Here is a 56,569-nt window from a genome sequence, read left to right as displayed (position 1 = left end):
TCTGGCGCAGGTCCGCCATGACCGGGTCGAGGTGGGCGAACGCCTTCGCCGGGTCGAGGTCGTCGCGGACGAAGGTGATCAGGGCGTCGATCTTGCCCTGAATTTCGGCGAGGCTCTCCTCCAACTCCCGGGTGAGGGCAAGGCCCTCCTCGCTCAGCCCCAGGGTGGCCTTGAACCCGTCGATCTCGCCCTGAACGTCGGTCTGCTTGATCGGCCGGATGGCGTCGACGACATCCTGTTCCATGTCGTCGGGCAGCAGGAAGAACGGCACGGCGTCCACCACGTCGGCGGCCGTGCCGATGGCGTCCCCGGCGGTGTTGAAGGCCGGTGCCATGTCGGCCTTGGCGATCTCCGCCACCAGGGCATCAATGTTGCCTTGCACCTGCGCCACCAGCGCATCGATGTCCACCGACTCGACCACCTCCACGGCGCGGGCAAAGGCCGCATCCAGATCGGTCTTGGTCGTGTCCACCCCCGTTTCGACGGCCTCCAGCGCGGCGACGGCGGCGGTGGCGCCGGAGTCGATGGCGTCTCCGACCGCGTCCACCAGTCGGGTCAGCGCGTCCAGCACCTCGGCGACATGACCGGCCAGCCGGCGCAGCGCGTCCACGACGGTTTCGACCGGCAGCGCCTCCACCGCCGCGCGCACCGGCTCCAGGGCGGCCCCCACGCTGTCCGCGGCCTCGGTCATGACCTCGGACAGGCCGGCCGGCAGCGCGGTGATCGTCGCCATGGCCTGGTCAAGCGGTTCGGTCAGTCCGGACAGGTCGAGCGCGGCAATGCCGTCGGCGAATTCCGAAAGCCGGCCTTCGATCTCGCGGACCAGACCCTCAAGCCCCTGGTCGGGCGGTTCGGGCAGGTCAAAGCGCAACAGCCCGGTCAGGCGCGCCGCGTTCGCCGATACCGCGCGTTCGATGGCGGAGACGTCGGCGCCGCGCACCTGTTCCAGCGCGCGGTCGAGATCGCCGGCCAGCCGATCCGGGTTCAGGTGCACCAGGGTCGCGTCGCCGAAGGCCATGGCCTCGCTGATGGCCTGGACCATGTTGGCTTCCGCCCGCGACAGGGTTCGCAGACGGGCCAGAACCGCGTCCACCGCCACCGAATCGGCGGGATCGAGCGCGGCGACGGCGGCGGCGAGGTCTTGGCCGCCCTGGGTGATCACTGCGGCGGCGATGCCTTCCAGGCGGGCGATGCGGTCGGGCGCCAGTTGCGCGGCCATGATGCCGGTCAGCCGCGCGGCCTCTTCCATGCGGGTTTCCAGCGCGGCCAGCCCCTGGAGAAGCTGAATCAAACCCCGGATGGCCGGCATCAGGTCGTCGAGAACGAAGCCGTGCGGCATCGAGGCATCGGCGCCCAGGGCCGCCTTGACGGTGTCGAACATGGCAGCCGCGCGCTGGCCTTCGGGCGCGGAGAGCAGGGCCTCCAAGACGCGCAGCACAGCTTCCAGACGGCCCGCGTCGTCCCCCTTCAGGTCGGCGGACAGCCGGTCCACCAGTCCGGAGAGTTGGTCCGCCAAGGGGCCGTCCGGCCCGGCGACGAGTCCCTCCAGTCCCTCCAGAACGGCGGTCACGCCCGCAATGGAGTCGTGTGCGTTCGGCACCGACGCGGCCACGGCGCCGATCTCGCTCACCAACTGGGCGACCGGGCCTTCCAGGGCCGACAGGTCGAGCGCCGCGACCGCCGCCCGGGCGTCGGCGTTCTCGTTCGCGGCCTGTGGCAGGGCGATGGCGGTCAGGTCGGCCGATCCGGCGGAGAGCGTCGCTTCCAGACTCGCCGCGAGGGCGCCGCCGTCAACCTCCGCTTCCAGCCGCGCCCTGACCATCGTGCCGCCCCCCCCCGGGCTCAGTCCAGAACCGCGTCGAGCGGGTCGAGCAGGCCGGCGGCGCCGTCCAGCGCCGATTTCAGCCCCTCGGCCGCCGCGCCGACGGGAGCGAGCATGTCGCCGAAGGCGGGCACGTCGCCCAGCAGGCCGGGCAGATCGAACAGGTCCAGCCCCAGGTCGATATCGAGCCCAAGGTCGAGGTCCAACCCAAGGTCCAGGTCCATGCCGGGAAAGCCGCCGGGCGGTTCCGGCGGTTCGGTGTATTCGATCAGGGTGATTTCATAACGGAAGCTGTCCGCCGTGCCCGCCACCTCGCTGAGGCGGAAATCGCGGATCAGCACCTGTTCCAGGTCGCTGTCGGTCAGGATGTCGGCGACGAAGTCGACCGGTTCGCCGGCCGCGAACCGCTCGCGCAGCTTCTCCAGGAATCCGTCGCGGGCTTCGTCCCCCGCCAGGGTGCCCCTGAGGGTCACGGCCAGCGCCGCCCGGCCAAGGTCCTGGTGCAGATCGCCCATCAGCCCGGGGACCGGCATCCGAATCAGATGGCGGGCTTCGGACGTGGAGACCGCCTCGATCCCACGCGGCTCCCATTCGCCGATCATGGGCCGGACAAGCATGGCGAGGTCCCCCAAGACGTTCGAACGGCGAGGATTAGGATCCGGAGTCCACGGCGTTGGCCATCAGCCCGATCTGACGGCGCGCCAGATGCACGACAAGATCGAAAACGAACCACGTCGCCAGGAACGCCAGGCACTCCAGCATGAAGCTGCCGAACTTGTAGAACAGTTCCGCCACCGCGAACGCGGCAACAAGGACGGGGATCTGCGCTGTCAGGGCCTCACGCACGGGAATCAGACGGAACAACGTAAACATGCAGTAGACCCCAGAGACTTGCCAAACTTTGAAAACCTAGAGTATCATACAGTTTCGGTTCAATAAACCACAAATTTGGTTTAATTTCTTGGTGCAATAGGGGGCGCGGAATCGCGGAGTCCGGGAGCTGTAACCGCGCGGGTTCGGGATGTGCGCCGTGTCGCGAAGGGACGGGTGGGGAGGGAAAACGCCATGAGCACCGAAACCGATGCGCACTTTGACGAGCTTATCAGGCTCCCGGTTCCCGTCAAGCGGGCGGCTTACAGTGACCGCACGGCCTGGACCATGTCGCTTCTGTCAGAACTGGCCTACATGCCGTTCGACGAGGAGTCCGATGATCGGCTCCTGGCCATCGCGGAGGACCTGATCAAGCTGGCGACAACGGACGAGGAGGCCGCGAAGACCATCGCCGCCAGACTGCGCGGCCTTTCGGCGGAACTGAAGCAGCTGTCGGCCGACGGACAGGACTCGCACAACGCCAAGCTCAGGGCGGCACTGGCGGCCGGACGGTTTGACCTGGCGGGGGGCGGCCCGATCTACGAGCCGTCCACTGACACGCAGGCCTTCGTCGTGACGCGCGACGCGGACGACGGCACCGGCATGGCGGTGATCTGCTTCCGGGGCACCCAGCAGATCCGCGATTGGATCACCAACGTGGACATCCGCGCCGTTCCGGTCCTGGACCCCAAGGGCACCGGCGCAATCGTCGGTCACTTCCACAAGGGCTTTCACGACTCTTATCGGTCGGTTCATGATCAGATCGCCGAGCGGCTCAAGGGCAGGGAGCATCTGCCGCTGTACATCACCGGCCATTCGCTGGGCGGCGCCTTGGCCGTGGTGGCAACGTGGTACCAAAGCGCGCAGAAGCTGGGCGCCTGTTACACCTTCGGGGCGCCGCGCGTGGGAGACGCGCATCTGATCGGGCGCTTCAAGACGCCGATCTACCGGATCGTCAATGCCGCCGATCCGGTGCCGTTCGTGCCGCCGGCGGGCGCCGTCATCGATACCCTGAAAAACGTGCTCCGGGTCTTCTCATCCGTCTTCTCGGTGGCGGGGTACCTCGACAAACTGTTGGAACTCCTCATCAAGCAGCAGGACTTCAGGCACTACGGCGACATGAAATACCTGCCCCTTAAGGACGCCGGGGACCCGACCCTGCGGTTGCACCCGTCGCTGTCCGAGGCCAGCCGGCTCTATCGGTACGTTCGTGCGTGGAATACGCCGACGGCGGTCAAGGACGATACCCGCAAGCGCAGACGGGACCGGATTGACAAATACCATGAAATCGGACGCTATCGGGAAAAGCTCGCCGCCATCGCCCGCGCCAGAAACCTGTAGCGTCTTGACACAACCGGACTCCTGCGCGAATCGGCATCGGGTTGCCGTGCATCGGTGGGCGTCCGGCCGAACGGAATAGGCGGATCATGCCGTCGGTCGGGATTACACCGCCGACCACACCGTGCTATACGGATGAGCAGGCAGGATCATGGGCCGATCCCGTCGCCGCGTGTGGTCCTGGGCGACCGGCCGGCGGGCGTTGGCCGTTGAACGTCTGAACGAGAGACGATGCGAGAACCGCCATCAGCGGAGCCCCCTCTGACGCGTAATGACTCGGCCGATCCGGCACCGGGCGCCGGGCGGCGTTCGTTCGGGTGGTGGCGTCAGTCCCTGCGCCTCATCCGCTATCGGCTGATCATTCCGCTGATGCGCAGTCGCCACCCGCCCGAACACACCGCGCGCGGGGTGATGGTCGGACTGATGTGGGCCATGACCCCCTTGGTTGGCATTCAGATGATGCTGGTGGCCTGCACATGGTTCATCGCCAGCCGTCTTTTTTCCTGGCATTTCAGCCTGGTTCTCGGGTTGGCGTGGACGTGGATCACCAACGCGTTCACCATCCTTCCTTTCTACTACGGCTATTACATTACGGGGCAGATTCTGCTTGGCCACTGGGATGACCTCAGCGGGTTCGATGCCTTCGTTACCCTGTGGAACGACACGTTCGCGGCCGATGGCATGGGATTCTGGGAAGCGACTTGGGCCTATATGGTCGATATCGTGGCCGGGTGGGGGCTGCCGTTGGTGGTGGGATCGATCCCCTGGGTCGTGATCAGCGGGGTCGGCGGCTACTGGCTGAGTCTCCGGGTCTCCCGACGGCACGCGGCCGCGCGCGAAGAACGGCGCGCCCAGGCCGATGAACGCCGGGCGCTTCGGATGGGGACTCACACGTCACCCGGGTCTTCAGACGGTACTCCGCATTGACGGATGGGCATGGCGACGCCAAGATCGGGCCCGGTCACGAAATCCTCTTGGGTCATCCGGGTCTCGATGGAAGCGTTTCATGCCCCTTGGTCGTCCGCGCCGTCGTCGGCGCTCGGGACATGCTGTCCTTGTTCTATTCCTGCTGTTGATCGGCGCCGGCGCGGTGGGCGCCGGGCTGTACTATGGATACAGCGTTCTGAGCCGTGATTTGCGGGACCGCGCCGACCAGCTTGAAAGCCGGGTGACGGAACAGGCGGAGGCGCTTCAGGAATCCGAACGGGCGCGTGGCCGTCTGTCCGTGGACCTGGAGGAAGCGCGCGCCCGGTTGCGGTACGTGCAGACCCGGTATGATCGGGACGTGCCGGCGGGCGAGGCCCGTCGCCTCAACGAGATGATCAACCGGCTGTTGGAGGCCGGCGTTTCGGCGGATCGTCTTGCCTTTCTCATCCAGGCTGCGGAAACGCCGGCCGACTGCGATCCGTCGCCGACGACACGACAGTTCTTCGTGCGGGTGCCGGACCAGGGCGTGTCGGGCTCGGCCGTTGCGTTTGCCGACCGGCGGGTCACGATCACCGCCACGGGCGCGGGCGCCACGGACGAGGAAGGGCGCCCGGAGGCTTGGTTCGATCCGGCGAAGCCGGTGGAGGTTCTGTTCAGCCGCCTGGGCGGTGAAACGGAGGCGGTCGAGGGCGTCCTGCCCGTCCATCATGCGATGGTCGTGGACGGCGCCGAGTACCGCTTCACGGTCAGGGCGAGCCGTCCCGGCTTCGCGGAAGCCACCGCGACACGCTGCGCCTTCCCCTGATAACGGTCCCGGCCACCCGGTTTGTCGGGTGACCGGGCAGGGATGCGACTGGGGTCCGGGAGCCGGTCAGTTCAATCGCATCGCGGCCTTGACCAGATCCACGAACCGGGCGCGGTGGCCGTTGGGGTCGTCGCCGATGGACCCGTCCGCCAGTTCGAGCACATCACCCAGGCCGTAGTCGCCGACCGCCGCATTCTCCTGCAGGATTTGGGCAAACCCGGCCACGGCAACGGCAAAGCGGGCATCATCGGATTGCTGGGCCAGGGGCGCCACGTCGGCCTGGGTGACCGGTCGTTCCATGAGCCGCGAAGCGGCCTCGCCCGGAGCCTTCCAGCGGATGCGCAGGTGAGCGATCTCGGCCTCGCGGCCGCCGGCCGGCGCCACGGACGCCTCGTTGCCGTAACGCCGCTCCGGCAGGCGCAGTCCGGCCGAGCCTGGCGCGGCAATCTCGTACAGGGCGGTGACGGCGTGGCCGTCGCCGATCTCCCCGGCGTCCACGGCGTCGTTGGCGAAGTCCTCCTCGCGCAGCATGCGGGTTTCGTAGCCCACCAGACGATACTCGGCCACGCGCGCCGGGTTGAACTCGATCTGGAACTTGACGTCATCGGCGATGGGCTGGAGTTGGGCGGTCAGCTTCTCCACCAGGACGCGCCGGCCTTCCTCCAGCGAGTCCAGATAGGCCGCCATGCCGTTGCCGGCCTGGGCCAGCATCTGCATGGTCTTGTCATTATAGTTGCCTCGGCCGACGCCCAGGATGCTGAGATAGATGCCGGTTTCGCGCTTTCGGGCGACGTAATCCTCCAGACGGCCGTCATCGACCACGCCCAGGTTGAAATCACCGTCGGTGGCCAGGATGATCCGGTTGACCGCGCCTTTCCGGAAGTTCTCTTCCGCCAGTTCGTAGGCGGTGGCGATGCCCTTGGACCCGGCCGTGCCGCCGCCGGAGGTCAGTTGGCCGAGGGCCGTGCAGACGGTCTCCTTGTCGTCGGCCGGCGTCGGCTCCAGCACCACCCGGTCGGAGCCGGCATAGGTGACCAGAGAGATGTAATCGTCGCCGTCAAGCTGATCGACCAGCAGCGCCATGGAGCGCTTGACGAGTCCCAGGCGGTCGGGACCGTGCATCGATCCCGACACGTCGGCGAGCAACACCACGTTGGCGGGGGGTGGTTCGCTGCGCTCCGGCGACCAGCCCCTGATCCCCACCACCATCACCTGCCGGCCCTCGCCCCACGGCGAGGGCATCAGGGTGACCGACGGCGCGAAGGGCTCGCCGGCGCTGTTCGGACGCGGATAGTCGTAGTCAAAGTAGTTCACCAATTCCTCGACCCGCACCGCGTCGGCCGGCGGATGGTCGCCGTCCCGGATGAAACGGCGCACCACCCCCATTGAGGCGGTGTCCACGTCGGCTGAGAAAGTCGAGACGGGCTGTTCGGCGACGCGGACCACGCCGTTGAGATTCACGTCGGAGAAGCGGTCGCGCTCCACGACTGGGGGCTCCAAGGACGGGCTCGGCGCGGGTGGAGCCATCTTGACGGCGCTGTCCGCCATTTCCTCCACGGCCACTTGAGGCGCGGTTCGAGTCGCCGTCGCCGGCGGAGGGGGGGCCTGCAGGGCTTGGCCGCCGCCGATGCCGTTCAGGAAGCGGGGCAGCATCCCCGGCGCGGCCCCGTCTTCCAGAAGGGCGTTTTCCGTGCGTTCAACAATCGCCAGACAGCTTTCCGCCGCATGGGCCGTCGGGATCACGGCGGGTGTCGCAAGCACCGCGACGGCCAAGGTGAGACCGCCGCGCTTATGGTGGGTTTGTCGCATGATCGTTTCCCCTCGCTGATCGGGGCCGCCGCTCTGGTGCCGCGTCCGCGTCTGCGTCAAACTGAGCCCACGAAGGCGACCACAAGATGGCGGAAGCGGCACGAAAGCGGGGCGGGTCGTTCAGCCTCCGCGAGGCCTGCAATAATCGGCGCGCGCAGCGTTGAGGCCGGTTCGGGAAACGTGAGGGACAGAATGTACAGCAGCACGACCCGGGATATCCACGTCACGGTCCGGCCGCTCTTTCTGGAGGATCAGTCCGAACCGGACGAGGGCCATTTCGTCTGGGCCTATCAGGTCGTGATCGGCAATGAAGGGGCCAACGCGGTCCAGTTGATGCGCCGGCACTGGGTCATCACGGACGCCAACGGATCCATGCGGGACGTGGAGGGCGCCGGGGTTGTCGGGGCCCAGCCAGTGCTGCATCCCGGCGAGGTGTTCGAGTACACCAGCGGATGCCCGTTGACGACGCCGTCCGGGTTCATGCGAGGGTCCTACACCATGCGTTGGGTGGAGACCGGGGAGGTCTTTCAGGTCGAGATTCCCGCATTTTCCCTGGACAGTCCGCACGGCGACCAGAGCGTTCACTGATCGCGACAGGTCTGGTGGGGGAGGGGGAGACGGGCCTCTGTTCATGAACTGCTGGAAAAACGCGCCATAGCTCCTTACGACTATTGACATTCTTTCTGTCCCGGCTCTACAGTAGGGCAGTCAGGGACATTGGCGAAAGGAGCCCGGACGTGCGTCGAACTCATATAGCGCTGATGGTCGCGACGGTTGCCGCCGGGCTGGCCGCGTGTACCGAGGTCCCGTATCGCACCGGGCATCCGCTCGAGCCGCAGCGGGAGTTGTCGTCGAACACGCACTGGCGGGCCATGGCCAAGGACACCGGCGTGAAGCTGGCGCTGTTTCTTGAGGAGCGGGTCCCTGCTGGGGCTCTGTTCTATGTGCAGGGACACGCCAGCAGTGCCGACTTCGGCCGCATATTCCGCCTCGAACTGATCGAAGAATTGCGGGCGCGAGGGATTACGGTGGTGCCCACCAAGGCGCAGGCCACTCATCAGCTTGCCTTTGGCACGCGGGTCAGTGACCACGACATTGGGGATGCTCACCCGCGCGGCGAACTGACGCTGCTGAGTGCCGGGTTGTGGGGCATCGGCGAATTGGCGCAGGTGGCCCCGTACGGCGCCACGTCCACGGCGGGCACGGCGCTGTTCGAGTTGTTCTATGGCAACAACGAGTATCACCTCTCGGAAGTCACGATCGCGATTGGCATCCTTGGGCCAGAGGGCGGCGAGACGACCGTCAACACGACCTACTATGTTTCCCGCGACAATGCTCACCACTATCCGGAACTGGCCATGCCGCCGATGTACGCCCCGCAGGGACGCGCCCTGCCGGAGCCGCCGGTCGCGCAGTTCGTCATCGAATAGCAGAGGCTGGTCATGCGCTCGTTCCTCATCCCAATGCTCGCTGCCGCGACCCTCGCCCTCGGGGGGTGTGCCGACGTACTGGAGGACGTCGCGGACACGACGGACCCCGTTGGCCCGGAAACCGTTCATCCTGCGGTGGACATCGAACTCGCCAGCTACTCGGCTGTCGATCAGCTGCTGGAGTTCTCCCGCGCGCCCCTGAGCCCGGATAAGCCCATCGTGGTGACGACCCTGGTCGATAGCAGCGACCTGACGATGGCCGTGCCGCTGGGCCGGTTGATTTCCGAACAGATGGGCACGCGACTCGCCAACGCCGGGTTCACGGTGCGTGAACTGCGGTTCGGCAACGCCCTCCGGATTCGTGAAGAGAGCGGGGAGTTGGTGTTATCCCGCAATCTGCGCGAAATCAGTCGCAGCGTGGGCGCGCAGGCGGTGATTGCCGGCACCTATACGCCCGCGGCGACACGAGTGTTCGTCAATGCTCGGCTGATTCAGGCCTCGACCGGGGACCTTCTTTCCGCCGTGGATTTCGATCTGCCGCGTGGTGCCGACATGAACAGCCTCGTGCCGCCGGTCACGGACAAGACCGAGGAGATGGAAGGCGATTGGGAATACTCGCACCACCGCTCCTGTTGGGCTGATCCGGGGTGCTAGCGGGCGATCATTCCACGAAAACTGAAGCCGGCCCGGGGGGAAACGTCCGGGTCGCTCGCTTTCGGGGCGATGTCCTTACTGTGTGAAATATTTATTTCAAGACCGAACACGGGTACACTCCCGATCCGGCTCAACATAATTTGGGATCGGTAGATCGTGGCGGTTCCGTACGGCGGGGGTGCGCCGCGATGCTTGGCAGGGGACAGGCGTCTGTCCTCGGAATGGGCGCCGGTGCGGGCCGTCGGAACGAGGGAGCTTGGTGTGCGGACCTCACGCGATCAGAACCGTAAGGAGAGTGTTCCCGTTAAACAGGCTGGTGATATGAATCAAATGACGGCGTCGGACCCGCTCCCCCGATATTATAAAACCATATTCGTGTCGGACGTTCACTTGGGAACACGCGGCTGTAAGGCCGAGATGTTGCTGGACTTTCTGAAGTATAATGAATCGGATACACTCTACCTTGTCGGGGATATTGTTGACGGCTGGCGTCTAAAGAAACACTGGCATTGGCCGCAACCGCATAACGACGTGGTGCAGAAGCTTCTGCGCAAGGCGCGGAAGGGTACGCGGGTGATCTTCGTGCCGGGCAATCACGATGAATTTGCCCGAGATTACTGTGATGCCGATTTCGGTGAGGTCGAATTGCGCCGCGAGGTGATTCACGAGGGCGCCGACGGCCGGCGGTATCTGGTGATCCACGGCGATGAGTTCGATGGGGTGGTGCTGTACGCGCGTTGGCTGGCTGTGCTCGGCGACTGGGCCTACGTGACGGTGTTGGAGTTGAACCACTGGTTCAATCTGGCGCGGCGGCGGCTTGGTCTGCCATACTGGTCCGTCTCGCAGTACCTCAAGCACAAGGTTAAGAACGCGGTGCAGTACATCACCAAGTTCGAGGAGAGCATGGCCGATCTGGCCCGTAAGCGCGGGGTGGACGGGGTGATCTGCGGCCATATCCACCACGCGGAAATCCGGCAGCTTGGCGATATCGTGTACTGCAATGACGGCGACTGGGTTGAAAGTTGTACGGCCATGGTTGAGCACGAAGATGGCCGCATGGAGATCATCGACTGGACCAAGGTCCGCGACGTCTCCATGCTGGAGGCGTATCGTGGCGGCTCCGGGCCGATCGGCGACGAAGCGGACCCAGAGGAGCCTGCGTCCAAGGAAATGACAAACGTCATGGCCGGAACCCTTGGGTCTGTGTCGGAGTCGTCGGCGGCGACAACGAGCGGGAAGAATGAACGGACGCCGGAGTCGTCACTGTCGGCGTGAGGCCGCATCCGGCGTGCAAGGTTGACGGCGTCGCGTGTTCTGGTTTGGTTTGTCCGATCTATCGAGTCTGTCCGTCATGATATCCCCGCCTCTTCCCGACCCAGACCCCCCCGCCATTGCGTCCGGCACCGACGGTTCGGAACGGATTCTGATCGTCACGGATGCGTGGTTCCCGCAGGTCAATGGGGTGGTGCGTACCCTGGATACGCTGCGGGCCCATCTGGAACGGCGCGGCCACGACGTTCACATGCTGACCCCGGATCAGTTCGACACCGTGCCGTGTCCCACCTATCCGCAAATCCGGCTGGCGCTGGCGCCGAGGCATCGCCTGGCCAAGGCCATCATGGAATGGCGCCCGACGGTGATCCACATCGCCACAGAGGGGCCGCTGGGCTGGGCCGCGCGCGGTGTGTGCCTGGACCGGGATCTGCCGTTCACGACGGCCTTTCACACTCGCTTTCCCGAGTACGTCCACGCCCGGTTCTGGGTGCCTGTGGACTGGAGCTATGCCCTGCTGCGGCATTTCCACGCGCGGTCGCGCTCCATCATGGTGGCCACGCCGTCGATTGAGGACGAGTTGACGCGCTGGGGTTTCACCAACATCCGCCGCTGGGGGCGCGGCGTTGATACCGACCTGTTCCGGCCGCGCGACAAGTCGGCGTTGGACGGTGAGATCTCCGGACCGCGTCCGTGGTTCGTCTACGTGGGCCGCGTCGCCATCGAGAAGAACATCGAGGCTTTCCTGACCCTGGACCTGCCGGGGACCCGGATCGTGGTGGGAGAGGGGCCGCAGTTGGAGGACCTCCGCGCAGCATACCCCGACGTGGTTTTCGTGGGCGAGAAGCGGGGCGACGACCTGGCGCTGCATTACGCGGTGGCCGATGCCTTCGTCTTCCCCAGCCTGACCGACACCTTCGGGCTGGTCCTGCTGGAGGCGTTGGCGTGCGGCGTGCCGGTGGCCGCGTTCCCGGTCGCCGGGCCGAAGGACGTGATCGGCGATGCGCCTGTCGGCTGCCTCAGCCACGACCTTCAGGCGGCGGCGATGGCCGCGCTCGAAGGAGACCCGGACGCTTGTCGCGCCTTCGCCCTGCGCCATTCCTGGGACTCCAGCGTGGATCAGTTCCTGTCCAACGTGCACCCGTTCGATGCGTCCGCGCTGCCGACGGTTGAGGTTGGCGGCGCTTGACCGAACCCGCCCGCCGCCGTAAGCCTGACCCCTTTCTCCCCTCCGATGATGCCTCAGGCGGACGGATGCTTCTGCTGACCCTGTATCGGGGATTGACCGATGTGTCCGCGCCTGCCGTTCGGCTGTTGCTGTGGCGGCGGCGCGCGCGCGGCAAAGAGGATCCCCTCCGGTTCGGTGAGCGTCTCGGTCGAGCGGTGCTGCCGCGTCCGAAAGGACCGCTGGTCTGGATCCATGGCGCCAGCGTGGGCGAGGCGCTGTCGTCGTTGCCTCTGATCGAGCGTCTGCTGTCGGATCGGCCGGGCGTGTCCGTGCTGTGTACCACGGGCACGGTGACGTCGGCCGGGCTGATGGTCGATCGGTTGCCGTCGGGCGCGATCCATCAATACGTGCCGGTGGATCGTCTGCCGTATGTGCGGGGGTTCCTCGACCACTGGCGCCCCGATGTTCTGTTGCTGGTCGAAAGCGAGTTCTGGCCCAACCTGCTGCGGGAGACAGCGCGCCGAGGTGTGCCCATGGCGTTGGTCAACGGGCGGGTCTCCGATTCGTCGTTCTTGGCCTGGGGGCGCTACGGACGCGCGCCGATGCGTCATCTGTTGGGGTTGTTCCGGCTGTGTCTGGCGCAGAGCGAGTCGGACGCCGGCCGGCTGCGCGACCTGGGCGCCGATCCGGTGGCTTGCGTCGGCAATCTGAAGTTCGCGGGACCGCCGGCGCCCGCCGATGCGACCGAACTGTCCCGCCTGCGTGGCCCGCTGTCCGGGCGGCCGTGCTGGCTGGCTCTGTCGACCCACGTCGGGGAAGAGGCGCTGGCCGCGCGGGTGCACCGGGCGGTCAAGGCGGCTCTGCCGGGGCTGCTCACGATTGTCATGCCGCGCCACGCGGTTCGCGGGGCGGCGGTGCGCGAGGCCATGCAGGCCGAGGGCGTGACGGTGGCGCAACGGTCGGCCGGGATGGTGCCGGGTCCGGAGACGGACGTGTATCTGGCCGATACCATGGGCGAGGTCGGGCTGTTCGCCCGTCTGGCGCCGGTGGTGCTGATGGGCAAGAGCCTGCTAGGCGAGGGCGGCGGTCAGAATCCGCTGGAGCCGGCCCGGTTGGGGGCGGCCGTGCTGTTCGGGCCGCGCATGGAAAACTTCCGCGACATCAGTGCCCGCATGCTGGCGGCGGATGCCGCGTGGCGGGTGGACGACGAGGCGGGGCTTGTTCGGGCGCTGGAGACGCTGTTGCGGGACGAGGCGACCCGCGCGGCTGTCGCGGCACGCGGCGAGGCCTTTGCGCGGGGCGAGGCGGATGTGCTCGACCGGGTCATGGTGGCGCTGGCGCCGTTGCTTGATCCGGTGGTGAGTGAGGCGGCTGATGCGCGCGCCTGAGTTCTGGATGCGCGATGGGCCGGCCGGCCGCTTTCTGGAGCCGGTCGGCCTGCTCTACGGCTGGGCCACGGCGCGCCGGTTGCGGCGCGGGACGCCCCTGCGGCTGCCCGTGCCGGTGATCTGCGTCGGCAATCTGGTGGCCGGGGGGGCCGGCAAGACACCGGTGGTCGCCGATCTCGCCCATCGACTGCGGCGGGAGCACGGCCTTGATGCCGCCGTGCTGTCGCGCGGGCATGGCGGCACGGCGCGGGGGCCGCTGCGGGTCGATCCCGCCCGGCATGACGCCGCGACGGTGGGCGACGAACCCCTGATGCTGGCCCGCGAGGGGCTGCCGGTGTGGATCGCCCGGGATCGCGCCGAGGGCGGGCGCGCGGCGGTGGCTCACGGGGCGAAGGTCATCGTCATGGATGACGGGTTCCAGAACCCGGCGCTTGAGAAGGATGTGTCCCTGGTGGTTGTGGACGGCGGCCGGGGCTTCGGCAACGGCCGCCTGATTCCCGCCGGCCCCCTGCGCGAGCCGGTACCGATCGGGCTGAGCCGCGCCGACGCGGTGGTCCTCATGGGGCGCGATACGGCCGGCGTGGGTCGGGTGGTGCCGTCACACCTGCCCATCCTGGGGGCGCGCATCATCCCCGGCCCGCGCGTCGAGGCGCTGGTGGGACAGCGCGTGGTCGCCTTCGCCGGCATCGGCGATCCGGGCAAGTTCTTCGCCATGCTGCGCAACGCCGGGTGCGACGTGGTGGCGACCCATCCCTTCGCCGATCACCATCCCTATCAACCCACGGACATCCAGCCGATCCTGGACGAGGCCTTCGGCCTTGGCGCGGTGCCGCTGACCACGGCCAAGGACGCCGCGCGCCTGCCCGACGACCAGCGCCAGCAGGTGGACGTCGCCGACGTGACATTGGTCTGGGAGGATGTGGCGGCGCTGGAGGATCAAATCGGGTGGGCGCTTCGGCGGGGCTGCACCACGCCATGAGGATCAGACCCGCGACCCCGGACGATGCCCCGTGTCTTCCGGCCATCGAGCGCTCATCGGGCGCGGTGTTCCGGAGCCTGCCGGATTTGGCGTGGGTTGCCGACGACGACGTGCAATCGGAGGCTTGCCACCTCGACCTGATCGCGAGGGGAAAAGCGTGGGTGTGCGTGGATGAAGACGACAGACCCACCGGGTTCCTGAATGGCCACGGGGTGGGCGACGTTTTCCATATCCTTCAAATGGCGGTGCTTCACGACCTGCAAGGCCGAGGACTTGGCGTTGCGCTCATTGAGGAAGCGAAGCGGTTCTCGATGTCCCGAAACATGCGCGCGCTGACGTTGACAACGTTTCGGGACGTGCCGTGGAACGCGCCGTTTTATAGGCGCCGGGGTTTTCGAATCCTTGATGAGCATGAACTTGATGAGCGGCTCCGTGGCATCCTGAACCACGAGGCCGAGGCCGGCTTTCCAAGAGAACGCCGGTGCGCCATGGCGCTGGTGAGTCGCACCTGGCCCGGGGCCAGCCGGGCGTATCACCGATGGCGTCCGATCCCCGCGTGGATCAAACGCTCGGCGATGGGGGCCGCTGCGAACGGCATCTTCCCCTCGGGATCGCAAGCCGGATCATAGGCCGTTAGCGCGGCGGTGGCGATCTCGAACTGGTGGGCGAGTGTCTCGATGATGTCGCGGACCTGTTCCACGCCAAGACCGTCCGGCTCGTTGAAAGGATTGGCGGGCGCGACGGCTGGGTCGAGAACGTCCACGTCCACGTGGATGTAAACCCGCCGCACACCCGCGTCGCGCCAGCGGTCGAGGCTTGCGGCCAATAGGCTTGTGGCGGCGCCTGAGGCAAGCGCGTTGACCGGCACATGGGTGATGCCCGTGCGGTCGATGAGGTCCCGTTCTGGATCGCTGAGTTGTCGTGCGCCGGCAAGGATGACCCGGGGTCCGGGCACCGGCCGGAGCCCGGGCAGCATCGACAGGGGTCGGCGCCAGCACTGGCCGGTCAGCATGGCCAGTCCCATGCCGTCAAGAAAGGCACTCTCGGTGGTCTCGGGGGTTTCGCAGTCGCCGTGCGCGTCTAGCCAGAGGACACCGATGTCGTCTCCATCCAGCCCGGCAACGGCGCCGACGGCGGCGACGTTGCAGTTGCCGGAGACGATGAAGGGCCAAGCCCCGTCACGGCGTGCCTGGCGGATCGACGCGGCGGTCCGCCGCTGCAATTCGAAGGTGGCCGCAATCTCGGCGGTTTCGTCGTTTTCGAGGCGGAGGGTGACGCGGCGCGCCGTCAAACCCGCGTCTGCCAAGGTGGGAAGCACCACCGCCTCGGTCAGGCGCGGCACACCCCGCCCCATGCGCCAGTCGCGCCGGCCCGAGTCATAGGGGCATTCGATGATATGCACGGTCATGTCTGGGCGGTCCGCGTTGTCCTTGCTGGCGATCATTCACGGCGGGAAGAGGCCCGTCAACAGGATTGCGGACCCGTTCGTGGTGTTTACGGATCCGGGACGTTTCCGTGCCGCCCGGCTGAAATCTGAGCTTTCCCGGCTTTTCCGCGCGGCGGTGCGCACGACCGCTTGACAGCCTTGCGCCTGCGTCCTATCTCGTTGGCACTCGCCGGGACAGAGTGCTAACAGCCTCGTGAAGCCCGGCCGAAATCAATAGGTTGGCCGCCTCGCAAGGGCGGCCTTCCGTGAATTCCCACCACCGACCTAACAGTCACGACCGAAACGATGTCGATCGACGGAGGAAATCAATGAAGCTGCGTCCGCTGCACGACCGCGTGCTGGTGAAGCGTGTCGAGTCCGAGGAAAAGACCGCTGGCGGGATCATCATCCCGGACACCGCGAAGGAAAAGCCCATGCAGGGCGAGATTCTGGCCGTCGGCGCGGGTGCGCGCGGCGAGGACGGCAAGGTGACCCCGCTGGACGTCAAGGTGGGTGATCGCGTGCTGTTCGGCAAGTGGTCCGGCACCGAGGTGAAGATCGACGGCGAGGAGCTGTTGATCATGAAGGAAGCCGACATCATGGGCGTGGTGGAATAAGCCGGCGCCCACTCCCTCGACCGACCTTCCCCGACATTCCGGATCAAGAGGATAGACAAACATGACCGCCAAGGATGTTCGTTTCGGCATCGACGCCCGCAACCGCATGATGAAGGGCGTGGATACCCTGGCCGACGCCGTGCGCGTGACGCTGGGCCCCAAGGGCCGCAACGTGGTGATCGAGAAGAGCTTCGGCGCGCCGCGCATCACCAAGGACGGTGTGACCGTCGCCAAGGAGATGGAACTCTCCGACAAGTTCGAGAACATGGGCGCCCAGATGGTCAAGGAGGTCGCCTCCAAGACCGCCGATCTGGCCGGTGACGGCACCACCACCGCCACCGTGCTGGCCCAGGCCATCGTGCGCGAAGGCGCCAAGGCCGTGGCCGCCGGCATGAACCCGATGGACCTGAAGCGCGGCATCGATCTGGCCGTGGCCGCCGTCGTGGAGGATGTTCAGAAGCGCTCCACCAAGCTGAAGAACAGCCAGGAAGTGGCCCAGGTCGGCAAGATTTCCGCCAACGGTGAGGAGTCGATCGGCAAGATCATCGCCGAGGCGATGGAAAAGGTCGGCAACGAGGGCGTCATCACGGTGGAGGAGGCCAAGGGCCTGGACACCGAGCTGGACGTCGTCGAGGGCATGCAGTTCGACCGCGGCTACCTGTCGCCGTACTTCGTGACCAACACCGAGAAGATGCTGTGCGAGTTGGAGAACCCGTACATCCTCATCAACGAGGGCAAGCTGTCCAGCCTGCAGCCGCTGCTGCCGGTGCTTGAGGCCGTGGTGCAGTCCGGCAAGCCGCTGCTGATCATCGCCGAGGACGTCGAGGGCGAGGCTCTGGCCACCCTGGTGGTCAACAAGCTGCGCGGTGGCCTGAAGGTCTCCGCCGTCAAGGCCCCGGGCTTCGGTGATCGCCGCAAGGCCATGCTGCAGGACATCGCCACCCTGACCAACGGCCAGGTCGTCTCCGAAGAGGTCGGCATCAAGCTGGACAACGTCACCATCGACATGCTGGGCACCGCCAAGAAGGTGACCCTGACCAAGGAAGAGACCACAATCGTCGATGGCGCCGGCGACAAGGGCGACATCGAGGCGCGCTGCAATGTCATCCGCAGCCAGATCGAGGAGACCACCAGCGACTACGACCGCGAGAAGCTGCAGGAGCGTCTGGCGAAGCTGGCCGGCGGTGTCGCGGTCATCAAGGTCGGTGGCGCTACCGAGGTCGAGGTGAAGGAGAAGAAGGACCGCGTGGACGATGCCCTGCACGCCACCCGCGCGGCGGTCGAGGAAGGCATCGTGCCGGGCGGCGGTGTCGCCCTGCTTTACGCCTCCCGCGTGCTGGAGAACATGAAGGGCGAGAACGCCGATCAGCAGGCCGGCATCACCATCGTCCGTCGTTCGCTGCAGGCGCCGGTGCGTCAGATCGCCGAGAACGCCGGGGCCGACGGGGCCGTCGTGGCCGGCAAGCTGATGGAGCAGGACAACCCGCACTTCGGCTTCGACGCGCAGACCGACACCTACACCGACATGATCCAGGCCGGCATTATCGACCCGACCAAGGTCGTGCGGGCCGCCCTGCAGGACGCGGCGTCCATCGCCGGTCTGCTCGTCACCACCGAATGCATGGTGGCCGACGTCCCCGAGAAAAAGGACGGCGGCGGTGCCGGCGGTGGCATGGGTGACATGGGCGGCATGGGTGGCATGGGCGGTATGGGCTTCTAAAGCAAATCCCGAGCGATCCGGAACGGATCGCGACGACGATTTGCTTGAAGAAGAATGGCTTGAGCGCGTCGGGTGTGTCCAAACCCACGCGGCGCGCTCAGCACCATCCGCATCAGCCAACCGTGATCCGACGAAAAAGGGGCCGCGTCCGAAAGGGCGCGGCCTTTTTTCGGATCGGAGAAACCGGTTGCCACTATCTTGCGAACACACGCTTCAGAATCCCCACCGCATCCTCAACGGAATCCTTGGCTAGGTCCGCCATGCCGCCGGGCAGGAACAGCTTCGGCAGGTCGAGCACACGGCCGCCGGCATCCTCGGCCAGGGCGTGAAGAAACGTTTTCGTAAGGCCGCGCAGGCTGGTGTCCGGGCCGGGCACGACCTCGTCGACGCGGCGCATGGTCTCGTGAAGCTTTGCGATTTCGTCTCGGCTCAACAGGGTTTCCATAACCTTGGCGAAGCCGTCCAGGTTCAGGGTGACGATCGAGGCGCGGTGCGACTGGTCGGCCACCTCGGCCTCGCGCTGGGCGATATCGAAGATCAGTTCCCGCAGGGCTTTACGCGGGATGTTCATCTTCACGGTACTGGTGCGGGCGTCCAGTTGCAGGGCAATGACCCGCAGGGACTCCTGCATGACGCCATGCGCCCACGCCTGGGCGTCTTCGGTGATGTCGCGGAGATCCATTTCATAGATCAGCCGCTCGACCGTGGCGTCCGGGATGTTCAGGGTGCTGGCGATGGCGAAATTCGAGGGCAGGCGCCCGAAATACCCCTGCTTGTATAAGCAGGCGAAGATGCGGATCTCCATCTCCTTCTTGGTGATGGAGCCGAAGGCCGGGTTCAGCATGGCCTGGAGGAAATCCGTGAAATCGATGTCCGAAAGCGATTTGTCGGGCATTGTGCGCCCCCACACCATGATTGGTCGCGAGACAACCTGCTACACTCCATGATGGCACGGCGCGTGTTTAACAACAAGGCTCTGGAGTTTGATTCCCGGTCGAGGTCGAGCGATGTCCCCGCCGCAGACCGCCCCCGGACGGTCACAAAGCCGCACTACGGATGGGATCGCACTCGCCTTTCCCCACATTGGTGCGACACAACGACGCAGTGACATGGCGGACCCCTCGACTCCCAAGCCCCTGGACGGCAGGCGCCTGACGCCGGAACGGTGGCTGCATGGTCTACGCGCGCGGGGGGCGCGGTTCGCCGATCGCCATGGTCGCATCGGACGGGCGACCTACGAGTTCGTGGTCTTCGGAGTCAAGCAGGGCTGGGCCTGTCTTTTCGGCGGGCTGATGTGCGCAGGCCTGATTGGATCGCACCTCTTTTACCCAGAGGAGTCGGCGTTGGCGCGCTACGATTTCCTCGTGCTGTATGCGGTGGCGATTCAGGCGGCCATGCTGGTGTTCCGTCTCGAATCCGTCGCCGAGGCGAAAATCATCCTCGTCTATCATATCGTCGGGACCGTGATGGAGGTCTTCAAGACCCACATGGGATCCTGGATCTACCCGGAACCGTCGATCCTGCGCTTGGGCGGGGTTCCGCTTTTTTCGGGGTTCATGTATGCCGCCGTCGGCTCCTACATCGCCCGCGTGTGGCGCCTCTTTGATTTTCGGTTCGCGGCCTACCCGCCGCAAGCCCTGACCATGGCGCTGGCGGGCGCGATCTACGCGAACTTTTTCGGCCACCACTATCTGCCGGACATGCGGGTCCTGTTGTTCGGGATGGCCGGGGTGCTCTTCTGGCGCACCTCCGTCCTGTTCCGGATCGACCGTGTTCATCGATCGATGCCGCTGCTGCTCGGCTTTCTTCTCGTCGCGGTCTTCATCTGGTTCGCCGAGAACATCGGCACCTACGCGCGGGCCTGGGTCTATCCTGATCAGGAGGACGGCTGGCGAATGGTCTCCATCGCCAAGCTCGGCTCCTGGTATCTTCTGATGATGCTGAGTTTCGTGCTCGTCAGTCTCATCAATCCCGTGCGCGGTCCGGGGCAGATTGGCGATTCTTAGGGCGGCAGAAACAGGACGCGCCTCTACCCCGTGGCGCCCAGCCCGGCGGCGATGGCGTTGACCGTCTGCAACAGTGACGGCAGCCAGCGATCCGCTGAATGCTCGCGGCCTTCGGTTCTCAGCCGCCGCCATTCTGCCAGCAGTTGCACCTGCCGGTCATGGATCGGTGCCAGCGCGGGCGCGCGCAGGCTGAGCACGCGGTCCACGCGCGGGCGCGTCTCCGACAGCGGCCCCTGGTAGATGGCCTCCAGCGCCACCCGCGTGCGCTCGAATTCCTCCAGGATCAGGCCGAGCAGACGTTCGCGCACGGCTGTGTCCTCGACCAGTGCCGCGTAGCGAGTCATGATGTTCGGATCAGCCGTGGCCCAACCGGTGGCGGCGTTGCTGATCAGGTAGTGCAGCGGCGGCCAGTCGGCGGCCCGCTTGCGTTCGGCCAACCGCTCGAACCCGTCCGGATCGTCGCGGCGCAGGGTCTCCAGGGCGGTGCCGACGCCGAACCACGCCGACACCAGGAACCGCGACTGGCTCCAGGCGAACACCCAGGGGATGGCCCGCAGGTCCTCCAGGGTGCGCTGGCCGGTGCGACGCACGGGGCGGGAGCCGATGCGACTGGATTCGATGACGTCGATGGGCGTGGCCTGCCCGTAGAAGGTCATGAACCCGTCGGTTTCCAGAAGCGTCCGGTAGCGCGCCCGGCTGGCGGCCGCCAGCCGGTCCATAATCGGTGCCAGATCCGGTTCGGCCCCGTCGCCCCGGCGTCCGCGTACGGTGGCATTCAGTGAACCTGCGGTGAGGAGTTCCAGGTTGTAGGCGGCGGTGACGATGTTGGCGTATTTCTGCGAGATGGTCTCGCCCTGTTCGGTCAGGCGGAACTCGCCGTCGATGGCGCCCGGCGGTTGGGCGCGGACGAAGCGGTGGGTGGGGCCGGAGCCCCGGCTGATGGTGCCGCCCCGGCCGTGGAAGATGCGCAGCCGTACGCCGTGGCGGCGCGCGACCGCGACCATCGCCGCCTGGGCGCGGTGCAGTCCCCACTGGCTGGCCACGAGACCGCCATCCTTGCCGCTGTCGCTGTAGCCGACCATGACCTGTTGGCGGGGCCGGTCCTCGCCGTCGTCGCGGCGCCGCGCCTCCAGGCTGGCGCGGGCCACGGGGTGGGCGAGGAAGGCGTCGAGGATGCCGGGGCTGTGCTCAAGGTCCTCGATGGTCTCGAACAGTGGCACCACCGGCAGCGGGCAGACCGCCATTCCGTCGCGGTAGGACAACAGCCCGGCCTCGCGGGCCAGCAGGTAGACCACCAGCAGGTCCGACAGACCGCGTGTCATGCTGACGATCAGCGCGCCCAGGCCGTCCGGTCCGCGCTGCTCGATGCGCCGGGCCAGCACGCGCAGGCATCCCAGCACGCTGGCGGCTTCCGGGCCGGCGCGGGTGCCGTTGTGCATGAAGGGGCGCGGGCTGGCCAGTTCCCGGTTGAGCAGGTCGAGCCGCCGGTCCTCGTCCCAGGTCGGGAAGTCGGCGCCGTCGATGCCGGCGGCGACCAGAAGCTGGGCCACGGCGCGGTCGTGAAAGGCGCTGTTCTGGCGGATATCCAGGGTCGCCAGATGGAACCCGAAGGCGCGGACCATGGCATGCACCGGGCCGACATCGCGGTCGGCGAGGCGTCGTGCGCCCAGGGCCGACAGGGTATCGGCGATCAGTTCAAGGTCGTTCAGCAGTTCGCGCGGGCGCCGGTAGTGCCCCGGCAGGGGCGGCGCGGACGGATCGGGCAGGGCCTCGATCATCAGATTGATCATTTGCCGCCACGGTTCCCCCCTGTTGCGGGCGAGCGGCTCCTCGGCGGTGGGACCCAGGGCTTCCGCCAGTCTGGTCAGGCGGGCGGTCAGGGCCGGCGGCACCGCTTGACGGGAGGTGGTCAGCGACAGACCGGCCGCCATGCGGCCCAGGCGCTCGCGCAGGTTGGACAGCGCGGTGGCCGCCAGTTGCTCCAGCGCCCAGGCCGTGATCTCGGGTGTGACCAGGGGGTGGCCGTCACGGTCGCCGCCCACCCAGGTGCCGAAGGTCACGGAGGGTCGGTGGGTGGGATGGCGCAACAGGGCTGGGTCGAAGCCGACGCGGGTCCACGCGGTCTCCAGCCGGCGGTCGAGCCAGGGCAGCGTTTGCGGGAACATCTCGCCCAGGAAATACAGCACGATCCCCAGTTCGCCCTCGACCGTGGGCTTCTCCAGCAGGATCTCGCCGGTTCGCCACAGCCGTTCCAGCCCGGCCTTGGTTTCCTGACGCAGCGCGGCGCGTTCGCCCGGCGTCCACATCTGGTTTTCGCTGTCCACCAGCAGGCGGTAGATGGCGCGGTGATGGTGCAGCACGCTGGCGCGCTTGGCCTCGGTGGGGTGCGCGGTCAGCACCGGCTCGACGCGGATGGCGCCCAGGGCGTCGGCGATCTCCTCGGGCGAGAAGCCGTCGCGTTCCAGGCCGACCAGCACCGATTCCCACGACCCGGAATCGGCATCCAGAGGGCCTTCGGTTTCCACCTGACGGCGGCTCTGGGCGAGGGCGTTTTCCTCGGCCTGATGCAGAAGCTGAAAGGCGACGGATCGGGCCTCGACACAGCGTTCGGCCAGCGGGTCGGCGGGGTCGTCCGGCCAGTCATTGACCCCGTCGAAGTCCACGGTCACCAGGGCGTCGTCGCGTTGCGGCCAAGGCAGGCGCTCGGCGACGGCGTCCTCGCCGATCTCGCGCAGGACCTCGGCGAAGGCATCCATCAGAAAGCGCAGATCGCGGTCGATCTTTGGCAGGGCCGTCGCGTCGGACAGCCGCGACGTGATGAGGGCGGGCATGGCGGTCCCCAGGGTGCGGGCTCAATGGGATGGTGGGGAGGATGAACCTCCCGCGACGCGATCAAACACGCGATGGCTGCGCCGCGCAAGGGGAGACGGGTTACCCTTCCTTTGCCTGATCCTCCATCGCGGCGCGCACGTCCCGGGCGTCGGTCGGCTGCCACCTGCGGACGAAGGCGCGCAGCTTCTCGTCCGACGCGTCCTCCAGCACGAGTCGCAGACGCACCAACTGGTCGCCGGCCGCGCCGTCCTTGCCGGGCAGGCCCTTGCCGCGCAGGCGCAAGGTGGTGCCGGTGTTGGCGCCCTCCGGGATCGTGAGGGCGACGCGGCCGGTCAGGGTGGGAACGGTGATCTTGGCGCCCAACACGGCCTCGCGCAGGCTGACCGGCACCTCGGCGATGATGTCGTCGCCGGCGCGGCGGAATACGGGGTGGTCGCGCACCAGGATCTCGACCAGGGCGTCACCGGCCTCGCCGCCATGCAGGCCCGGGTTGCCCTGGCCGCGCAGACGCAGGGTGGTGCCGGACGCGGTGCCGGGCGGCACGCGCACGTCCAGCGTTCGGCCGGTGGTCAGGGTGATGCGGCGGGACGTGCCCAGGGCGGCGTCCTCGAAGGAAACGCGCAGCCGGTACTGGGCGTCACTCCCGCGCCGGGGGGCTGCCTTGCCCGAACCGCCCGACGCGCGGCGCTTGGCGGACTGGGCGCGGGCGAAGATGTCGTCGAAGGAGTCCGCGCCCTTGAACAGGTCCTCGAAGTGGAACCCGCCGTCCCCCCCGCCATCCCGGGCGCCGGCGCCGGCCCGATCTTTCTTGGCCTGGGTGCCGCCATGACGACGAAAGCCGAACGGTCGCTCCTGTCCGCTGGCGTCGATCTCGCCACGGTCGAAGCGAGCGCGCGTGTCGGGGTCGGCCAGAAGGTCATGCGCGGCGTTCAGCTCCTTGAACCGGTCCTCCGCACGGGGATCATTCGGGTTGACGTCCGGGTGCATGGTCCGCGCCAGCCGGCGATAGGCCCGCTTGATGTCCTCCGCGCTCGCGCTGCGCGGCACACCGAGCACATCATACGGGTCCTTCATGGCTGACCAGTCACATCAGGGGAACGAGCATTCTCCCAATATAGAACAGTCCCGACTGTCCCGCCACTCGCCGAACCGAACTCCGACGACCCGGTCAGTTGACCACCTTCCAGGTGCCGTCCGGCTGTTGGCAGGCCGTGCCCGTGGCCTCTTCCAGGCGACCGTCGATGGTGACGGTGGTGCGGAACTGGCGGCAATACTGTCCGGTGTTGGTGTACCCGTCGCGCACCGGCGTGAAGGTGCCGTAATTGCCGGACTGCGGGTTGTTCCAGGCAATGGTCTGGCCGACGGGCGCGGCGTAGGCCTGCTGGGAGGCCTGCTGCATGCGCATGCGGTCTGTCTCGTCGAGCGAGCGCCCGACCTCGCCGCCGACCATGGCGCCCAGAAGGACACCCAGGCCCGTCGCGGCCATCTTCCATTCGGTCGAGCCACCAAACTGCGAGCCGAGCAGACCTCCCAGAGCCGCGCCGCCAACCGTCCCGGCGGTCTGCTTGGGGTTGTTCTGAACCGACTGGCAGGCGGTCAGGGCCGGGCCGCCCAGCAAGGCGGCGGCCAGGGCCAGGGACGTGGTGCGCTTGGCGAAGGTATGCATCGGTTGGACCTTTCTTTCCGTTCTCGGTCAGCGCTCAGATCGAGACCACGGGAAACGGGCATTCGGATCGTGGAGCGGTTCGGGTGGCCGATGGCGTTGCGGCTATCATCAACCCCATAATTGACACGATGCTGGTTCAGCAAAATGGCGAAATCATGGGCGCCGACCTTTCTTCGCATTTGGCGGACGGGCGGCTTGTCCGCTCCTCACATATGGGGCTTGAGTCGGGTGACGTGCCCCATTTTGCGGCCGGGGCGGGCGGCGCGTTTGCCGTACAGATGCAGTTTGGCCGTCGGGTCGGACAGGATCGCGGCCCAGTCGGCGGCGGACTCGCCCAGGAGGTTGGTCATGCGCGCCTCGTGCACGGTCGGAGCGGTGAGACCCAGCGGCAGGCCGCAGACGGCGCGCACCAACTGCTCGAACTGGTCGGTCACGCAGCCGTCCAGGGTCCAGTGTCCCGAGTTGTGGGGACGCGGGGCCATCTCGTTGGCCAGAAGGTGGCCGTCCGGCGTGACGAACATTTCCAGGGCCAGCAGGCCGACCAAATCCAGGGCCTCGGCGGCATTGCGGGCCATCAGTCGGGCCGCCGCCCGCTGGCCGGCCGGCAGCGGCGCCGGGGCGATGGTGGTATCCAGAATGTGGTTGGTGTGGATGTTCTGGACCGCGTCGTAGGTCTCCATATGGCCGTCGGGGCCGCGCGCGACGATAACCGAGATCTCCATGGAAAAGTCCACGAACCCTTCCAGGATGGCGGCGTCGGTGTTCAGCGCCTCCCAGGCGGCCGCCGGGTCGGAGCCGGCCTCCAAGCGGATCTGCCCCTTGCCGTCATAGCCCAGCCGGGCGGTCTTCAGCACCGCCGGGGTGCCCAGGTCGGCGAGCGCCGCGCGCAGATCCCTCGCGGTGTGGACAGGGCGCCACGGGGCCGTGTCGATGCCCACGGTGTTGAAAAAGGCCTTCTCGCGGATGCGGTCCTGGGCGGTCTCCAGGGCCATGCGGCCGGGCCGGGTCGGGATGTGACTGGCCAGGATTTCAAGCACACCGGCGGGCACGTTCTCGAATTCCACGGTGACCGCGTCGGCGATGCGGGCGAGCATTTCCAGCGCGGCCGGATCGTCATAGGGGGCGACGATGGCCTCGCGCGCTACACGGGCGGCAGGGCTGTCCTCCTCCGGCGTCAGGATCACGCAGTCGTAGCCGAGGCGCGCCGCCGCCTGGGCTGTCATGCGGCCCAACTGGCCGCCGCCGAGAATGCCGAGGGTGGAACCGGGGGGAATGACGGTCATGGCGATATCGCGGGTCAGGGATCGTCGACAGGGATCTCGGCCACGGCGTCGGTCTGGCGGGCGCGCCAGTCGTCCAGGGCCTTGGCCACGCTCGGATCGCTCAGGGCCACGACGGCCGCCGCCAGCAGCGCGGCGTTGACCGCGCCAGCGCGGCCGATGGCCAGCGTGCCCACCGGCACGCCCGCCGGCATCTGCACGATGGACAACAGGCTGTCGAGGCCCTTCAGGGCCTTGCTTTCCACGGGCACGCCGAACACCGGCAGCGGTGTCATGGAGGCGCACATGCCGGGCAGGTGGGCGGCGCCGCCGGCCCCCGCGATCACCGCCGACAGGCCGCGCGCCTTGGCGCCGCTGGCGTAGTCGTAGAGCCGTTTGGGTGTGCGGTGGGCGGAGACGATACGGGCCTCGAACGGTACGCCCAGGGTCTCCAGGGTCTCGGCCGCGTGGCGCATGGTGGCCCAGTCGGACTGGCTGCCCATGATGACGCCCACCTTGGGCGCGGGGGTCGCGGTGTTTTCGGTCATGCCGTCCAGGTGCCTGACGTCTTCGAGGGGCGGGGAGGGGGCGGCGCGGGCCGCGAAAGGCAGACCCTACCCTCATGAGGGGCCGCCTGTCACTCGTGATTGCCACCGCATTGGTTCCTGCAAAGCGGACGTGGGTCCGTGACCGCCATCGTGGCGGACTGTGGCGCACCGGCAACAGACGTCCGCGATATTGTCTCTCTGGAGGGGCGATTTATTCTCTCTTATCAAGAGCTTATGGGGACGCACAGTCACTTTCGCAAGTCCCAGGGGGTACAATCCAATGTAGTGTTGCTCCGACGAAGGAAACCCAATCATGACTGAAACAGCCGACAGCCAGCAGGCGGAGCGCGTGCGCATCGAGAGGCGCCTCGCCGTCGCGACAAGCGCGAACGAACGGGCTCTGGCTTTCCTTCTGCTCGGCCTGATGGGGGAGCGAAGGCACGACTGGACGGATGCCATCCATCAGTATTGCAGGGTTCTGGCCGAGGAGCCGACGGACCCGGAGGTCGCCTATTTCGCCAACAACAACCTAGGATACAGCCTGGTTCAACTCTCGCGCTTCGACGAGGCGGAGCCGTATTGCCTGACCGCCATCGGAATCGACCCGACGCGCCACAACGCGCACAAGAACCTGGGGCTGGTCCGCCAGGGGCAGGAGCGGCCGGGCGAGGCCGCCGCTTGTTTCATGGAGGCATCCCGGCTGCGGCCGTCGGATCGCAGAAGCTGGCACCTCCTCCAGGCCTTGTTGGGCCGCGTTCCGGGCCTCCTTGATCGGGACGCCCACCTGAAGAGGCGGTTTCTGGTGTTGGCCTCGTCGGATGACCTGGACGCTGCCGTCGGAAATGACCGTCCCCGTTTTCACTGACGCGGGCACGTTCTGGTCGGAACCAAGGGCCGGTAGGGAAACCCCACCGGCCCGCAACGGAGGTTCGCTTGACGTTGCGTTATGCCGCCAGATCCTTGCGGCAGAAGTACCAGTCCACGCATTCATGGCCTTCGGCGGCGCGGGCTTCGGCGCCGTCGACGGTCTTCGGCGGCGGCACGATCACCTTGTCGCCCGGCTGCCAGTTCTCCTCGGTGGCAACGCCATGTGCGGTGCTGGTCTGAAGCGCCTTGACCAGACGCAGGATCTCGGCGACCGAGCGGCCGTTGGTCATTGGGTAGTACAGCATGGCGCGCAGCACGCCCTCAGGGTCGATGACGAAGGTGGCGCGTACCGCGGACGTATCCGACGCACCGGGCTGGATCATGCCGTAGGCGTTGGCCACGCGCATCGACAGGTCGGCGATGATCGGGAAGGAAATGGCGACCCCGAACTTCTCCTGGATGTTCCGCACCCAGGCGACGTGCGAGAAGGTGGAGTCGATGGACAGGCCCAGCAACTCCGTATTGAGGGCTTTGAAGTCATCGGCGGCGCGGGCGAAGGCCATGAACTCGGTGGTGCAGACCGGCGTGAAGTCGGCCGGGTGCGAGAACAGCACCAGCCAGCGGCCCCGATAGTCGGACAGGCTCTTTTCTCCGTGCGTGGTCTCGGCGACGAAGTCCGGGGCCGGCTCGTTGAGGCGCGGCATGGCGGCAGGACTGGTGGTCTGGTTAACGTCGGTCATCGGAAGCTCCGTGATCTGTCTGTGACCCGGCCCCCAACGGGCGGGGCATCGATGACCGGAGGGATAGCGCGTCCGAATGCCCATCGTCCAATTAATGGTTTTTGCGGTATTGATCGGAATTGGCGATTGTTACGGGTGCTGTCGGATTGCGGACGGGACCCGGGCCGACGACGCGGCGGGTGACCCTGGCGACATGACGGTCGGGTCCCTTGCATTCCGGCCGCGAGCGCCGTATAAGCCGGGCTCCCGCGCCGCCCTTCGGGTTGGCGCGCGTTCGTCGTTCGGCACCCCTGGAGGCCGGCGGGAACGAGGTATCATCGAACGGGCGCCGCAAACCGGCGCCGTATTGGAGACGATCAACCATGTCCGATATCAGCACGCTGCCGGTGCAGGGGCGCGAGCGGGCCGGTAAGGGCGCGGCCCGCGCGGTTCGCCGCGAGGGTCTGGTGCCCGGCGTCATCTATGGCGACAAGAAGGAACCGGCTCTCATCAAGATGGATCCGCGCCCGCTGTGGGCCGAGTTGTACAAGGGTGGCTTCTACGCCCGTCAGTACGAGTTGGAGCTTGGCGGTGAAAAACACCGCGTGATGGCGCAGGATCTCCAGTTCCATCCGGTGTCCGACGCCATCATACACGTCGATTTCTTGCGCGTCAGCGCTACCTCGCGGGTGACCGCCGAAGTGCCCGTGCGCTTCCTGAACGAGGAGCGCTGCCCCGGCCTGAAGCGCGGCGGCGTGCTCAACGTGGTGCGCCACGACGTCGAACTGGTCGGCACCCCGGATGCCATGCCGAGTGCGCTGGAGGTGGATCTGATCGGCTTCGATGTCGGCGAGTCCATCCACATCAGCACCGTCAAGCTGCCCGAGGGCGTGCGCCCGACCATCACCGACCGCGACTTCACCATCGCCACCGTGACGGCGCCGTCCGGCATGAAGTCCGAGGCCTCCGAGGAAGAGGGCGAGGAAGACGCGGAGTAAGGGGCCGCGCGTCGCGCCCGGCATTCCCAGTTCGGCGGAGGCTTCCATGCGGCTGCTGGTCGGCCTGGGCAACCCGGGCGCCGAATACGCGGGCAACCGCCACAACATCGGCTTCATGGCCGTGGACGCCATCGCGGCGCGCCACGGCCTGGGGCCGTTCCGGTCAAAGTTTCAGGGCGCCTTGGCGTCGGGAACGGTGGCCGGCGAGAAGGTTCTTCTTCTCAAACCTCAGACTTTCATGAACCTGTCCGGCCAGGCGGTCGGGCAGGCGGCGCGGTTCCACAAGCTGGAACCGGCCGATGTGATCGTGTTTCATGATGAACTCGACCTTGCGCCCGGGAAGGTGAAGGTCAAGACCGGCGGCGGGGCGGCCGGTCACAACGGTCTGCGGTCCATCGACGCTCACTTGGGCAACGCCTACCGGCGCGTCCGCTTGGGGATCGGTCATCCGGGCGACAAGGCGCGGGTGCATGGCTACGTGCTGTCGGACTTCGCCAAGGCTGACCGGGACTGGCTGGGACCACTGCTGGAGGCGCTGGCGGACCATGCGCCGCTGCTGCTCCAGGACCGAGAGTCCGATTACATGAGCAAGGTCGCCCAGGCGACACGACCGCCCAAGGCCAAGGCCAAGGCGGAGAAGACGGAGAAGACCGCGAGCGCCGCGCCGGCCTCCGCCAAGGACACTGCCGCCGCGCCGTCGCCCCCCCAGACCCCGCAGGACGCCCCGAAGACCGCGCTCGGCGACGCGCTGCGCCGAGCCCTGGGCCGGGGGTGATGCCCGGCGTTCCGGTTGTTTCTCGGAGATACGCGCCTGACAGACCGCGGGTTTCGGATGACCGCCGCGATCAGCGTTCCGACGTCGGCGTGTTGGCGGGGTCGGCGACGCTGCCCAGGGTCTTCGTCAATTCAAACACGCGTTTGCGCACGGTGGGGTCGCTGATCCGGTAGTAGGCCCGCACCAGTTCCAGGGTCTCTCGTCGCGTCATCGGATCGCCGTCCCCCTCGATGGCGGGTTCGTTCATGGAGCCGGCCATGTTGCGCGGACTGAGGTTGGAGGTGCCCTCGTCCATCTCCTCGAAAAAGTAGCTCATGGGCACATCGAGGACGTGACTGAGGTCCCACAGGCGGCTGGCCCCGATCCGGTTGGCGCCGCGCTCGTATTTCTGGACCTGCTGGAAGGTCAGGCCGATCGCTTCGCCCAGGCGTTCCTGACTCATGCCAAGGAGCGTCCGGCGCAGCCGCACCCGCCCACCGACATGAACATCGACGGGATTGGGCTTGCCCGAGGGCGTCCGTCCGCGATTGGAACGGCGCGGTTGCCGTTCTGTATCATTCACCATACGTGCTACCTTGACACTGTAATGTGGGCGTCCCGTCATGAGAACACGATGAACGCAGACTGTTCAATGCATGCAACCAACGGGGACGACATTATGGCGGAGGCCCTGAAGCGTCAACGAAAACCTGTAGCATTCTGCAAGGGCAGGGGTGGGGACCGCTAATAATTGAGCGATACTGAACACATTTCGCCCTTAAGGTTTAATGTGCACGCGCGGAACGATGGAATGCCAGCGCAGCAAGTATTATGACGAGGCTGCCAAAGATGGGAAGGGCTTGGCCCAGGCGCGCGAAGGGGGTTGGTGGCAAGGGCTCGGGCAGGGCCGTGTCCACACTATCCCGCTGGCCCAGCCCGAGACGCGCCGTGACCCGGCCCAGGGGATCGATCATAGCGGAAATACCGGTGTTGGCCACCCGCGCTAGCGGTAGGCCCTCTTCGATCGCGCGCAGGCGGGCGGTGGCGAAATGCTGAAACGGCCCCGAGCTGATGCCGTACCACCCGTCGTTGGTGATATTGACCATCCAGTCCGGGCGGTCGGCGCGGTCGATGACTTGTCCCGGAAAGATGACCTCGTAGCAGATCAGCGGTGAGACCGGAGGTAATCCCGGTACGCGCAGGGTGCGCGGTCCCCGGCCGAAGGAGAAATCCACGCTGCCCGGCGTGACCTTATCCAGCGGCAGGATATCGCCGAACGGCACGTACTCGCCGAACGGAACAAGGTGGAACTTGTCTTGTACGGCGACGATCCCGCCGCCCGCATCCAGCACGTAAAAGCTGTTCCAGGCCCGAAAGGGCTCTACCCCGAGCGGTGTGACACGTGGTGCCCCGGTCATCAGCACACCGCCCGCCGGGGCACCGTCGCCGGCAAGCCGGCGCCGCCGCGTGTCGACATTGAGCGCGAAGGCGGCCGCCGTTTCCGGCCAGATGACGGCGGTCACGGTGTCGAACCCGGGGCGGCCCCGTGTCATGACCACATGGTCGAGCAGATTGACCTCCCGCATCGCGGGCTCCAGCTTCTCGGCTTGGGTCAACGCCGGCTGGACCAGGCGCAGCCGCACGTCCGGGACCGTGCCCGGCTCTACGCTGGAGAGCCGCCAGAAACCCCAGCCTGCGGGAATGAGCAACACCAGCGCGGCCGCGCTCAAGACGGCCGCCTTGCGGCGCCGGGGGACCGGATCGGCCAGGACCGCCGGAGCGGACAGCGCCAGAACCGTCAGGCCACCCAGACCCAGCGCGCCGATGACGCTGGCGATCTGCAGCACGGGGAGAACCGGCATCCACACCGTGGCCGTCATGTTCCAGGGAAATCCGGTGGCGACCCAGGTCCGCAGCCACTCACCGAGCAGCCAGGCCGCCGCCAAGGGCAGGATCCGCCAGGGCCGGCCGGGATGCCACACCATTCCGGCCAGCAGCGTCGCCGCCCCCGTGAACAGGGCCAGGAAGGCGCTCAGGCCCAGAATGGCAAACGGCACCATCCAGCCGAACCGATCCGCCTCGATCAGCAGGGCGTTGGCGATCCAGTAGAGGCCGGTGACGAAATGGCCCAGGCCGAACCACCAGCCGACGGCAAAGGCGCCACGGGCGCGCCTCTCGACCCCGTCCAGCAGCCAGACGAGCCCGATCAGCGCGACGACCAGCATGGGCAGGGCGTGGATCGGCGGCAGCGCCAGGGTGGCGCCCATGCCCAGCAGGCACGCGGTGGCGTGGCGCCGCGTTCCGCGCAGCCGGGCCGTGCCGGCGGCCAGACGCGCGATCACGGGGTGTTTGATCCGTTCGAGGCGGCGGCGAGGCCGGCGGGGGGCAGATTGCGCAGGCGCAACCGCTTGATGCGGCGCGGATCGGCCTCCATGACCTCGAACTCCATGCCGCTGTCGTGGACGATCAACTCACCCCGTCCGGGAACCCGTCCGGCCAGCCGGAACACCAGACCGGCCAGGGTATCGGTTTCCTCGCGCTCCTCCTCGCTGAGGAAGGCACCGAAGCGGTCCTCGAACTCCTCTAGATCAAGGCGCGCGTCGGCCACCATGGAGCCGTCCTCCAGCACCGTCAGTTCGGGGTCGGATTCCACATCGTGTTCATCCTCGATCTCGCCGACGATCTGTTCGACCAGATCCTCGATGGTCACAAGGCCGTCGATACCGCCGTATTCGTCCACCACCAAGGCCAAATGGGCGCGCTTCAGCCGCATTTCGAGCAGAAGATCCAGCACCCGCATGGAGGGGGACACGAACAGCACCGGACGGGCAAGCGCGGTCAGGTCCGGTGCCTCGCCCTTGTAGAGGTGGGGGATCAGGTCCTTGATGTGGACCATCCCCACGATGTTGTCGAGGGTCTCGCGGAAAACGGGCATGCGCGAGTGCCCTTTGCGCGCCATCAGATCGGCGATCTCGCTCAGCGTGGCGCTTTCGCCCAGGGCGACGATATCCGGGCGCGGTACCATGATGTCGTCGGCGGTGGTATCGCGCTGATGCAGGACGTTGGTGATGAGCAGGCGCTCATGGGCGTCGATGGGCAATTCCGCTTCGTCGCGTTCCTCGATGATCTCTTCAAGCGTGTCACGCACGGAATTGTCGCCGTTTGCACGGGTGCGCGACAACAGGCCGCGCAACCAGGCGCGGACGGACTCGCCGCCGGGCTCCCGGGGGTCGGGGGACGGCATTACTTTGAGGCCAGGGGTGGCCGGGTCATCGCCACTGCCTGCGTCGTCGCGGGGGGATCGGCCCGGCTCGCTACTTGGGCTCGGTTCGCTCATTGTCCTCAGTCCCAGACTCCGGCGGGGCGGCGTGGGGGTCGGGGATCCCCATCCCGGCCAGGATACGCGTCTCAAGGTCTTCCATGCGCTGGGCCTCGTCCTCATCCTGATGGTCGTGGCCCAGCAGGTGCAGCACGCCATGCACCACGAGGTGACTCAGATGGTCGGCCAGCGGTTTGGCGTCGCGGGCGGCCTCGTCGCGGGTGGTTTCCAGCGCGATGACGATGTCCCCCAAAAAGGTCGGCTCGTCCTCATCGTCCTCCCCAAGGTCCGCCGGGGGCACCAGAACGCGGCCGTTCTCGTCTTCCAGGGCGGCGAAGGCCAGAACGTTGGTGGGCTTGTCCTGGTTGCGGAATCCGTGGTTCAGCGCGCGGACGCTGGCGTCGTCCTCCAGCGCGACACACACCTCGAACCGCTGTCCCGCCGCCAGAAGGCCGCCCAGGGCGGAGTCCGGCAGCCCGGCGGTCAGGGTCGCCCCGGCGGCGCGGTCGCAGACCGCTTCGACGTCCCGCACGGCCTTGCGCCAGGCGGGGACCTCGACGATCACGTCGATCTCGACGGGGAACGGGGTCCCGTCGGCGCTCATGGTCGCGGGCCTCCCTTGGGCCGGGCGGGCGAGGTGGCCGGCGCGCCGGTCTCGGAGACGCCCTCCAGGCGCCGGTCGCGGGCATCGTAGGCCTTGACGATCCGGGTGACGAGATCATGGCGCACCACGTCACGGTGGGTGAAGTGGCACACGGCGACTCCTTCCAGCCCCTCCAGGGTCTCCAGCGCGTCGCGCAGGCCGGAGCGTGCCCCCAGCGGCAGGTCGATCTGTGTCATGTCGCCAGTCACGATCATGCGCGAATTCTCACCCAGGCGGGTCAGGAACATCTTCATCTGCGTCGGCGTCGTGTTCTGCGCCTCGTCGAGCACAATGCAGGCGTTGGCGAGCGTGCGCCCGCGCATGAAGGCCAGCGGCGCGACCTCAATCTCCGCCGCCTCCAGCCGACGCAGCACCTCATCGCCGGGCAGCATCTCGTACAGCGCGTCATACATCGGCCGCAGATACGGATCCACCTTCTCGCGCAGGTCGCCGGGCAGAAAGCCAAGGCGCTCGCCGGCCTCGACGGCCGGTCGGGACAGGATGATCCGTTCCACCGCGCCGGACAGTTTCAGCGCGACCGCGTGGGCGATGGCCAGATAGGTCTTGCCGGTGCCCGCCGGTCCCAGGCCGAAGACCAGTTCGGTGTTGACCAGGGCGTTGATGTAGCGGGCCTGTCCGGGCGAACGGGCCTCGATCACCCGCTTTCGGGTGCGCAGGGTCGGGGCCGGTTCGGCCGGCCCGCCATCAACGCGACCCATGCGCACGGCGGCGTCGACATCGGCCTTGGTGACGTCCCGGCCGGCGCGGGCCCGCGCATACAGGGAATCCAGAGCCCGCACCGCCACCGCGACGTCCTCGGCCGCGCCGGCGAGGGTCACCTCGTTGCCCCGGGTCGGCAGCGACACGCCCAGGCGGGCTTCCAGTTGATCCATGTTCTCGTTGCCGGGGCCGAACACCACCTGGAGCGCGCCGTTGTCGGCGTAGGTGCGAACCTCCTGGACCATGGCATCGCTCACGCGGTGGCCCTTTCGGCGGGAGGGTGATCGTCCTCGGCGGGCAGCAGCCGGCCGGCCAGACTGTTCGGCTGACCCTGGTCGATGCGCACCCGCTGGATCGTGCCCTGCAGGGGGGCGGGCGCCATGACATGAACCGGCTGCATGAACGGGCTGCGCCCGACCAGTTGCCCCGGATGCTTGCCGATCCGGTCGAGCAGCACGTCCATGTCCAGGCCCTCGCAGCGGCGATTGAAGGCGACCTGTTGCGCGTTCAACAGGTCCTGAAGCCGGGCCAGCCGCTCGGCCTTGACTGGCTCCGGCACCTGGGCGGGCAAGGCGGCCGCCGGCGTGCCCGGGCGGGCGCTGTACTTGAACGAATACGCCTGGATGAAGCCGATGTCGTCCACGGCGTCCAGGGTGTCCTGAAACTCGCGGTCGGTCTCGCCGGGAAAGCCGACGATGAAGTCCGATGACAACGCGAGGTCGGGGCGCGCATCGCGCAACCGCGCGACCACCCGGCGGAAGTCCGCAAGGGTATGGCCCCGGTTCATGGCCTTCAGAACGCGGTCGGCGCCGGACTGAAGCGGCAGATGCAGGAACGGCATCAGCGTGGGCACCTCGGCATGGGCGGCGATCAGGTCGTCGTCCACGTCGCGGGGGTGGCTGGTGGTGTAGCGCAGGCGGGCCAGTCCGTCGATGTCCGCCAGGGCGCGGATCAGCCGGCCCAGGCTCCAGGTCGCGCCGTCCGGTCCCGCGCCGTGATAGGCGTTGACGTTCTGTCCCAGCAGGGTGATCTCCAACGTGCCCCGGGCCACCAGGGCGCGCGCCTCGTCCAGGATGTCGGTGACCGGGCGTGAGTACTCGGCGCCCCGGGTGTAGGGCACGACGCAGAAGGTGCAGAAGCGGTCGCACCCCTCCTGGATGGCCAGGAACGCGGCGGGGCCGCGCGCGCCGGGCGCGGGCAGGTGGTCGAACTTGGGCTCGGCCGGGAATTCGGTGTCGATCTGGGCGTCCCCGGCGCGGCTGAGCCGGGCCACCATCTCCGGCAGGCGATGATAGGCCTGCGGGCCGAGCACCAGATCCACGAACGGCGCGCGGTCCAGGATATGGTCGCCCTCGGCCTGGGCGACGCAGCCGGCCACGCCCAGGATCATGCGTCCGGCGCCGCGCGCCTCGCGGTCCTCGCGCATTCGGCGCAGCCGGCCGAGTTCGGAGAACACCTTCTCCGACGCCTTCTCGCGAATGTGGCAGGTGTTGAGGATGACCATGTCGGCGTCCGACGGGTCATCGGTCAGGCCATACCCCAGGGGCGCCAGGACGTCCGCCATGCGGGCGGAGTCGTAGACGTTCATCTGGCACCCGAATGTCTTGATACAGAGTGTCCTGGTCGCCAAGGCGAGTCGTACGCGCGGCCTTGGCCGCGTCCCTCATCGTCTCCGGGGTCGCACCCCGTTGTCCCCCAGGGTGGTCGGGTGCGGCGGGGATGTCAAGGTGCGGTTCGGGTGCGGGCCGCCGATCCGCCGTTAACGCGGCGGCGCCGGCAACGGCCGTTTGGCAAGGACGGCGAAGCGCACCATCAGGATGCCCATGGAAATGATGCTGGCCAGGGTGAGTGCCTGGAACACGCCCGCGACCCCCTGACCCAGAGGCAGCGCCAGCAGCGCCGCGACGGGCACGAACACGGCCCAGTAGCTGATCACATGCAGCCCGGTCGGGACCCACGTGTCGCCACAGCCTCGGCAGGCTTGGTTCATCACCGACTGGCCGCCGTCGCAGACCATGGCCAGCGACGCCCACAGCATCACCGGCACCGCCGCCGCAAGCACGGTCTCGTCGGTCGTGAATACCCGCAGCAGCGTTTCCGGCCACAGGACGTAGACGGTCGCGGCCGCGCCCGTCACGGCGGCCGACAGGCCGAGACCGACCCAGCCGGCCAGCGCCAGCCCGCGCGAGTCTCCGCGCCCCAAGGCATTCCCCACTCGTACCTGGGCCGCCGTTGCCAAGCCCAGGGCCACCATGAACGTCAGGGCGACGAACTGGAACATCATCCCGTGAACGGCGAGGGCCAGCGACCCCAGCAGTCCGACCAGCAGGGTGACGGCCGTGAACGATCCGGCCTCCAGGGCCTGGGCGAACCCGGCGGCGTAGCCGATGCCGCGCAACGTTCCCGCCCCGCGCCAGAGCGGTTCGCGGTTCACTGTCCCCGACAGGCCAAGCGCGACCCGGTCGGACAGGCCGTAGCGGATGTACAGGCTCATCCCGATCGCAAGTAGAACGCTGTTGATCACCGTCGCCAGCGCGCAGCCGGGAGCGCCCAGGGCGGGGATGGGGCCCCAGCCGAACACCAAGACGATGTTCAGGGCCAGATTGGACAGGTTCGCCGTGAACACGGCCAGCATGCCTGGTATGGGCCGGTTCAGCGCCTCCAGGAAGGTTGTGCCGACGACGAAGATCGCCATGAACGGCAGATTGAGGGCGAGAATGCCGGTCACCGTCGCGGCCCGCGCGGCGAGGTCGGGATCCTGTCCCAACAACCGGAACAGGGGGGCCGCGCCAAAGACCAGAGCAACGCTCAGCAGCGCGCCGGCCACCACGGCATACACCACGCCCTGACGCCAGATCCGGCCCAGGCTGGCGTGCGCGCCGGCGCCGAGCACCTGGGCCGCCAGAACGGGCACGCCCATCAACAGCCCGATCAGGGTCGCCAGCAGGCTGTCGACGACGGTACCGCCGAGCACATACTCCGCCAGCGGTTCGGGGCCGGCACGTCCCAGAACGATGACGTCGACCGTCACGAACGCCATGAAACCGAGCCGCGCGAGCACGACCGGCAGGGCCAGGACGATGGTGCGGCGGATGTGATAGCTCAGGCTGTGATCGGACTGGGCGGGGTGCGAATGGTCGGTAAGGGCGGACACGGGGGAGACCTCGAAACAGGGCAGACGCAGCCGCGCGCGGCCTGCGGGCGGCGCAGGGCAGGAAGCAAGGAAAAGGCGATATCGTGGCGGCGGCCCGCTCAAAGGCTTTTGGCTGGCCGCGGGCCGCGTCGGCAGATTAGCCGAGGGCGCAAGGGGCGCCCAGCCGAAAGTATCCCCCGCCGGGTCTCAAGACCCGGCCATTAACCGTTCCACGACGGCATCGACGTTGCCGCCCTCGTACAGGTGCGACGCGACTCCGGCGGCGCGGCCGGCTTCGACGTCGCGCATGCGGTCGCCCAGCATGAACGAGCGCGCCACGTCGACCGGGTGCTCGGCCATGGCCCGCAGCAGCAGGCCCGGCGCCGGCTTGCGGCAGTCGCAGACCTTGGTGTAGGCTGGAACCGTGCCGCGCGGGTGGTGCGGGCAGTAATAGAACGCATCGATCCGTGCGCCCTGCCGCGCCAGATCGGTCACCATCCAGTCGTGCAGGCGGTCCACCGCCGCCTCGTCGAACAGGCCGCGTGCGATGCCGGACTGGTTGGTGACGACGAACACCCACCAGCCGGCCTCGTTCAAGCGCCGCAGGGCCGCCGCCGCGCCGTCGATCCAGGTGATCTGCTCGGGGCGGTGGGCGTAATCGACGTCCACGTTCAAGGTGCCGTCTCGGTCCAGGAAGGCCGCCGGGCGGGGCGAGGGGGCTGTCATGAGTCAACCGATCTTTCGGTCGGTGGAACCGGTCGGGTACGGTGGAGCGACCGTGACCCGGTCGCTTGTAGACAATCTTCTCCCCCGATCCTCGAAAAGGATCCCACCGTGTGGTCAGGTCGGTCAACCGCTGCGTTGACGCCACCCGGGGCGACATGCCGTATTCCTGGCACGAACGGTCGTCGGCGCGGCGGAGATACGGCCCAATGGGAAAAATCGGCAGCACTGAACAGGGATCGGTGAGCGTGGTCATCGTGACGTTCGGAGGCGATACCCTGCCCGCGGTCCTGGAGTCTGTCGGCTCCTGCCCGGCGGTCGCCGAGGTCATTCTGGTCAACAATCTTGATGACCCGCCGTGGCCCGAGGGTGTGGAGGGCAGGGCGAGCCGGATGTCCGACCCATTGCGACTGGTGCACGGACAAGGCAACGTTGGGTTCGGCGCGGGGTGCAATCTGGGGGTCGCCCGGGCTCGCGGGACCCATGTGCTGTTGCTCAATCCCGACTGCCTGCCGGCGGCCGGGGCCGTGGAGCGACTGTTGGCGCTGGTCACCGCGCAGCCGGACGACGCCTGGGTGGCGGGACCGCGCCTGCTCAAGGCCGACGGCACCGAGCAGTCCGGGGGACGTTGCAACGCCGGCACGCCCGGGCAATGGCTGGGCGAGGCGTTCGGAGGGCCCTTCGCGGCACGCTGGGGCCGGGTCAATCTGCACCGCCAGCCCGTGCCGGCGGCCGATCTGGTCGAGGTGCCGGCGATCTCCGGGGCCTTCATGCTGATGCCGACGGCGTTTTTTCGCCGACTGGGCGGGTTCGATCCGGGCTACTTCCTGTACTTCGAGGATCTGGCGCTGTGTCGGGCGGCGCGGCGGGCCGGCGGTCGCGTGCTGTTCGCGCCAGCCGTGACGGCCGTGCACCCGAAAGGCTGCTCTCCGGTGTCCCGTCTGGTCGTCTTGGGGCATAAGATCCGGAGTTTCCGGCGGTATCTGTTCACCGAATTCGCGCCGGAGGGCGTGCCGCGCTGGCAGCTCTGGGGCCTGTGGGCCTTGCTGTCGGCGGGGCTGCTGGCGCGCACGGTCCTCACCGGATCGCCGTTTCAAGGTGACACCAGGCGCAGCCGCGCGGATCATCCCCGGCCCTCACCCGGACCCGGTGGGGCGTTCCGTTGAACTGAAGGCTTCCAGGCTCTCGCGGCGCAGTTCATACAGGGCCACGGCGCAGGCATTGGACACGTTCAGGCTTTCCACCGCGCCGGGCATCATGGGCAGGCGCGCCAGATGGTCGCAGTGTTCCCGGGTCAGACGACGCAGGCCCGCGCCCTCTGCCCCCAGCACCAGAGCCAGCGGCCCTGACAGGGCGGCGCCACCAAGCGTGACCGGCGCGTCGGCGTCAAGCCCGACGCTCCAGAATCCGAAGTCTCGCAGGTCCTTCAGGGCGCGCGACAGGTTGGGAACGCGGATCAGCGGCACGCGCTCAAGGGCGCCGCTCGCGGCCTTGGCGAGAGCACCGGTCTCGGCCGGGGCGTGGCGGTCCTGGGTGATGACGCCCAGCGCCCCGAAGGCGGCGGCTGAACGGAGAATGGCGCCGACGTTGTGCGGATCGGAGACCTGGTCGAGGACCACGACCACGGCTGCGTCGTCGGGGGCGGCGGTCGCGGTCAGGTCCTCCAGGCCGTGCGCGGGCAGCGGCGCGGCTTCCAGAACAATCCCCTGATGGACCGCCCCCGGGGGCAGGAGCGCATCAAGCTCCTGGCGTTGTACCCGATCCACGGTCAGACCGCGCGCCTCGGCGGCGCGGGTCAGGGCGTCGGTGGCGTCTCCCGTGGTCAGAAGTCGGCGGACCGGGCGGTTCCGGTTGGCCAGCGCCGCCACCACTGCGTGGTGACCGTACAGGCGCAGGGCGCCATCGGAACGCGGCCCGGCCGCGCGTTCGCGCGGTCGGGAGGAGGGGGAGACGTGGCCTCGTCCGGCGCGGGGCGACCGGGGCATGCAGGGGGCTCCTCTCGCCAACTGGACAGCGCCCCCGTTTACACCGCAACCGCCGCCGCCGTCATCCGTGTCGTCACGGGTCCACCGCGACCGGTTCACAGAACTGGCCGGCGGCGCGCAGCCTGTCGCACAGTCGAACCGCCCCACCGGGGATCTGCACCGGTCCCGCCTTCAGGCGCACGAAATCACCCTTGCCGGGGATCGTGACCGGGTCGTACCGGGGCTCCATGCCACGCATCGAGCCGGCATAGCGTTCGCTCAGGGCCTTCCAGCCGGCTTCGGCGCTATCCATGGTCCGGTAGGAGGCGAGGTGGACATAGTTCCCGGTCGGCTCAGAGGCGGGGGCACCGTCGCTGCTGGCCCCGGTGACGCCGGAGAAGCGCTGGGTGACCGGGTCCTCGTCATTGGCGGTCGGTGGGCCGGCGGTCACGCCCGGTTGGTCCGATATCGGCAGGAGGGGACGCGGTTCGGCTGATCCATCCGGTGCCGTTCCGGATGCCTCATCCTCGACCGTCCCATCGGTGGTGGCGCCTTCCGTTGGTGCGGTGGCGGTTGGCGGTGCGGCGGCCATTGCAGCTTGCGCGTCGCCACCGGACATCTGGTTGGCGATATCGCGCAGGGCAAGGCGCTCGCGGTCGTATTCCTCGTTGGTGATCAGGTCGCGCTGCAAGGCGTCGGCAAGACGGCGCGCATGGCGGGAGACGTCTCGGGCGCTGGTCGGGCGCATGTCGGCCATCTCGCGCGTCATCGGATCGGCGGGCAGCAGGGCGTCGAGGATGGCGCGGCGTTCCTCGGCGTGCTGGCTGGCGCTGATCGCGCCGCGCTCAAAGGTTCCGCCCAGGTCATGCAGGCGTCCCACCACGGCGGTGGGGCGCGGGGCCGGGCGGCTCAGGCCAGCGGCAGGCGGTGTCTGGGTCAAGGGCAGCAGCGCGCCAAGGTTTTCGCGCCGGCGGTCAGCGTATTCCGAATCGGTGATGAGTTCCTGATCGTACAGTCTGTCGAGGGTTTCGAACCGAGACGATAGATTCTGCCAAGCTTCGTCGCGCCCGCTTTGGGATACGTTCATCCGCGTGTCGGGCGTTTCCATGGCTCTGGGGCCAGTGACGCCGGGCACGCGGGCAAACCCCTCGGCGACGGGCGCAGGCGGCAGGCGGTCCAACCGGTCGGCGGCGATTTCGACCACCGGACGCGGGGATGAATCGAGGTCCATGGGGCTGAGGTCGATGAGCGCCTTGGGGGCCAGGGCCAGGATGGTTCCATAGGCTTCTCGCGCGACGGCAGGCTGCCCGGCTCGCTCCGCGAGCATGCCCCGGACCAGCAGGGCGTAGGGGTCGGAGGCGTTTTCCGAGAGGGCGCGCGTGGTCCAGGCCTCGGCGTCGCCAATGTGGCCGCGTGACAGCGCGGCCAGGGCGGAATCGGAGGCGGGGGCCGGGGGCGACATGATCTCGACCATGCCCCCCTCACCGACGGCGCATCCGCCGAGCAGCAGGGCGCCCGCTACGCCCAGGGCGGCCAGAAAGTTCGATCTGGCCGGGCAGCGGCCGTGGTCGGGATATCCTGCGCGGTGGTATGACATGCGATGTCTCTCCTGGTCCCGGGCCCCTTCGCCACGCCGAGAACGCGGCAGACCGCATTCTCGGCGTTCCCCCGAACGCATTCACGGATTCGACATAATTTACAACTTCACTTTAATCTAGCGCCTTAGTATCAAGCAATCAATGAGTTTTGCGCTGCCTTGGCCGCGTTCCCGAGCATTCCTGTGTGGCCCGGTTCTCGACAAGATGCACGGTTGTCTGTCACAAAACCTTCATTGCATGATCTGCGGTCAGAGGGACACGGCCCGACATCGAATGGGTGGGACAGCCTATGGCGCTCACGACGGAAACGGAACTCAAACTCGCTGTCGCGGCGCGGGATCTGGCGCGGATATCCCGCCTGCCGTGGCTGCGCGCCATGCGCCGGGCCCCCGCCCGGACCCGCTATCTTACCAGCCTCTACCATGATACGCACGACGGGCGCCTGTGGGGACGTGGGGTGACGGTTCGCGTGCGCGCGAAGGGTGCCGGTGATTGGGTGCAGACGGTCAAGGCCGGAGGGCAGGGCAGTGACGGCGTGTTCTCCCGCGTGGAATGGGAAGACGCGATTGCCGAGCCGGTTCCCGATCTGGACCGGCCGCGCGCGGCGGGGCTGGAGGCGGCTCTGGCGGGGGTTGATGAAAAGGCGCTACGTCCGCGCTTCGCAACGGAAATCCGCCGCACCGAGGTCAGGTTGTCCGATGGGTCTTGGACGATCCTGATGGCCCTTGATCGGGGGACGGTGACGGGCGACGGGCGGGACGAGCCGATCCACGAGGTGGAACTGGAACTCGTGGAGGGCACGGCCGGGGATCTGTACCGGCTGGGGCTGCGGATCGCCGAGGCGGTGCCCGTCCGCATGGAGGTCCGCAGCAAGGCGGCGCGTGGGCACGATCTCGTCGTCGGCGCGTCGTCGCCGACGCCGGTCAAGGGGCGCCCGCCTGCCCTGAGGCCAGACATGACGGTTGCCGGGTCCTTCCAGGCCATTGCCGCCGGCTGCCTGTCCCAGATGATCGGCAACGTTCGGCCCCTATGGGAGTGCCGCGACGGTGAGGCGGTCCATCAGATGCGCGTCGCGATGCGGCGCTTGCGGTCGGCCATGACGACCTTCGGTCCCGTTGTGGCCGGGCCGGAGTTGGAGGCCGTCAAGACGGACCTGCGCTGGCTCATGGGGATCCTTGGGCCGGCGCGCGACGCCGACGTGTTTCTCACCGAAATTCTGAGCCCGGTGCGGGCGTGTTTTCCAGGGGATCGCGGTCTGGAAAGTCTGTCCGGGCTGTTCGCGGCGCGGCGGGATGCTCGGTTTGACGCGGCCGTGGCGGCCATGGCCGATCCGCGTCTGGCGCGTCTGCTTTTGCGGGTCGGGGCATGGATCGAGGACGGGGACTGGCTGGCCGCACCGGATCGGCCGATCCGGGACGGGCCGGTTCTGGACTTCGCCCGGACCACCCTGCAGCGACGCTGGCGTAAGGTGGCCAAGCCGGCGCGCCGATTCCAGCGACTTTCGGAGGCCAAGCGCCATCGTCTGCGCATTCAGGTCAAGAAGGTCCGCTACACGGCGGAGTTCTTTGTCAGTCTGTTCGCTCGCAAGCCGGCCAAACGCTTTCTGTCCGGCTTGTCCGATCTTCAGGATGATCTCGGGGCGCTGAACGATGTCGCCGTCGCTGGTGGGGTGCTGCATAACACGCTGGCCGAGCAGCGCGCCGGAGACGATGTCGCGGCGGCGGCGGAGAGGGCGTGGGCGGCCGGTTTGGTGACCGGATGGCACCGGCGCGATGCCGCCGAGCGGATGGATCACGCCGCGCGCAGCCTGGAGCGCGTCCGCCGCGCGGCTGGGTATTGGGCGTGATACCAAGTCCGGCTGAGTGATTTGGTGGCGATCCCCGCCGATCCTTGGATCCGGGTGTGTCGCCGTGCGCCGAGTCCCAACAGGTTCGAACGCGTCATCTGCCCGCCGCCTCCAGCTTTTCGCGGCGCCGCTGCACCGACGAGGGAATCCGCATGGATTCCCGGTACTTGGCGACCGTGCGCCGGGCGATGTCCACGCCCTCGCCCCGCAGGATGGTGACGATGCGATCATCGGACAGCACGCCCTTCGGCGGTTCGGCGTCGATCAGGGCCTTGATGCGGGCACGGACCGCTTCCGCCGAGTGGGCCTCGCCGCCGGCGCTGCTGTTGATGGCCTGGGTGAAGAAGTACTTCAGTTCGAACAGGCCGCGCGGCGTGGCGATGTACTTGTTGCTGGTTACCCGGCTGACGGTGCTTTCGTGCATGCCGATGACGCCGGCCACGTCGCGCAGGATCAGCGGCCGCAGGTGCTGTACGCCGTGTTCCAGGAAGGCGTCCTGCTGACGGATGATTTCAGCCGCCACCTTGATGATGGTGGTGGCCCGCTGATCCAGGGCCTTGACGAGCCAGTTGGCGTTCTGCACCTGCTCGCCCAGGAACGCGCGGACCGCCTTGTCACCGCTCGCGGCCGGGCGCACCCGGGCCAGATAGCGGCGATTGATGAGAACACGCGGCAGCGTGTCGCTATTCAACTCGATCAGCCAGCCGCCCTCGGGATTGGGGCGCATCAACACGTCCGGTACGACTGTATGCACCGGCTCGCCCTCGAACCTCAGCGCCGGCTTGGGGTCGAGCGCACGGATCTCGGCGATCATCTCGCGCAGATCTTCGGCATCCACCCCACAGACCTTCATCAGGCCGGGCAGGTCGCGCCGCCCCAGCATCTCCAGATTGTCGAGCAGGGCTTCCATGGCTGGGTCGAGCCTGTTGCGGTCGGCCAGTTGCAGGGCCAGGCATTCGCGCAAGGAGCGGGCGAACAGACCCGGCGGGTCCAGCGCCTGCATGCGCGCCAGCACGGCCTCGACCCGTTCGGGCGGCGCGCCCAGGGTGGCCGCCACTTCCTCGACCGAAACAGCCAGATAGCCGCAGGGGTCGAGGTGGCCCATCAGGTGGGTGCCGATCAGGCGGTCCACGGGATCGGCCAGATCCACCGCCATCTGCGCGCCCAGGTGCTCGCGAAGCGATTCCGGTCGGCTGAGGGTGTCCTCCAGGCTGCGGGCATCCTCGCCGAAGTCGCGCGCTCCGCCGCCGCCCCAGGACCCCATGCCGAGACCGAGAGACTCCTCGCCGCCGGGAGGGGCGGTCATGTCGCCGGCGCCGGCATCGTCGCGGTCGGTGTTGTAGTCCTGGTCGAGCGGTGAGGGGCCGTCGGCATCCTCGCCCGCGCCCCGGTCCACGACCACCGATGCGTCGGCGTCAGGGCGCATCTCGGCGCGCTCCGGCGGGGCCTCGAAATCGGCGCGCTCGTTGCGCTCCAGAAGGGGGTTGCGTTCCAGTTCCTGCTCGACGAAGGCGGACAAGTCGACGTTCGACATCTGCAACAGCTTGATGGCCTGCTGCAACTGCGGTGTCATCACCAGGCTTTGCGCCTGCCGAAGATCAAGCCGCGGTGACAGGCTCATGACCGCCTACCCTCGTTTTGCCTCCGAAACAGAGGCCGGAAACACTAAAGACTGAACCGTTCGCCCAGATAGACCCGCCGGACCCCTTCATGGGCAACGATCTCCGAAGGGCGCCCTTCCATCATAACGCGCCCTTCGTGAAGAATGTAGGCCCGGTCCACGATGTCCAGTGTTTCCCGCACGTTGTGGTCGGTAATCAACACGCCCAGCCCGCGGTGCTTCAGGTGGCCGACCAGATCGCGGATGTCGCTGACCGCGATGGGATCGATCCCGGCCAGGGGCTCGTCGAGGAGGATGAAGGCAGGCCGGCTGGCCAGGGCGCGGGCGATCTCCACCCTGCGTCGCTCACCGCCGGACAGGGCCAGGGCCGACGTGTGGCGCAGGTGGGCGATGGAGAACTCGGCCAGAAGGCTGCTCACCGTCTCCTCGCGCATCGCGGCATCGGGTTCGATGACCTCCAGCACGGCGCGCAGATTGCCCTCCACCGTCAGCCCCCGGAAGATCGAGGCTTCCTGGGGCAGATACCCGATCCCGAGCCGCGCCCGCCGGTACATGGGCAACCGCGTGATGTCCTGATCCTCGAGCAGAATGCTTCCGGTGTCGGGCACCACCAGACCTGTCATGCAATAAAAGCAGGTGGTCTTGCCCGCGCCGTTGGGACCGAGAAGCCCTACAACCTCGCCCCGCCGGACAGCCAGGGTGACGTCGCTGAGAATGGGCCGCCGATTGTACTGCTTACCCAGGCTCCGGGCCGACAGTATGCCTTGCCAGGAGGTCCTGTCCGGGCTCTCCTGAGTCTCCGGACGCGCCGCGTCCTTGCTCTCGGTCCGTTCCGCCAGACTGTGCACGCGTTCCGCGAGACCCCGCACTCGGCCCTCCCTGACCCTGACTGTGGGTGGCGATGATCTGGTGGCAGACGGGAGACCGGCTCCGCCGCCCGGTCCCGTTTTCGATCAGTTCGTGTCGGCGTCCGGTGCTGCCCCGTTCTCTTCCGCGCTCTCCTCGGGGCGTTGCGGCACGATCAGGGCTCGGGCCCGGCCGTCGTCGTCACCGCCGCCATACAGCGTGCTGACCCCGGTCTTGAGGTTCATCACCGCGCGATTGCCAGCGAACTGGTCGGTTTCTGTCGAAACCGTGACGTTGTCGTAAACCGTGGCGATCTCGGCCGGCACGTCATAGACCGCGCGATCTCCTCGCACAACCTCCTTGGCGGTGGTGATGACCACATCACCGAACGCCTCCATGCGTTCCAGGCCTCCACGGTCTCCGGCGCCGGCCTCTGACTCCGACGTCGGTTCGGATGGTGCCGCATCGGCCGTTGCCTCCGTGGTGGCGTCGGCGGTCCCTTCGGCGCCTGACTCTTTGTCGGCGAAGTAGCCGGTGACGATGTCCGCGTCCACCGTGTCGCCGTTGGCGCGCACGACATGGGCATCGCCGCGCGCCACCGCCATGCGCTCTTGCGACCAGTATTCCAGACTGTCCGTGGCCGTGACCGTTTCGGTGTCCGTGACCATTCGCAGCGGTGCGCCGCGTACCACGAGGATCCCGCTGTCCTTCTCGTAGGCCGCGTTCCTCCCGGTCACCGTCTGGTCAGGGGTTTCGATACGGGCGTTGCCCAGGGATTCCATGCGCCAGATCTCGGTGCCGCCGTCCTCGGTCTCGCGGTAGTGCGCGACCAGCACGTCGCCCATCACCCGATCCTGATCCTGGATGGCGATGGCATTGCCGCGCGCAACGTACATCATCTCGTCGCGCCGCCATTCGATGCCATTATCCGAGAACACCTCAATGGGCGAGTCGCCATCCCCGACCGTGGTTCCTTGCCCCCAGGCTCCCGGAGCCCCGGCGAGCAGGCCAAGCGCCAGCAGAACCGCCCCCGGGATTCGCAACGGCCCCCCCTGTTTTGCGGCACGGGTCATGGCGCGATCTCTCCGTCTGCAGTCAACACCAGATGCGCCTGCCCGGTGAATACCACGACACGTCCGCCGTCCACGATGTCGAATCCCATGGATTCGATGGTGCCGTCCGGCCCGCTGCCCTGCACCGGGTCAGAGCCATTGGCGTTCTTCGTGTTGAGGTCGATGTGGGCCGTCTCGGTGTGGAACTCGAACCCATCATCCCGGTACAGAACGACGTTCCCGTCAAGGTACAACGTGCGATCCCCCTTGGAATATAGGCCGGTATTGCCGCGCAGGGCGAGCCACCGACCGGTCTCAAGGGCGATGTCTCCCTCCGGGTCCCATAAATCGACCTGATCCGGATCGTCCACCTGTTCGACCGCCTTGCTGGCGATCAGCGTATAGGGCTGATTGTCGGTGTCGACCCCATGGAACCGGGCATTGACCAGTGTGCGGGTGTTGGCTGTCCTCGGGTCCAACGATGCCAGTTCGCCGGCCAGACGTTCGGCCTGGAACTGGATCTGCGGCCAGGCCAGGACCACCCCCAACACCATGACCGCGACGCTGGGCAAAAGGAGCTTCATCAGCCGCACGAAGCGGGAATAGTGTTGGATTCGCCGAACGGACCCGACGGTGCGGGTCTTCCGGTCCCGGATGCCGGAGGAGGGTGTCGCTCCAGACGCGGCCGCCGGGATGCGTTCCACCGGCGGGGACGCGCTTTGTGATCGGCCCAGTTTCATCGCCGCGCCACTTCATGTCCCCGGCGCATGTAAGCCGGCCAACCATGCGGCGGCGGTCGGCGGGGGCGGCAGGATGGGAACGCCGGGAAACGTACCGAATTCTGCGCGCAGCCCCCTGGGCCAATGTGGTCTAGTCAATGCCAGCCCGCAACAAATCATGCATATGAATAAAGCCCACCGGCCGGGCTTCGTCCACCACGAACAGGCTGGTGATGGGCCTGTCTCCGGCGTTCATGATCCGCAAGGCCTCGACGGCCAACATGCCTGGGGCAATGGTGCGGGGGTCTCGGGTCATGATGACGTCGGCCCGTCGCTGTACCAGATCGGGCGCCATGTGCCGGCGCAGGTCGCCGTCGGTGATGATCCCCGCCAGTCGGCCGTCCTCCGCGACGATGCCGGCGCATCCGAACCCCTTGCGGGACATCTCGATCAGGACCCCCGACATCGGCGTGTCGAACGGCACCAAGGGCAGGGTGTCGCCGGTGTGCATCAGGTCCGCCACCCGCAGCAGGGCGCGGCCCAGCCGTCCGCCCGGATGAAACACCTGGAAATCGCGGGCGCTGAAGCCACGCGCCTCCAGCAGGGCGACGGCCACGGCGTCGCCCAGGGCCATCATGACCGTGGTCGAGGTCGTCGGCGCCAGCCCCAGCGGGCAGGCCTCCTCGTGCGGCGGCAGCACCAGGGCGACATCGGCGGCATGGGCCAGCGGACTGTCGGCGCACCGGGTCATGGCGATCAGCGGGATCCCGAAGCGCCGCGTGTAGGCGACGATGTCTTCCAGTTCCGGCGTGTTCCCAGAGTTGGACAGCGCCATCACGGCGTCGTCTCGGCCGATCATGCCAAGGTCGCCGTGGCTTGCCTCAGAGGGATGAACGAACTGCGCGAGCGTGCCGGTGGAGGCCAGCGTGGCGGCGATCTTACGGGCCACATGACCGCTTTTTCCCATCCCGGTCACGGTGACGCGCCCTGCGCAGGCCCGCAACTGGGCAATTGCCGCGTCAAAGTCCGCGCCCAGGGTCTCCGCCATTGCGCGAAGGGCGTCTGCCTCCCGATGCAGGACGCGCCGTGCGGACTCCAGCGCGGACGGCGCGGCGGCGGACGATGACGGGGAGGACGACACAGGAACGGACATGGAACGGTGCTTCTCCAGGGCGCCCAGGTCACACGACCGGCCGGGGCGCGCCGAAACGGCGGCGGTCAGTGGCTGAAGATGTCTTCGTCCGCCCATCCGGCGACATCAAGCGCGGCCCGGTGCGGCACGAACCCGAAACAGGAGCGGGCCAGGTCCGTCCGCCCCTCTCGGTCCAACAGGGCGTCAAGGGTCTGCCGCAGTCTGTGCAGATACAGCACATCGTTGGCCGCGTAGTCCATTTGTTCGGGCGTCAGGGTGTCGGCGCCCCAGTCCGAGGTCTGCATTTGCTTGGAGATGTCCACGCCCAGGAGGTCCTTGCACAGCGCCCGCAGGCCATGTGCGTCGGTGTTGGTGCGGCACAGGCGAGAGGCGATCTTGGTGCAATAGACCGGCGCGGTCACCACCCCGAATCGATGCAGCAAGGCGGCGACATCGAATCGTGCGTAGTGGAACAGCTTCTCCACGTTCGGGTCGGCCATCAGGTCGGAGAGGATCGGGGCCGGCGTGTCCGGTTTGATCTGGACTAGATGGCACACGCCGTCGCCCGCTGAAAGCTGCACCAGACACAGCCGGTCGCGCCAAAGCCGCAGCCCCATGGTTTCGGTATCCACGGCCACGCTGTCCCCGAACGTGACGGTGGCGGGCAAATCGCCCTCGTGGACGATGATTTCGGCCATTGACGTCCTCACGTCGGCTGTCGTGGGCGAATCCCGATAGGCGGGTGGGTCCGCCGGGCGAGCCGTTCCCGTCGATCTTTCATGAGCGGCCATTCGCACTGAAATATCAGGGAGTTATGCCCGCGCATCCGGAAACGTGACGGGTGTAGCACCCCCACTCGACCGGATCAAGCCGGAATTCGAAGGCGTTAGTCCGGCCGGAGTCGCCCCGGATCATCCCGGTCGGCGGGACGGAGAACGACGGGTCAGGCGCGGTTCCTGATTGCCGCGAGACGCTCAAAAAAACGCGAAGCAACCCGGGCGCGTCAGCCTTTTCGGCACCCGGGATTGCTTCGTCGTTTCCCCCCCGCCGCCCAACGGCGGCGAGGGTCTGGTTGGGTGTGCTTACTGCCGACGGCACCAGACGGTGACGGAGCAGGCCACAACGGCGCCCGAATCGGCGCAGCTGCACTCGTTCATGTCATAGATACGCTCGAACCGGCAGGCGTTCGGCGCGCCGGCCATTGCAGCCTCGCAGGCGGCGGCTTCGTCGGCACCGGCCCCGTGCAGGGTGTGCGGCGCGATCGGGCGCGGCGTCCGGGCGGTGCCCGACGGATACCACTGAGCCAGCGTCATCGCGGGATTGTCAGCCTGGATCATGTCAACGGCCGCCGGCCCGGCAGTGGCCGGGGCCTGCGCGGCGACGAGCGCAGCGCCCATGGCGGCGGCAGCGAAAATGGCATTCTTCAGCATGGTGAGACGAGCCTCCACGAATTTCCCCTTGGAACAATTCCCCTACGTCGGTCCAACCAAAACCGACGGCCAAGAATCTTACACACCATGCCCGGAAAAACCAGAGCGAAGATGCCACCCGGCCCGCTAAACGACACATCTCTGCCGCAATATCCGCATGGGCTGCGCCATTTCGCAGGCGGAGAGGCTCTCTCGCCGCCCCGGGGGCGCCTCATGTGAGTTGCCGCGAGGCCTCCTTGACCTTGGTGGCGGCGGCCTCAATGGATTGGATGGCTTCCGCGATGGACTCCATGTTGTGGCTGATGGTGGTCACACCCTCGGATGCGGTCTGCATGTTGGAGGACACGTCCTGGGTCACCGCGCTCTGCTCCTCCATGGCGGCGGCGATGGCCGACGAGATTTCGCTGACCTGGGCGATGATGTCACCGATCGCCTTGATCTCCTGAACCGCAATCTCGGTCATGGACTGCACGCCGCCGATCTGCTGGCCGATTTCGTCCGTGGCGCGCGCGGTCTGACCGGCCAGGGCCTTGACCTCGTTGGCGACAACCGCGAACCCCTTCCCGGCATCGCCGGCGCGGGCGGCCTCGATGGTGGCGTTCAGGGCCAGCAGGTTGGTCTGGCTAGCGATGTCGTTGATCAGGTTGATGACATCGCCGATTTTCCGTCCGGCTTCCGCCAGGTTGCCGACGATTTCGTTGGCGTGGTCGGCCTGATCGACCGCCTTGCCGGAGATTTCGTGGGCGTGCTCGACCTGTCGGGTGATCTCGGAGACGGAGGCGGCCATCTGCTCGGCCCCCGACGCCACGGCCTGGACATTGGCGGAGGTCTGGGTGGAGGCGCTGGCGGCGCTGGCGGTCAGGTCCGTGGCATTCGAGACCACCCGTAGTACGCCGTCCAGGTCGGCGTCGATGCCCTTCTGGATCTCGTTGCGGCGTATGCGCTCCTGAACCTGCTTGGTCACGTCGGTGGCGAACTTGACCACCTTGAACGGCTTGCCGTTCATGTCGAGGATGGAGTTGTAGCTGGCCTGAATCCAGACTTCGCGTCCGCCCTTGCCGATGCGCTTGTACTCGGCCGCCCGGAACTCCCCCCGGTTCAGCGCATCCCAGAGCTGGCGGTACTCCGGCGAATTCTTGAAGGCGGGTTCGACGAACATGCTGTGGTGCCGATCCTTGATCTCGTCCAGGCGGTAGCCGAGCGCCTTCAGGAAGTTCTCGTTGGCGGTCAGGATGGTGCCGTCCATCTTGAACGAAATGATGGCCTGGGATTTCGAGATAGCCTCCAACTGGCCCTGGACATCGGCGTTACGCAGCTTGGACTCCGTGACGTCCGTGGCCAACTTCACCACCTTGAACGGTTTGCCCGCACCGTTAAGAACCGGGTTGTAGCTGGCCTGAATCCAGACTTCGCGTCCGCCCTTGCCGAAGCGCTTGTACTCGGCCGCCTGGAACTCCCCCCGGTTCAGCGCTTCCCAGAACTGGCGGTATTCCGGCGAGGCCTTGTGGGCCTCCTCGACGAACATGCTGTGGTGCCGGCCCTTGATCTCATCCAGACTGTAACCGAGGGCGCTTAGAAAGTTCTGGTTGGCCGTAAGGACTGTGCCATCCATCTTGAATTCAATAATGGCCTGTGATTTGCTAATCGCATTCAGGGTTGTCTTGCATTTGTTTGTTTTCATCATCGTTTGTTTTCCAACCCCCTTGAATCTCGACGCGCAGACGGTCCACGTACCGTACAGGAACCGGCCGGTGAGGACGGTGGCGGGGGCTAGACACTACGCCACGGCAGCGCCCCATGCGTGCGCCAAGCCCCCTCATTGGAAGCCATGATTGTCGGGAAAGTTGGTGGGATTGACAAGTCTCAATTTCATAGTCGAGCCTAAACACGCCGGAAGAACAGGGCATGAGACGGACTCTGATCCGCCTTTGATTGGGCGTCAATTCATTCTGTTCGAAAGGTTGCGGCAAGAGTGTGATCCCTCGCCGGAAAATGTCCGATGAGGCCTCATAATTCGTGGTCTATCGTTCGATCCGCCCATCGTTGCAACGGGCAAACCCAAGCTTGTAGCATCCGCCCGGCCCCGAGTTGCCAGGGGGGCAGGCCGTCAGACCGTTGGTGCAAACGAGACCGGCGGTGTACGTGGCATAGCCGGGACGATAACAGCCGCCACGGCCATAAGACCCCGGTGCGCAGACCTGAAGGCCCGAGGGACAGCTTTGCGCCATCTGAACCGGAGCTTCCGCGGCCGATGCGGTCCCGCCGGTCCAGGCCGTGACCGCGAACGCGGCACTGGCAAGAATATGCGGAATCGTGTGTGCCGTCAGCAAACAAGAAGGGCGCGTCACGTGGAAGTCGGATCACATGATGGTTTCACCTGAAAGGCTGGTGCGCTCCGAGTCCTGGGCGGATCTTTTAAATTGTTCTGCGGGCTCTGTGGCAGGGGCGCCGCAGCGCCATCATCATTCGATGCTCAAGGAACACGTCATCTGGATCCGTTCCGGATCGCTCGGGACTTGCCCTAAAACCCCAGCCGGCGCAGCGTTCGGTCGATGCCCCCCAGATAACCGGCGCCGAACAGGCGCACATGCACCAACAGCGGATAGAGGTTGTACAGGTCCAGACGCATCTCGAAAAAGCCGGGGCGGATCGGCCGCAGATCGTGATAGCGGTTGAAAAAGACATCGTTGAAGGTGCCGAAGAGAGTGCTGAAGGCCAGTTCGATCTCCGGATGCCCCCAGTAGATGGCGGGGTCGATCAGGCCCGACAATCGGCCATCATGCGCCAGCACATTGCCGGTCCACAGGTCGCCGTGCAGCAGGCTGGGCGCTTCAGGTTCCTCCAGGTACTCGTCGAGGCGCTCGGCCAGCGCCTCCAGCCGACGCCGGTAGGCCGGGGGCAGACGCCCCGCCCGGGCGGCCTCGCCGGCCATGTACAGCAGGCGGTGGTCGCGGAAGAACGGGACCCAGGCCGGTGCGGACGGATTGGGCTGGTGCAGGCCGCCGATCACCGTGTCATACGCGAAGCCGAAGGCCGGCCCCGCGTTGTCGTGCAGGGCGGCGATGACGTGGGCGGCGTGCTCCTGCACGCGAGGCCCCAGGCTGTCGCCGGACGCCACGCAGGTCATGAGCAGCAGGTGGTCATCGGCGTGCATGACGTCCGGCACCGGGACGCCATGTTCGCCCAGATGGCGCAGCATGCGTCCTTCCAGTTCCAGGCCGCTGCCGGGACCACCGACCTTGGCGACCAGTTCCCGGTCGTTGCTCATCCGCAGGTGATAGACTTCGCCGATACAGCCGCCGGACAGGGGGCGGCTGGCCGAAACATGGGCGCCGGTGGCGTCCTCGATCAGGGTGCGGGCGGAGTCGCGCATTCGAGATCCTCCCTGGCTGGCCTCTCTGATTCACACACCTTGTCTTCCCGTTGTCGTCCCGTCGTCATTGCGAGGAGCGAAGCCCAAATAAAATATATGGGGCAATCCAGAGCGGATATTTGCGTTCTGTGCGCTGGATTGCTTCACCTTCGTCTTGCGACGAGGGTTCGCAATGACGAGTCAAGATGCCGCCGAGGTTGAACTCCCCAGGTTGGCGGGAAACGATAAGTGTGAATACCATAGCCTGGGTGGCGGAGTTTTGGGGTGGAACGTTTTGGTCGGCTGCGGATCAGGCCGGCTGGCTGGTGCCGGAGTTGGTGCGGACATGTTCCAGCAGGCCTGCGGTGGCGTCCTCCAGCATGTCCAGCACCCGTTCGAAACCGTCCCCGGCGCCGTAGTAAGGATCGGGCACGTCGCCCGGGCCGTCCCGACGGCTGGCGAAGTCGCTCATCATGACCACGCGGTGACGCGCGGCCTCGTCCGGGGCCAGCCGCCGCAGGGCGTTGAAATGTGAGCGGTCCATGGCTACCAGAAGGTCGAAGCGGTCGAAGTCGCCCTTCGCCACCCGGCGTGCCCTTTGACCGTCCAGGTCATAGCCGCGCCGCCGCGCCGCCTGGGCGGCGCGCTCGTCCGGCGGCTCGCCGACGTGATAGGCGGTGGTGCCGGCCGAATCGATGTGGATGGACCCATCCAGGCCGGCCGCGCGCGCCTTGTGGCGGAACACGCCCTCGGCGGTGGGCGAACGACAGATGTTGCCGGTACAGACGAACAGGATCGCGACCATGGCCGCCCTTTCCCCCGCTAGAACCAGAGTACGGAAAGCCCAACCATACGCGCGCGCGGTCCGGCCCGAAACCCCCGAGAGCGGGAAACGGCATTTGCATTAGAAACTACTTATATATATATTGGGACAAACAGCCAAGACGGTCGCGCTCCCCGCGCGCCGCTGCATCCAATAAGACACTGTACAGGGAGGGCCTCGACCCATGGAACCGTTCACCAACATGCCGCCGGGGATGGGGCTGGACCGCCGCACCCTGCTGAAACTGGGCGCCGCCGGGTCGGTTCTGGCCGGCATGGGCGGCATTGCCGCGCGGCCCGCCGGAGCGACGCCGGTCTCGGTAGAGACCACGGCGAAGATCGTCGTCATCGGAGCCGGCGCGGCCGGTCTGGCGACGGCCTCGCGTCTGTCGAAGCGCCTCAAGGGCGCCACGATCACGCTGATCGACGCCCGCAAGCGCCACCTGTATCAGCCCGGCTATACCTTGGTCGCCGCCGGCCTGAAGCCCCAGGACTACCCGATCTCCCGCACCGAGCAATACGTTCCCGCCGGCGTGGACTGGATCCAGGAGGCCGCCGAGGAGATTGATCCCGAGGCCGGCAAGGTGGTCACCGAAAGCGGCAAGGAGGTGGCCTACGACTATCTCGTCGTCGCCGCCGGCATCCACCTGGACTACGACGCCATCGACGGCATGGAGATCAATCAGATCGGCAAGGAGGGACTGGGCAGCCACTACCTGGGCCCCGAGGCCGCCTACGCCACGTGGCGCGAGATGTCCCGGTTCGTCGAACTGGGCGGCACCGCCGTGTTCCAGCGTCCGGCCACGGAGATGAAGTGCGCCGGCGCGCCGCTGAAGTACACCTTCCTGATGGACGACCGACTGCGCCAGCAGGGCACGCGCGCGAATAGCGAGGTGATCTACGTCGCGCATACCGATAACCTGTTCAGTGTGCCCATCGTTCATGAGAAGGTCCGCATGCTGTTCGAGGATCGCGGCGTGGACGTCCGCTATAGCCATGTCCTGCGGGAAATCGACCTGGGCAGCAAGGAAGCCGTGTTCGAAGCCCCCGATGGCGTCCAGACGATCAAGTACGACTTCATCAACGTCATTCCGCCGATGCGCGCGGCCCAGGTGGTGCGCGACAGTCCGCTGCCGTGGCAGGATGGATCGGCCTGGGCGCGCGACGGCTGGATCGAGGTGGACAAGCACACCATGCGCCATCCGCGCTATCCCAACGTCTTCGCGGTCGGCGATAACGCCGGCGTGCCCAAGGGCAAGACGGCGGCCAGCGTCAAGTGGCAGGTGCCGGTGGCGGTCGATCATCTGGTCGCCGATATCGCCGGTGTGGACAGCGACGCCGTCTACGACGGCTACACCTCGTGCCCGCTGATCACCCAGATGGGCCGCGCCATGCTCATCGAGTTCGACTACAAGAACAACCTGACGCCCTCGTTCCCCGGCGTCATCGCGCCCCTGGAGGAACTGTGGATCACCTGGGTGATGAAGACCATCGCCCTGAAGCCGACCTACATCGCCATGCTGCGCGGCGAAGCCTGACGACGGACCGGAAGGAGCGAAACCATGGCTGGATTTGATTTTGCCGTCTACATTTCGGTGTTCGTGGAGATGATGGGGAGCCTGCTGTGGGTGCTGGTCGCCCTGGCCGTCGCCGGTACGGCGGGCTTTCTGTTCGTGGTCTCGCGAGAGGGCACGATTCACAGCCGTCGCCTGTTGCGCGCGGAACTGCTCGGGGTGTTGGGTGGATTCGCGGCGCTGGCCCTGATGGCCTACGTG

General features: G+C 67.2%; 53 protein-coding genes (2 of these 53 cut by a window edge). 21 read left to right on the top strand and 32 right to left on the bottom strand.

From position 1 onward, the window contains the following. The 3 genes in view from BLS85_RS03130 to BLS85_RS03120 are tightly spaced (at most 34 nt apart) and all read right to left on the bottom strand, a layout consistent with a single transcriptional unit that may run on beyond the window. Positions 1-1,822: the 5' portion of a hypothetical protein gene (locus BLS85_RS03130; RefSeq protein ID WP_092781873.1), read on the bottom strand. It extends 1,517 nt beyond the left edge of the window; the window shows 1,822 of its 3,339 coding nt (coding positions 1-1,822); it begins with the start codon at positions 1,820-1,822; the stop codon falls past the left edge of the window. Between the two features lie 20 nt (positions 1,823-1,842). Beyond that, a complete protein-coding gene (locus tag BLS85_RS03125; RefSeq protein WP_092781870.1) occupies positions 1,843-2,439 on the bottom strand; it encodes a hypothetical protein in 597 nt (198 codons plus the stop codon). A gap of 34 nt (positions 2,440-2,473) precedes the next feature. Further along, positions 2,474-2,695, bottom strand: coding sequence for a hypothetical protein (locus tag BLS85_RS03120; protein ID WP_092781867.1), 222 nt, complete (start codon positions 2,693-2,695; stop codon positions 2,474-2,476). Positions 2,696-2,887: 192 nt separating this feature from the next. Between BLS85_RS03120 and BLS85_RS03115 the strand changes: the two genes are divergently transcribed. From BLS85_RS03115 to BLS85_RS03105, 3 genes are all read left to right on the top strand, one after another. After that, positions 2,888-4,033, top strand: coding sequence for a lipase family protein (locus BLS85_RS03115; RefSeq protein WP_092781864.1), 1,146 nt, complete (start codon positions 2,888-2,890; stop codon positions 4,031-4,033). 228 nt (positions 4,034-4,261) lie between these two features. Continuing rightward, entirely contained in the window at positions 4,262-4,957 is a 696-nt protein-coding gene (locus BLS85_RS03110; protein WP_092781861.1) for a DUF2062 domain-containing protein, read from the top strand. A 79-nt stretch (positions 4,958-5,036) separates the two neighbouring features. Next, positions 5,037-5,762 carry an ATP synthase subunit B family protein gene (locus tag BLS85_RS03105; RefSeq protein ID WP_092781858.1) on the top strand — a complete coding sequence of 242 codons (726 nt, stop codon included), beginning with the start codon at positions 5,037-5,039 and terminating at the stop codon, positions 5,760-5,762. A 66-nt stretch (positions 5,763-5,828) separates the two neighbouring features. Here the strand turns inward: BLS85_RS03105 and BLS85_RS03100 are convergent, their stop codons facing one another. Continuing rightward, positions 5,829-7,571 carry a vWA domain-containing protein gene (locus BLS85_RS03100; RefSeq protein ID WP_092781855.1) on the bottom strand — a complete coding sequence of 581 codons (1,743 nt, stop codon included), beginning with the start codon at positions 7,569-7,571 and terminating at the stop codon, positions 5,829-5,831. A gap of 192 nt (positions 7,572-7,763) precedes the next feature. On the opposite strand from BLS85_RS03100, the gene apaG reads away from it, so the two are divergent. The 8 genes from apaG to BLS85_RS03060 all read left to right on the top strand — a co-directional run bounded on the left by apaG (position 7,764) and on the right by BLS85_RS03060 (position 15,091). Beyond that, positions 7,764-8,159 carry a Co2+/Mg2+ efflux protein ApaG gene (gene apaG / locus BLS85_RS03095; protein ID WP_092781852.1) on the top strand — a complete coding sequence of 132 codons (396 nt, stop codon included), beginning with the start codon at positions 7,764-7,766 and terminating at the stop codon, positions 8,157-8,159. Positions 8,160-8,308: 149 nt separating this feature from the next. Continuing rightward, positions 8,309-9,001: a hypothetical protein gene (locus BLS85_RS03090; RefSeq protein ID WP_143027070.1), complete on the top strand. Its 693-nt coding sequence runs from the start codon at positions 8,309-8,311 to the stop codon at positions 8,999-9,001. 12 nt (positions 9,002-9,013) lie between these two features. Continuing rightward, positions 9,014-9,655, top strand: a complete 642-nt coding sequence (locus BLS85_RS03085; protein WP_092781846.1) for a FlgO family outer membrane protein — start codon at positions 9,014-9,016, stop codon at positions 9,653-9,655. 330 nt (positions 9,656-9,985) lie between these two features. Then, entirely contained in the window at positions 9,986-10,930 is a 945-nt protein-coding gene (locus BLS85_RS03080) for a UDP-2,3-diacylglucosamine diphosphatase (RefSeq protein WP_092782183.1), read from the top strand. 76 nt (positions 10,931-11,006) lie between these two features. Further along, the gene (locus tag BLS85_RS03075; RefSeq protein WP_092781843.1) at positions 11,007-12,116 is read left to right on the top strand and encodes a glycosyltransferase family 4 protein; all 1,110 of its coding nucleotides are present in this window, start codon (positions 11,007-11,009) and stop codon (positions 12,114-12,116) included. A 65-nt stretch (positions 12,117-12,181) separates the two neighbouring features. Beyond that, positions 12,182-13,483 (top strand): 3-deoxy-D-manno-octulosonic acid transferase, encoded by a 1,302-nt coding sequence (locus BLS85_RS03070; protein WP_092781840.1) that lies wholly within the window; start codon positions 12,182-12,184, stop codon positions 13,481-13,483. Beyond that, positions 13,470-14,462, top strand: a complete 993-nt coding sequence (gene lpxK / locus BLS85_RS03065; protein ID WP_092781837.1) for a tetraacyldisaccharide 4'-kinase — start codon at positions 13,470-13,472, stop codon at positions 14,460-14,462. Before BLS85_RS03070 ends, lpxK begins: the two co-directional genes overlap by 14 nt. Further along, positions 14,459-15,091: a GNAT family N-acetyltransferase gene (locus tag BLS85_RS03060; protein WP_092782180.1), complete on the top strand. Its 633-nt coding sequence runs from the start codon at positions 14,459-14,461 to the stop codon at positions 15,089-15,091. Before lpxK ends, BLS85_RS03060 begins: the two co-directional genes overlap by 4 nt. Here BLS85_RS03060 and BLS85_RS03055 read toward each other — a convergent pair. Further along, the gene (locus BLS85_RS03055) at positions 14,995-15,870 is read right to left on the bottom strand and encodes an arginase family protein (RefSeq protein WP_176793306.1); all 876 of its coding nucleotides are present in this window, start codon (positions 15,868-15,870) and stop codon (positions 14,995-14,997) included. The two genes, BLS85_RS03060 and BLS85_RS03055, sit on opposite strands and share 97 nt — an antisense overlap. A gap of 347 nt (positions 15,871-16,217) precedes the next feature. Here BLS85_RS03055 and groES point away from each other — a divergent pair, with 347 nt between their 5' ends. Together groES and groL are read left to right on the top strand one after the other, a co-directional pair. Next, positions 16,218-16,505 carry a co-chaperone GroES gene (gene groES / locus BLS85_RS03050; RefSeq protein ID WP_092781831.1) on the top strand — a complete coding sequence of 96 codons (288 nt, stop codon included), beginning with the start codon at positions 16,218-16,220 and terminating at the stop codon, positions 16,503-16,505. A 61-nt stretch (positions 16,506-16,566) separates the two neighbouring features. Then, positions 16,567-18,225 (top strand): chaperonin GroEL, encoded by a 1,659-nt coding sequence (groL, locus tag BLS85_RS03045; RefSeq protein WP_092781828.1) that lies wholly within the window; start codon positions 16,567-16,569, stop codon positions 18,223-18,225. Positions 18,226-18,418: 193 nt separating this feature from the next. On the opposite strand, the gene BLS85_RS03040 is transcribed toward groL, so the two are convergent. Continuing rightward, positions 18,419-19,120 (bottom strand): hypothetical protein, encoded by a 702-nt coding sequence (locus BLS85_RS03040; RefSeq protein ID WP_143027069.1) that lies wholly within the window; start codon positions 19,118-19,120, stop codon positions 18,419-18,421. Between the two features lie 214 nt (positions 19,121-19,334). Here BLS85_RS03040 and BLS85_RS03035 point away from each other — a divergent pair, with 214 nt between their 5' ends. Continuing rightward, complete coding sequence (locus tag BLS85_RS03035; RefSeq protein ID WP_092781823.1) at positions 19,335-20,231, top strand: DUF817 domain-containing protein; 897 nt, start codon at positions 19,335-19,337, stop codon at positions 20,229-20,231. Positions 20,232-20,254: 23 nt separating this feature from the next. On the opposite strand, the gene BLS85_RS03030 is transcribed toward BLS85_RS03035, so the two are convergent. The 5 genes from BLS85_RS03030 to purE all read right to left on the bottom strand — a co-directional run bounded on the left by BLS85_RS03030 (position 20,255) and on the right by purE (position 26,536). Beyond that, complete coding sequence (locus tag BLS85_RS03030) at positions 20,255-23,062, bottom strand: phosphoenolpyruvate carboxylase (protein WP_092781820.1); 2,808 nt, start codon at positions 23,060-23,062, stop codon at positions 20,255-20,257. A gap of 100 nt (positions 23,063-23,162) precedes the next feature. Beyond that, positions 23,163-24,137 (bottom strand): DnaJ C-terminal domain-containing protein, encoded by a 975-nt coding sequence (locus BLS85_RS03025; RefSeq protein ID WP_092781817.1) that lies wholly within the window; start codon positions 24,135-24,137, stop codon positions 23,163-23,165. Between the two features lie 94 nt (positions 24,138-24,231). Then, complete coding sequence (locus tag BLS85_RS03020) at positions 24,232-24,729, bottom strand: RT0821/Lpp0805 family surface protein (protein ID WP_092781815.1); 498 nt, start codon at positions 24,727-24,729, stop codon at positions 24,232-24,234. A gap of 206 nt (positions 24,730-24,935) precedes the next feature. Further along, positions 24,936-26,012: a 5-(carboxyamino)imidazole ribonucleotide synthase gene (locus BLS85_RS03015; RefSeq protein ID WP_092781812.1), complete on the bottom strand. Its 1,077-nt coding sequence runs from the start codon at positions 26,010-26,012 to the stop codon at positions 24,936-24,938. Positions 26,013-26,026: 14 nt separating this feature from the next. After that, a complete protein-coding gene (purE, locus tag BLS85_RS03010; RefSeq protein WP_092781809.1) occupies positions 26,027-26,536 on the bottom strand; it encodes a 5-(carboxyamino)imidazole ribonucleotide mutase in 510 nt (169 codons plus the stop codon). A 313-nt stretch (positions 26,537-26,849) separates the two neighbouring features. On the opposite strand from purE, the gene BLS85_RS03005 reads away from it, so the two are divergent. Then, entirely contained in the window at positions 26,850-27,401 is a 552-nt protein-coding gene (locus BLS85_RS03005) for a tetratricopeptide repeat protein (protein WP_092781806.1), read from the top strand. 79 nt (positions 27,402-27,480) lie between these two features. On the opposite strand, the gene BLS85_RS03000 is transcribed toward BLS85_RS03005, so the two are convergent. Then, positions 27,481-28,143 carry a peroxiredoxin gene (locus BLS85_RS03000; protein WP_092781803.1) on the bottom strand — a complete coding sequence of 221 codons (663 nt, stop codon included), beginning with the start codon at positions 28,141-28,143 and terminating at the stop codon, positions 27,481-27,483. Between the two features lie 362 nt (positions 28,144-28,505). Here BLS85_RS03000 and BLS85_RS02995 point away from each other — a divergent pair, with 362 nt between their 5' ends. Beyond that, entirely contained in the window at positions 28,506-29,120 is a 615-nt protein-coding gene (locus BLS85_RS02995; protein WP_092781800.1) for a 50S ribosomal protein L25/general stress protein Ctc, read from the top strand. A gap of 46 nt (positions 29,121-29,166) precedes the next feature. Next, positions 29,167-29,895: an aminoacyl-tRNA hydrolase gene (gene pth, locus BLS85_RS02990; RefSeq protein WP_092781797.1), complete on the top strand. Its 729-nt coding sequence runs from the start codon at positions 29,167-29,169 to the stop codon at positions 29,893-29,895. 70 nt (positions 29,896-29,965) lie between these two features. Here the strand turns inward: pth and BLS85_RS02985 are convergent, their stop codons facing one another. The 8 genes from BLS85_RS02985 to BLS85_RS02950 all read right to left on the bottom strand — a co-directional run bounded on the left by BLS85_RS02985 (position 29,966) and on the right by BLS85_RS02950 (position 38,415). After that, positions 29,966-30,460, bottom strand: coding sequence for a helix-turn-helix domain-containing protein (locus BLS85_RS02985; protein WP_176793304.1), 495 nt, complete (start codon positions 30,458-30,460; stop codon positions 29,966-29,968). Between the two features lie 199 nt (positions 30,461-30,659). Further along, positions 30,660-32,216 (bottom strand): apolipoprotein N-acyltransferase, encoded by a 1,557-nt coding sequence (gene lnt / locus BLS85_RS02980; RefSeq protein WP_245699049.1) that lies wholly within the window; start codon positions 32,214-32,216, stop codon positions 30,660-30,662. Further along, positions 32,213-33,118 carry a hemolysin family protein gene (locus tag BLS85_RS02975; protein ID WP_092781791.1) on the bottom strand — a complete coding sequence of 302 codons (906 nt, stop codon included), beginning with the start codon at positions 33,116-33,118 and terminating at the stop codon, positions 32,213-32,215. The genes lnt and BLS85_RS02975 overlap by 4 nt, the downstream gene beginning before the upstream one ends. Before the next feature lie 70 nt (positions 33,119-33,188). Further along, entirely contained in the window at positions 33,189-33,797 is a 609-nt protein-coding gene (ybeY, locus tag BLS85_RS02970) for an rRNA maturation RNase YbeY (RefSeq protein WP_092781788.1), read from the bottom strand. Next, the gene (locus BLS85_RS02965) at positions 33,794-34,813 is read right to left on the bottom strand and encodes a PhoH family protein (RefSeq protein WP_425438458.1); all 1,020 of its coding nucleotides are present in this window, start codon (positions 34,811-34,813) and stop codon (positions 33,794-33,796) included. The genes ybeY and BLS85_RS02965 overlap by 4 nt, the downstream gene beginning before the upstream one ends. Then, entirely contained in the window at positions 34,810-36,186 is a 1,377-nt protein-coding gene (gene miaB / locus BLS85_RS02960) for a tRNA (N6-isopentenyl adenosine(37)-C2)-methylthiotransferase MiaB (protein WP_092781782.1), read from the bottom strand. The genes BLS85_RS02965 and miaB overlap by 4 nt, the downstream gene beginning before the upstream one ends. Before the next feature lie 129 nt (positions 36,187-36,315). Next, positions 36,316-37,710 carry an MATE family efflux transporter gene (locus BLS85_RS02955; RefSeq protein WP_092781779.1) on the bottom strand — a complete coding sequence of 465 codons (1,395 nt, stop codon included), beginning with the start codon at positions 37,708-37,710 and terminating at the stop codon, positions 36,316-36,318. 186 nt (positions 37,711-37,896) lie between these two features. Beyond that, on the bottom strand, positions 37,897-38,415 hold the full coding sequence (locus BLS85_RS02950; protein ID WP_092781776.1) for a D-glycero-alpha-D-manno-heptose-1,7-bisphosphate 7-phosphatase: 519 nt from the start codon (positions 38,413-38,415) through the stop codon (positions 37,897-37,899). A gap of 206 nt (positions 38,416-38,621) precedes the next feature. On the opposite strand from BLS85_RS02950, the gene BLS85_RS02945 reads away from it, so the two are divergent. Next, a complete protein-coding gene (locus BLS85_RS02945; protein ID WP_176793301.1) occupies positions 38,622-39,578 on the top strand; it encodes a glycosyltransferase family 2 protein in 957 nt (318 codons plus the stop codon). Here the strand turns inward: BLS85_RS02945 and rlmB are convergent. Both rlmB and BLS85_RS02935 read right to left on the bottom strand, forming a co-directional pair. Further along, on the bottom strand, positions 39,549-40,397 hold the full coding sequence (gene rlmB / locus BLS85_RS02940; RefSeq protein ID WP_092781770.1) for a 23S rRNA (guanosine(2251)-2'-O)-methyltransferase RlmB: 849 nt from the start codon (positions 40,395-40,397) through the stop codon (positions 39,549-39,551). The genes BLS85_RS02945 and rlmB overlap by 30 nt on opposite strands. A gap of 73 nt (positions 40,398-40,470) precedes the next feature. Next, the gene (locus BLS85_RS02935) at positions 40,471-41,973 is read right to left on the bottom strand and encodes a tetratricopeptide repeat protein (RefSeq protein ID WP_092781767.1); all 1,503 of its coding nucleotides are present in this window, start codon (positions 41,971-41,973) and stop codon (positions 40,471-40,473) included. Positions 41,974-42,263: 290 nt separating this feature from the next. On the opposite strand from BLS85_RS02935, the gene BLS85_RS02930 reads away from it, so the two are divergent. After that, entirely contained in the window at positions 42,264-43,820 is a 1,557-nt protein-coding gene (locus BLS85_RS02930; protein WP_092781764.1) for a CYTH and CHAD domain-containing protein, read from the top strand. A gap of 94 nt (positions 43,821-43,914) precedes the next feature. Here the strand turns inward: BLS85_RS02930 and rpoN are convergent, their stop codons facing one another. From rpoN to BLS85_RS02880, 10 genes are all read right to left on the bottom strand, one after another. Beyond that, positions 43,915-45,441 carry an RNA polymerase factor sigma-54 gene (gene rpoN / locus BLS85_RS02925; protein WP_092781762.1) on the bottom strand — a complete coding sequence of 509 codons (1,527 nt, stop codon included), beginning with the start codon at positions 45,439-45,441 and terminating at the stop codon, positions 43,915-43,917. A gap of 44 nt (positions 45,442-45,485) precedes the next feature. Further along, the gene (gene lptB, locus BLS85_RS02920) at positions 45,486-46,310 is read right to left on the bottom strand and encodes an LPS export ABC transporter ATP-binding protein (protein ID WP_092781759.1); all 825 of its coding nucleotides are present in this window, start codon (positions 46,308-46,310) and stop codon (positions 45,486-45,488) included. A gap of 84 nt (positions 46,311-46,394) precedes the next feature. Next, on the bottom strand, positions 46,395-47,360 hold the full coding sequence (locus BLS85_RS02915) for an LptA/OstA family protein (protein ID WP_092781756.1): 966 nt from the start codon (positions 47,358-47,360) through the stop codon (positions 46,395-46,397). Beyond that, positions 47,357-47,923: an LPS export ABC transporter periplasmic protein LptC gene (gene lptC, locus BLS85_RS02910; RefSeq protein WP_176793299.1), complete on the bottom strand. Its 567-nt coding sequence runs from the start codon at positions 47,921-47,923 to the stop codon at positions 47,357-47,359. Before lptC ends, BLS85_RS02915 begins: the two co-directional genes overlap by 4 nt. 286 nt (positions 47,924-48,209) lie before the next feature. Further along, the gene (locus tag BLS85_RS02905; protein WP_092781752.1) at positions 48,210-49,211 is read right to left on the bottom strand and encodes a KpsF/GutQ family sugar-phosphate isomerase; all 1,002 of its coding nucleotides are present in this window, start codon (positions 49,209-49,211) and stop codon (positions 48,210-48,212) included. Positions 49,212-49,276: 65 nt separating this feature from the next. Further along, a complete protein-coding gene (locus BLS85_RS02900) occupies positions 49,277-49,888 on the bottom strand; it encodes a ribonuclease D (protein WP_092781749.1) in 612 nt (203 codons plus the stop codon). A 384-nt stretch (positions 49,889-50,272) separates the two neighbouring features. Next, complete coding sequence (locus BLS85_RS02895; protein ID WP_092781746.1) at positions 50,273-50,620, bottom strand: hypothetical protein; 348 nt, start codon at positions 50,618-50,620, stop codon at positions 50,273-50,275. 211 nt (positions 50,621-50,831) lie between these two features. Then, positions 50,832-52,301: a methyl-accepting chemotaxis protein gene (locus BLS85_RS02890; RefSeq protein WP_281242475.1), complete on the bottom strand. Its 1,470-nt coding sequence runs from the start codon at positions 52,299-52,301 to the stop codon at positions 50,832-50,834. Positions 52,302-53,141: 840 nt separating this feature from the next. Continuing rightward, complete coding sequence (locus tag BLS85_RS02885) at positions 53,142-53,993, bottom strand: fructosamine kinase family protein (RefSeq protein WP_092781740.1); 852 nt, start codon at positions 53,991-53,993, stop codon at positions 53,142-53,144. A 289-nt stretch (positions 53,994-54,282) separates the two neighbouring features. Next, positions 54,283-54,777, bottom strand: a complete 495-nt coding sequence (locus tag BLS85_RS02880; RefSeq protein ID WP_092781737.1) for a low molecular weight protein-tyrosine-phosphatase — start codon at positions 54,775-54,777, stop codon at positions 54,283-54,285. Positions 54,778-54,979: 202 nt separating this feature from the next. On the opposite strand from BLS85_RS02880, the gene BLS85_RS02875 reads away from it, so the two are divergent. Then, the gene (locus BLS85_RS02875; RefSeq protein ID WP_218128253.1) at positions 54,980-56,332 is read left to right on the top strand and encodes an NAD(P)/FAD-dependent oxidoreductase; all 1,353 of its coding nucleotides are present in this window, start codon (positions 54,980-54,982) and stop codon (positions 56,330-56,332) included. Between the two features lie 24 nt (positions 56,333-56,356). Continuing rightward, a protein-coding gene (locus BLS85_RS02870; RefSeq protein ID WP_092781734.1) for a DUF5368 domain-containing protein crosses the window boundary here: on the top strand, positions 56,357-56,569 show its 5' portion. 165 nt of this gene lie beyond the right edge of the window; only the first 213 of its 378 coding nucleotides appear in the window; the start codon lies at positions 56,357-56,359; its stop codon lies beyond the right edge, outside the window.

Source organism: Rhodospira trueperi (genome assembly GCF_900101965.1).
GTDB classification, from domain to species: Bacteria; Pseudomonadota; Alphaproteobacteria; order Rhodospirillales; family Rhodospirillaceae; genus Rhodospira; species Rhodospira trueperi.
This window is presented reverse-complemented; position numbering and strand designations above follow the sequence as displayed.

Coding starts and splice junctions, on each gene's coding strand:
- apaG (WP_092781852.1), top strand. CDS start 7,764: ATGTACAGCAGCACGACCCGGGATATCCACGTCACGGTCCGGCCGCTC.
- BLS85_RS03120 (WP_092781867.1), bottom strand. CDS start 2,695: ATGTTTACGTTGTTCCGTCTGATTCCCGTGCGTGAGGCCCTGACAGCG.
- BLS85_RS03040 (WP_143027069.1), bottom strand. CDS start 19,120: ATGCCCGACAAATCGCTTTCGGACATCGATTTCACGGATTTCCTCCAG.
- purE (WP_092781809.1), bottom strand. CDS start 26,536: ATGACCGAAAACACCGCGACCCCCGCGCCCAAGGTGGGCGTCATCATG.
- BLS85_RS02950 (WP_092781776.1), bottom strand. CDS start 38,415: ATGACAGCCCCCTCGCCCCGCCCGGCGGCCTTCCTGGACCGAGACGGC.
- BLS85_RS02915 (WP_092781756.1), bottom strand. CDS start 47,360: ATGACCCGTGCCGCAAAACAGGGGGGGCCGTTGCGAATCCCGGGGGCG.
- BLS85_RS03100 (WP_092781855.1), bottom strand. CDS start 7,571: ATGCGACAAACCCACCATAAGCGCGGCGGTCTCACCTTGGCCGTCGCG.
- BLS85_RS03020 (WP_092781815.1), bottom strand. CDS start 24,729: ATGCATACCTTCGCCAAGCGCACCACGTCCCTGGCCCTGGCCGCCGCC.
- groES (WP_092781831.1), top strand. CDS start 16,218: ATGAAGCTGCGTCCGCTGCACGACCGCGTGCTGGTGAAGCGTGTCGAG.
- pth (WP_092781797.1), top strand. CDS start 29,167: ATGCGGCTGCTGGTCGGCCTGGGCAACCCGGGCGCCGAATACGCGGGC.
- BLS85_RS03125 (WP_092781870.1), bottom strand. CDS start 2,439: ATGCTTGTCCGGCCCATGATCGGCGAATGGGAGCCGCGTGGGATCGAG.
- lptC (WP_176793299.1), bottom strand. CDS start 47,923: ATGAAGCTCCTTTTGCCCAGCGTCGCGGTCATGGTGTTGGGGGTGGTC.
- BLS85_RS03105 (WP_092781858.1), top strand. CDS start 5,037: ATGCCCCTTGGTCGTCCGCGCCGTCGTCGGCGCTCGGGACATGCTGTC.
- BLS85_RS03115 (WP_092781864.1), top strand. CDS start 2,888: ATGAGCACCGAAACCGATGCGCACTTTGACGAGCTTATCAGGCTCCCG.
- groL (WP_092781828.1), top strand. CDS start 16,567: ATGACCGCCAAGGATGTTCGTTTCGGCATCGACGCCCGCAACCGCATG.
- lpxK (WP_092781837.1), top strand. CDS start 13,470: ATGCGCGCGCCTGAGTTCTGGATGCGCGATGGGCCGGCCGGCCGCTTT.
- ybeY (WP_092781788.1), bottom strand. CDS start 33,797: ATGAGCGCCGACGGGACCCCGTTCCCCGTCGAGATCGACGTGATCGTC.
- BLS85_RS03015 (WP_092781812.1), bottom strand. CDS start 26,012: ATGACCGTCATTCCCCCCGGTTCCACCCTCGGCATTCTCGGCGGCGGC.
- BLS85_RS03000 (WP_092781803.1), bottom strand. CDS start 28,143: ATGACCGACGTTAACCAGACCACCAGTCCTGCCGCCATGCCGCGCCTC.
- BLS85_RS03085 (WP_092781846.1), top strand. CDS start 9,014: ATGCGCTCGTTCCTCATCCCAATGCTCGCTGCCGCGACCCTCGCCCTC.
- BLS85_RS03060 (WP_092782180.1), top strand. CDS start 14,459: ATGAGGATCAGACCCGCGACCCCGGACGATGCCCCGTGTCTTCCGGCC.
- BLS85_RS02885 (WP_092781740.1), bottom strand. CDS start 53,993: ATGCGCGACTCCGCCCGCACCCTGATCGAGGACGCCACCGGCGCCCAT.
- BLS85_RS03030 (WP_092781820.1), bottom strand. CDS start 23,062: ATGCCCGCCCTCATCACGTCGCGGCTGTCCGACGCGACGGCCCTGCCA.
- BLS85_RS03070 (WP_092781840.1), top strand. CDS start 12,182: ATGCTTCTGCTGACCCTGTATCGGGGATTGACCGATGTGTCCGCGCCT.
- BLS85_RS02975 (WP_092781791.1), bottom strand. CDS start 33,118: ATGCCGTCCCCCGACCCCCGGGAGCCCGGCGGCGAGTCCGTCCGCGCC.
- BLS85_RS02900 (WP_092781749.1), bottom strand. CDS start 49,888: ATGGCCGAAATCATCGTCCACGAGGGCGATTTGCCCGCCACCGTCACG.
- BLS85_RS02880 (WP_092781737.1), bottom strand. CDS start 54,777: ATGGTCGCGATCCTGTTCGTCTGTACCGGCAACATCTGTCGTTCGCCC.
- BLS85_RS03025 (WP_092781817.1), bottom strand. CDS start 24,137: ATGAAGGACCCGTATGATGTGCTCGGTGTGCCGCGCAGCGCGAGCGCG.
- rpoN (WP_092781762.1), bottom strand. CDS start 45,441: ATGAGCCTGTCACCGCGGCTTGATCTTCGGCAGGCGCAAAGCCTGGTG.
- BLS85_RS03080 (WP_092782183.1), top strand. CDS start 9,986: ATGACGGCGTCGGACCCGCTCCCCCGATATTATAAAACCATATTCGTG.
- BLS85_RS02890 (WP_281242475.1), bottom strand. CDS start 52,301: ATGAAAACAAACAAATGCAAGACAACCCTGAATGCGATTAGCAAATCA.
- BLS85_RS02995 (WP_092781800.1), top strand. CDS start 28,506: ATGTCCGATATCAGCACGCTGCCGGTGCAGGGGCGCGAGCGGGCCGGT.
- BLS85_RS03075 (WP_092781843.1), top strand. CDS start 11,007: ATGATATCCCCGCCTCTTCCCGACCCAGACCCCCCCGCCATTGCGTCC.
- BLS85_RS03110 (WP_092781861.1), top strand. CDS start 4,262: ATGCGAGAACCGCCATCAGCGGAGCCCCCTCTGACGCGTAATGACTCG.
- BLS85_RS03035 (WP_092781823.1), top strand. CDS start 19,335: ATGGCGGACCCCTCGACTCCCAAGCCCCTGGACGGCAGGCGCCTGACG.
- BLS85_RS02930 (WP_092781764.1), top strand. CDS start 42,264: ATGGCGCTCACGACGGAAACGGAACTCAAACTCGCTGTCGCGGCGCGG.
- BLS85_RS02895 (WP_092781746.1), bottom strand. CDS start 50,620: ATGCTGAAGAATGCCATTTTCGCTGCCGCCGCCATGGGCGCTGCGCTC.
- rlmB (WP_092781770.1), bottom strand. CDS start 40,397: ATGCCCCGGTCGCCCCGCGCCGGACGAGGCCACGTCTCCCCCTCCTCC.
- BLS85_RS02905 (WP_092781752.1), bottom strand. CDS start 49,211: ATGTCCGTTCCTGTGTCGTCCTCCCCGTCATCGTCCGCCGCCGCGCCG.
- BLS85_RS03055 (WP_176793306.1), bottom strand. CDS start 15,870: ATGACCGTGCATATCATCGAATGCCCCTATGACTCGGGCCGGCGCGAC.
- BLS85_RS02935 (WP_092781767.1), bottom strand. CDS start 41,973: ATGTCATACCACCGCGCAGGATATCCCGACCACGGCCGCTGCCCGGCC.
- BLS85_RS03005 (WP_092781806.1), top strand. CDS start 26,850: ATGACTGAAACAGCCGACAGCCAGCAGGCGGAGCGCGTGCGCATCGAG.
- BLS85_RS02945 (WP_176793301.1), top strand. CDS start 38,622: ATGGGAAAAATCGGCAGCACTGAACAGGGATCGGTGAGCGTGGTCATC.
- BLS85_RS02875 (WP_218128253.1), top strand. CDS start 54,980: ATGGAACCGTTCACCAACATGCCGCCGGGGATGGGGCTGGACCGCCGC.
- BLS85_RS02985 (WP_176793304.1), bottom strand. CDS start 30,460: ATGGTGAATGATACAGAACGGCAACCGCGCCGTTCCAATCGCGGACGG.